This window comes from Bacillus sp. F19 (genome assembly GCA_023823795.1).
GTDB lineage: Bacteria > Bacillota > Bacilli > Bacillales > Bacillaceae > Bacillus_P.
In genome coordinates, this window is the sequence record CP085711.1 from 403701 (window position 1) to 461371 (window position 57671).

Sequence of the window (57671 nt, forward strand, 5' to 3'; positions counted from 1 at the left end):
TAATTGTATTGATTTTTATGTTTGTGGCAAGGCCTCTTGCTGTACTATTATGTACTTTGCCAGATCGAAAGGCAAAATGGAGTTGGAATGAGATTGTTTTTATGTTCTGGGTTCGTGAAACAGGCGTTATTCCAGCAGCTCTTTCAGGAATGATTGTTGCTGCAGGCGTTGACTTTGCAAATGAGATTTCTTCAGTTACTTTTATTGCCATATTGGTGACTATTCTTATACAAGCCAGTACAACTCCTTATGTAGCTAAAAAGCTAGGAATTATCTTAAAGCCTCCTGTAAAGGGCTTAAGAAATCAATAAAGGATGTAGAAAATAATTTTAGTTAGGAAGATTAAAATGAAAAAAATTAAAGGGAGATTAGATCCCCCTAAAATTCTTGTATTGGGCTTTGCGAGCATTATTTTTATCGGGGCTATCCTGTTGACACTGCCCATTGCTACCGTTGATGGTAAAGGGTTATCTTTTTTAAACGCTATATTTACTACTACATCCGCCACATGTGTAACAGGACTTGTCGTGGTTGATACCGGATCTACTTTTACCAGATTTGGACAGTTGGTTATTTTATCACTCATACAAGTGGGTGGATTAGGTTTTATGACGTTTGCAACTTTTTTTGCTTTTCTTTTAGGTAAAAGAATATCTTTACAAGAGAGATTGTTACTTCGGGAGTCTTTAAATAACATATCTATGGAAGGCATTGTCAGGTTAGCAAAAAGAATTTTAATTTTTACTGCAATTATAGAAATCGTCGGAGGAATCATATTATCTTTTCGTTTTTCGTTTGATATGCCAATTGGAAAAGCAATTTATTATGGTTTCTTCCATGCGATTTCGAATTTTAACAATGCCGGGTTTGATTTAATGGGGGAGTTTAGAAGTTTGACTCCTTATGTAGAAGATCCTATTGTAACCCTTACTGTTTGTGTCCTTATTATATTAGGGGGGATAGGTTTTATTGTTTTGAATGAAATCTTTGAATACCGTAAAACGCATCGTTTTTCTTTACATACGAAGATAGTATTGGTAACTAGCTTAGTTCTTACGCTAACTGGAACTGTCTTAGTATTCTTGTTCGAATTTGGTAACAATAAAACATTACAACCTTTATCCTATTCTGGGAAAGTATTGGCATCATTTTTTCAATCTGTTACTCCGAGAACAGCTGGTTCTAATACATTGAACATTCCAGACTTAACACAACCTACCTTATTTCTGATTATTTTCCTTATGTTTGTTGGAGCTTCTCCAGGATCGACAGGCGGGGGTATTAAAACAACTACCTTTGCCACTTTATTAGGAACCGTTTGGTCACAAATTAAAGGGAAAGAAGATGTCAATTTCTTTCGTAACCGTATTGATCTTTACACGATATCTAAAGCTCTTACCGTTACCATTAGTGGATTGTTTTTAGTCGTAATCATTACCATGATGCTGTCCATTACTGAGACCGGAAAAGATTTTTTAATGATTTTATTTGAAGCTACTTCGGCATTTGGCACTGTAGGTCTGTCTATGGGACTAACCCCTGAGTTATCTCCTATTGGCCGCATTCTAATCATTTTTACTATGTTTGCAGGAAGAGTCGGACCTTTAACCATTGCTTTTGCAATCGCTATGAGACGAAAACCAGATACCTTCCGTTATCCTAAAGGGAAAATTATGATTGGTTAATACAATTTAAGGAGTGTAGGTGTTGTATGCAAAAACAACAATATGCTGTCATTGGAATGGGACGATTTGGATCAAGTATAGCTAAAAAATTGTATGATGCTGGACAAGAAGTGATGGGAATTGATGTTAATGAGAAACGTGTAGAAGACGTAGGAACAATAGTTACACATGGGGTTGTGGCAGATACGACGGAACAAGAAACACTAAAATCAATTGGAATTAGAAATTTTGATTTTGTAGTCGTCGCAATCGGTAATAATATGCAAGCTAGTATTTTAACTGTTTTACTCTTAAAGGAATTAGGAGTGAAAAAAGTAATAGCAAAAGCTTTGGATAAATACCATGGACAAGTGTTGGAAAAAGTCGGAGCAGATTGGGTTATATTCCCAGAAAAGGATATGGGGGAACGTGTTGCTCATCAACTTTTATCACCAAATGTGTTAAACTTTATAGAACTTTCAAAAGATTATAATTTAGAAGAAGTTATAATCCCCCGATCTATGACTGAAAAAAGTTTACGTGAACTTGATATACGTGCTAAATATAATTTAAGTGTCATTGCCATTGTTAGAAACGGAGAAATATTAATATCTCCCTCACCTGATCAGATCATTCATAAAGGAGATATTCTAGTGGTAATCGGGAATACAAAAAATCTTGCTGTATTTACACGTATAGAATAATAAGAGCCGCATTTTATTATTTAATCAATAAATTAAACGATTAAGCTCTTTATTGTTGTATTTGATTAATATTTTTGTTAATTTCTCACATGTAAATAAGTTTCATTTCCTTCAATTTTTAACGTAAAAGAAAACGATAGAAAGAATATATTAACATCTATAAGTCTTTTCCTTTTTTTGCGGGGCCGTATGGATATTTTTTTGGCAGCGTAATATTTATCTCAACTTTCATATCTGCTCATAGTTAGGTTTGATAGGGAAACCTCCTCAAGGAATTTTCCTTTTTTAATATAGGCTTTTTTATTGCAATAATCGGGCAATGAGGGGTATGAAGAGATTACTTTGTTCTAATTCTCACTTTTTGAATATTTTTTAGAATCAGCTGCAAAATATGCTATAGATTAGAATTATTTAAAAAGTAAAGGCGATGGATACATATGTTTCGTACTTTTGCGGTTACAAACGATTTAATACTTTTAAATGATATACCGATGAATCGTTTATCTGATTCTGAAATTAAATGGTTTTGGGTGGACTTTGATTCTCCAAATGAAGAAGAAGCACTGCTACTTAAAACACATTTTAGCTTCCACCCACTAGCGATTGAGGATTGCTTACATTATTTGCAGCGTCCAAAACTTGACTATTACGATGGATACGATTTTTTTGTTCTACACACTTTAAACCAAGGCTCACTTCCACCTAAAGAAGTAGATGTATTTGTTGGTAAAAATTTCATCGTTTCATTCCATTTATCGTCGTCAACCGAAATAGATATGGTTCGGCAAAAATTAATGGAAGACAATAATGCACTAAATAAAGGGGCACTGTACATCTTTTATTTAATAATGGATAAAATTGTCGACGAGTATTTCCCTACCATATATAAAATTGAAGATAATATTAGTGAAATTGAAACGAAAGAAGCAAATAAAAATCTAATTGAATCTGTCTTTGAAATTAGGAACCAGTTACTTGAATTACGCCGAATCATTTTTCCAATGCGTGAATTATTATACAGAATATTAAATTCGGAGAGGGTGATAATACCCAAAGAAGAACTAGTGTACTTCATGGATATTTACGACCATTTGCTGAAACTTTCCGAAATGATTGAGTCGAATCGAGAAATAACAACTGATATTCGAGACAGCTACATTTCATTAAATTCAAACAGAATGAATAAAATTATGAAGACATTAACAGTCATGACCTCCATTTTTATTCCCCTAACATTTATTGCAAGCATCTATGGTATGAATTTTGAATATATGCCAGAACTCACATGGCGTTGGGGCTATTTTGTGGTAATAGGGGTTATGTTTGTAGTCGGCTCTATCATGCTAATTGGGTTTTGGCGTAAAGGTTGGTTCAAATAAAGAACCTATAAAGCCGATGTTTTTGAAGTGACCATCGGCTTTTTTATATTTATTAAAGCTGCACGAGTTGCTAATGAGTGGTTTAAAAAAATAAACGGGAATACAATTATTATGTGGAACTTTATAAGCTGATTTATTACGGAAATGACATTATTGAACTTGTTCGGAAATTGATAGAAGCCCTCTCGATTAAGAGAAGGGCTTTTACGATTTTGCTGTCCAATGTTCAAATGATGGAATTCTTAATATCCTTTGAATAATTGTTACTAAGCAGGGATAGTATACGTTAATTTTGCACCAGATAAATCTTTGTAACATCCGAAAAAGCGGAATATACAAAAACGTTTTCGGTAAATAAGGTGAAAGGATTTATAATAGAAAGCCATGACTCAGGAGCATGCCTTTAAAGCAGCGGAATTGTGCCTGACCGCTCAGGAAATGGCCGTGCGGATAGATCCCTCATAGTGAAGTTTTTGCATACCTGAGAAGCATCTGATGGTGTTTTCAGGGCGGGGGTATTCCGAAAAAGATTCAACCTGGGACGGCTGGTGGTTTAACGATGCTGAATTAAATGAAGGCGCTTGCAAGCATCGGGCTATTCAATCTTTTTGGGCCAGCGTATATAAAAGACCTTTTAAAGGCTGGTTAACATAGAGAATTCTAGAACTTTAAAAGAAGGTTTTTTTGGAATAATAAAAAAACTTGGTTGATACACAGTTTTAAGTTTATTGTGGCGGCATCTGGTTTTGTTATAGCTTCATTAAATACATTAAAGTCATGTCGATTAGTACTACTATAAAAAAAATTGTGGCAAGCGTACTTTTTTCTGAGTAATACAACGCTGCTGCTGCCGAACCAAATATTATTAACTGAAGAAAAATTCGTACTGGAACAGAAACAGGAATAGAAGCTTTTGGAGCAATGAATGTACCCCAGATGATCGCGACAAGTATAGGAGTACCTAATCCAAACAAAATTTTTATTAGCATTTCTTTGTCAATTTGGAAGCCCCAATACATAAATGCCATAAGCGCCGATAACTCGAGGAGGAAAAAAATAGCGAGAACTGCATATTGAAAAAAGATCACAAAAAACACATCCTTTTTTTATTCACAAATAATTTATTTCCTATCATCAAAAAATCTAATAATTCCTTTTTTAAGTATCATTTAGAAATAAATCATACTAATTTTGCTTTTTCACCCTTTCCCTTGCAGTAATTTCTTCTCCATTTTTTGAATGTATTCCTCAAGCTGATCTGCAGGATGAAACACCGAGTACCCGTGGCAAACCTCTAACTTTATTGGTTTTAATTTTCTGACGATTGAACTACTTCTCACTGCCTCATTCATATTTGCAGTAAACATTGGGATTGGTTGATGAAGCTTACCCTTTTTGGAAGTAAAGAGATCGCCTGCAAGTAATACTTTATCCTTTTCATGGTAATAGACAACATGACCTGGAGAGTGCCCTGAAGTCAGATAAGGTCTTACTCCTGCAATCGAATTCAAGCTACCTTGTTCAACCTCTTGAAGCGCTTGGATTAATTGTTTAGGTACCGTTTGTTCAGCTTTTTTCCGTCTCGGATAAGGAAGATCACCTTCCATATATGGAATTTCAGTTTGGTGTGCATATACTGGTACTTTTGTGTCTGCCAAAATTGTTTTTACAGCACCAACATGATCAGAATGACCATGCGTTAATAAGATTCTTTGCAAAGGACCCGCACCCAGTTCTTTTATAAAATTCATAATTCCTTTTGCCATCATCGATATCCCAGCATCTACTAGTGTGACCCCGTCCTCATCAACAACGACCCACACATGAATAGGAATAATGATCCATGTCTTTAAGCTCCAAATATGCTCTGAAACTTTATTTACTTTCATCTGTCTCCCTCTCCTTGTTTTAACTTATATTTAAAGCCTAAAATTAGGGTTTCTACAGCAAGGTCAAAGGTCGGTGTTAATCTTTCTAATAAAACTTCAATAGGTTCGTGTAGGTATGAGTAAGTACAAAATATTCCGTTTATGTTGTAGTAAAAAATACGAGTAAACGCCAATAATTGTTCATTTTCTGGCATGGAGAGGCATTTCTGAATAGCGTGCATTAAAAGCCCAAAAATCTCCAATCGAAGCTTATTAATCTCTAGCTCAGGTTCCTCTTCATCTACTCTTGATGATTGGGTGTTGATAAAAACGGAATACATATTTCGGTTCTTTAAGCAAAAGTGAATAAATTCACGACTTATTCCCTTAAGTTTGTCTAGGGACGTTAATTCATCAATAAGTGATATTTTTTTAGTTGTTGCTGTAATTCTTGTAAGGATGGCATCGATAGCTGGTGCAGCAATGTTACCTTATCCTTAAAATATAAATAAATGGTTGTATGTGAGCAGCCCGCCTCCTTTGCGATTTCTCGCATTGTAACAGAATCATACCCTTTCTTGGAAAATAGCTTCCCAGCAGCGATTAAAATCATTTTTTTTGTTTTATCAGAACGTCGCTCTTGATTACTTACCATCATTCAAATTCACTCATCTTTTTTATTGTATTTATTACCAAAAATAACCATTGGTTATTTTTATGTCAATAAAACTTCACCAAAAACGTCAATCAAAAATTCTTTATGTATTTTTTCTTCAACAATCGGCCATATTCTAGAGTAAAAAAAGGCAATTAGGTGGTTCATCTCGAAATGTATGTTATTCCATTGATATGAATGAAACTGTCAACCCACCACACACAAATGTTTTTAAATGTTGTTTGATTCAGCAATAAACAATCGGGGGCGATTGCTTAACAAAGTGTCGCCTCTACTAATTGAAGAAAAGGGCAGGTTATTGATGATGATATAATTAAATAAATCTGGACTTATATTAAGGAGACTTTTATTGTTTTGAATGCGAAATGTATTAAATTCTATGAATTCGGTAGTCCTAAAAATGTATTAAAAGTTGAATATAAAAGCATAGAACCACCAAAAGATAATGAAGTCATTGTTAGAATGTTAGCACGACCTATAAATCCTTCTGGCTTAATACCAATTAGAGGGGCATATTCACATCGGATTTCTTTACCTAATATTCCTAGTTATGAAGGAGTAGGTATTGTAGAAGAAGTAGGTCCTTTAGTTTCTAAAAATCTTATCGGGAAACGTGTATTACCTTTACGAGGGGAAGGCACTTGGCAAGAACTTGTTAAGTCATCAGCAGAATTTACAGTTCCTATACCGGATTCTATTGATGATTTTACGGCATCACAAATGTATATCAATCCAATTACAGCGTGTAGGGCTATGTCCACATGTGCTTCGACAGACGAAAAACTCTATTAACTCTTGGTGGGGTACAGCAAATTTATCGTTAAGTCTCTTTAAATAAATTTTACGTTAATCCTAGGATTTTTTTCTCTTTTCAATGAAAATAACGAACCGCATCGGCTGTTTTCTGGGAATAAGGGACTGTGATAATCACCCTTTCCTCGTTGAGATAATCTAATCATCATGCATCCAAAAATATATTCTGAAACTTTAGGACTGATTTCTTAACTTTACAAGATCATTAAAAAGCTTTCATCAAGAGCGACTTCCCATCTTACAGGAACGTCATGGGACTTCATTCCACCGCCATTAAGCGGGTCAGGGGCCAATCGGGTCCATAGTACGATTCCGTCCGAGGTTTAAAATAATTGAATACTTTCTTTTAAGAAGGAGTAGCACTCTTTTTATTGAATTAAAGAATGGGGGTTACGAACAAGGAATCAAAGCAATTACCAGAGAATAGTAAGTCACTAAGAATAAATATTATGGATGTATTTGTAAAAAGTTGAAAGGAGGATGGTTATGGTATATATTGCTCTTCTTCGGGGGATTAATGTGGGTGGAAAAAATAAAATTGACATGAAGTTGCTTAAAAAAACGTTTGAGCAAGTCGGGATGAATGATGTGGTGACATACATCAATACAGGTAATATTATTTTTTCATACAATAGCCTATCAAAAACTGAACTATCAAGTATTTTGGAAGAAGCGATACATAATGATTTCGGATTACAAATTAAAGTAGTAGTTCGTAGTGTCGATGATGTCAGAAGAATAATTAATGGTATTCCTGACACATGGAAAAATGACAAAGACTTGACAAGTGATGTCATGTTTTTATGGGATGATATTGATGATGAAACTGTACTTGAGAATCTGGTCATTAAACCAAATATTGACACGGTGAAATATGTCCCCGGCGCGATCCTATGGTCGGTTGACAAGAAAAATATAACCAAAAGTGGAAAGTCAAAGATCATTGGATCAAAGATATACAAACAAGTTACGGTAAGAAATGTCAACACCGCTCGTAAGATATATGAACTGATGAAAGCTCAAAATAGTTAGTTTTTCCGATGATAATTATACAAAGATTTTTATCGTTTTGATCGGAATGAGAGGACTTCAATAGGATTTGAATAATTATCTTCCACAATCGGGCGCGATTGTTCAAGTCGAACGGTTAAAATCCTTAACGTTAATTCTCATTCTCCTCTGACGAATTATATATAGTATTATTATTGTTGTAACATATGTTAAAATATATATTAACATATGTTACAATTAGGAATATTTTTGAAAGTAATATTTTGAGATAATAGAAAACTCTAACCAATTTATTGGTTAGAGTTTTATTAATGTTTCTTTTTCTTTAAGCCAGTTAAGCATTTTCTGGTCATTATTTTTATTCTGTCGCTTATTCTCTTTTCTGATATATCGAGAGAGGGTAGAATGAGAAATGCCTATATCCGTGGCAGTCTGACGAATACTAACATTCAAAGTATCTATCATTTTTTTCATCGCCTCTGGGGAAAGGGTAATTTCTTTATCTTTATCGATGTTATCATCATTGAATTTGAATGCTTGCTGAATAGGTTCGCGATCTGATTTGTTCAGCGAAAATTCTATGTCTACAGCAGCTGCTGTTTCATTTTGTGCAAGTTCTGAGAAGTGAGAAAAAGAAAGTTCAGCTGAATTAGCTGTCGCATTTTCATGATTCATTTGATACATGCTATTCATAATTTTTTCCTCTATACTATAGCTCGTATCAGTCAAAAGGTTTTTTTGGTTTTCTTGTATCACGATTTCAGTCGGCAAAAGCAGCACGCTTAACTTGGTCCAATAGTTTTTAAGCCATCCCTTTTTGCCAACTTTCTCTTCCTGAATCTCTTCAGTGTATCCCCAGCTTTTAATAACATCATCTTTTTGAAGCTCATCTAATACTGTTTCAAATTTATCCCTTACTTGAACACCATTGTAACGCGATGAAATATCCATTACTTTAAGCAAAGTAGCAACTTTAAATGGCTGCTGGAGCGAACGTTTAATCGTTCGGATTTTCCACTGCAGGTTTAAATACCTTGTTAATCGCTTTTGTTCCCTCTGTGTATAATGGCTGTATTGAAATACCTTAAGGTCCAATAAGCCGATAGATCGGTTAGGTCCAACAAGGTAAGGAGTAAGAATAGAAGTTGGTTTAACCTGAACCGCATAGATACCTTTAGCTTCGCCAGACTTTTTATCATAGGCTACTCTGATTTTTCCGATTTCAAACATTCTTTGGAAATCTTTAAAGTTATAGAGTTCGTTTTCCTTCATTTCCTGAGTATTTAACACTTTTACCTTTTGATCCCCAAGAGAAATCCAAATACTTGAAAGTGCGGCTACTCGTTTCATGATATTAAACCGATCCTCTTCGCGGAAGTCTATCTCTCGGCCGTTAGAAGTTCGTTTTTTCAAGTTCCTTAGTCGCAAGGCATCATTGCTGTGAAACTCAACGTAGCCGTCATTGCTTTTTGGTGTCACCATCCATAAATATGTAATAAGGTCAAAAAGGTCAGCCGTCATTTCATCTAATGAGTTTATCGTTGATCCAATCATTTCAAGCCACATGGCCTGCTGATCTGAAGTTACTTCAGTAATATGTGATTCATAGGGTCTAAGTTCTGCCAGCCCTTTTACTTTTCCGCGGTTGTCTATGATCTCAGTTGCCAAGTGGCCAGTCTCACTTTCTTTAAACTCTTTTTTCTTGGTAACGATGTCTCTCATTAAATGATAGTCCATATCCATGCTTCCATATATATAATCGCGGTTTAACGCTTCATCAATTTTTTCTTCGTTCACACTGCGTTTTATTTCATCATTAGGATATTCATTTATGAAATGGCCAGCTAATAGTAACTTGATGGTATCTTTATATTTAGCCACCGCATCTTTAATCATCTTCTTTGTTATATGTTTTTCAGAATACAATGTTTGAGTAAATAGGAAGAATAATGCTCGGAAGCTGGGCCTCATCTTTTCACAGGGAGATTGCCTCCTAAACTCTTCATCACTCATTTTATAGGCTTCCATTTTCCAATCTTCCAAAATATATGGACGATCTTCAAATAAGTACTTTGATTCTTCGAATATAACAATCTTTAATAATTCATAGTTCAGGATTAAACGGTCTGATATGTCTTCATAATTCATTAAAAGAATCATCCTTTCTCTTAAATGCTGTAAGACTAAAAGTATAAGTTAAGAAAACCTCGATAAAATGCACCAGTTAAATTTTTATGTATACATACTTTGTTTAATAAATAATAAAACGAGTCGAATCAGTATAAGTAACCCGATCACTTTAAGGAAATGCACCACTTGATTAGTATTATAACAAGGAAAAATTCGTTTTTGTATATAAAATGCACCAAATACCATACAGGTTCCGAAAAGTAAGGAGAGAAATGCACCAATACTATTAATTTATTACCGTAAGTTTTAGAAAACCACAATTTTTCGTAATGGCATTCGTAAAAGAAATGCACCAGGTACCATACAAGTTCCGCCATTGTGCAAAACAAACCTAAAGATTTATTGGGTAATCGGTGATGACTCTAAAGATTACATGTTGTATACATTCAAAAAATGCACCAATGGCCTTTTTAGTGCGTTTAACAGGCAATTACTGTTCAGATAGCACCAATGAGGATTTGGTTAATTCGCCTTTAGAAATGGTCCAAATTGAAGATTTGAGCGGAACCTGTGTACAAAAATTCGTATATTATGCACCAATCTTTAAGCAGTTCCGTTAGTTTGAGCGGAACCTGTATAGCAAAAAAAACCTATAAATAAGCCTTTACCTTAAATACCTGAGAAAAATCTATTTAAGGTGGTGAAAAAAGTGGCGTCTTTTAAGGATTTTAGGGCGGAACCTGTATAGAAATAATGCACCACCTTCTGTGTAATGTGAGCGGAACTTGTATAGAATTATCTTACTCAAATTTCTCCTAATTGATTGATAGAGTAAGCTTTTCTATCTCTTCTTTTCAAAGATGATATATATATAATTGGTGCATTTGATGTGAAATTGGTGCAAAAGTTGAGCGAAACCTGCATAACAAAAAAAATAAAACTTTTTTTCCATCCCTTGGGGCTCTAAGCTCCGGGGGTGTTTTTTATTTTGGTGCATTTTGCTTAGAGAACGCACTTTGGCAAAATTCGATTTCGATATACTTATTACAGCAAAATATTCCAATAAATTTAAGAGATTTAAGAGGTGTTAGACATGGGAGAACATGAAGTTAAAAGAGTAACAAAGAACGTGGTTTCACCAGCTGAGATCATGCAATTCATGACCCATAACAGCCTACTGCTCTATAAGAAGAAAGGGTCGCGTGCCCCATTAAATAGTATAACAGTGTATCAGAGAAACGAAAAAAATAATCCGTACCGTAAAGGTGCGGTATTTGTGTCTCCAACAAAAGATGATCTCACCCAGGGCAGAGGTTATGTAGTAACTTCATATGAAACATTAGGGGAGAAGTATCAGCAATTATCTCACTGGACGCCAAACACTTATCGCGGCGGCACCTATTATGATTTCAAAAAACGAATCATCAAGGGTCATAAGCGCGAAAATTTAAAGCAAATTAATGTGATTGGTTTTGATATTGATACAAAAGAAGTGGATCTTTACGGATTATATTTGGGCTGCGAAGAAGTAAGGCTCCCGAGGCCGAACCTTCTTCTTGAGACCCCTAGAGGATTTCAGTGCTTTTTTGTCTTAGAAACGCCTTTTTATGTACATAGTCAAAACGATTACAAGTCTTTGAGAGTAGCAGAACGCCTATCTGATAACATTCGCAAAGCCTTATGCAAGTATGTTCCGATAGATATGAACTGTGTTCCCTTTGGCTTTTACAGGATTCCTAAAGAAGACAACATTCTAGATTTCTATGAAGAATCAGCTAACACAAACCTGCTTCTTTCTTGGTCAAAGACATTTGAGGAACAAGAAAAAAGGAAGTTTCTTCGCGTTGTCTATAATAACAACTCTTCATCAATGGACCTTTGCTCATCAGATTGGTACAAAGCCCTAATCCAGGCAACTTATATTGAAAAAGGACATAACAGTGCGAGCCGCAACAATGCTTTAATGACTCTTGCCCTTGCCAATTACGCGAGTGAGCGCTCATTTGAAGAAGCATATGATGAACTCGATCAATTCAACAGTTTTTTAGACCATCCGTTAAGCAAAGCTGAATTTGAGAAAACGTTACAAAGCGCCTACTCAGGAAAATACAAGGGAGTCAAGCGTTCTTATGTAGAAGGTCTGCTGGAGCTATGGACTGATGGGAGTGCCAGATTTCAAGGGAGAGAGGGCTGGTATAAATTCAAAAAGGAGCGTGAAGATAGAGAACGATCCCATTATGATGAATGGGAAGAAGATATTCTTAGATACATAGAGCAGGAAAGAAGCCCAGAAACACCGTTTCTAGAGGGTTCTTTAGCTATGCTTGCAGAAACCTTTGGTATGGCGGTTTCATCTTTAAAAGAAGTACTCAATCGTTCTAGCAGGCTTATTAAGCGAACCGTTGGCCGCGGCCGCGCAGCTGTTACAAAACTGAGTAGCAGGAGTATGCTGTTTAAAGGCTTGCTCAATATGCGTAAAAAGCAGTTAAACCTTAACCAATCGGCAGCTGAATCTTTAGTCGACAAGGTTTCAACGATTAGGAGAGAGATACAGTTAGGAATAAACATGTTCGACACACTTTTTTCATCGCAGGATGCAATAGACATTTTTAATGATTATGGACCACGTACACCGATCAAGAATACAAGCTGAAATTAATAAGCCAGTCTGCCAATACATATCTATATTCTCCTGTTGTTTGATTCGTGCTGTTTTGTTCTATGCCTTTATGAAGCTACTTTTAGGAACAATTTATATTGTAATTAGTACAAATTAAGTCTTAAGCTATGGTCTATGTTTTTTACTATTTTGGTATGTTACAGGATTTATATCTGTTGGGTTTTGAATTAAAAATAAGTTTGAAGAAGGTACTTTATTTTTTTATTAGGGATCAACTGGAGTCAGGAAATTTTTTAGCTCATTACTAGTTATAGGTTCATAAAGTTCATTTGATAAGAAAAAATATTGGGAGAAATATCATATAGAAAACATTAAAATAAGAACATTTGATCTCTAAACAGGAAGAAAGCCTCTTTCCATATATTTACCAAGATGGTAGCATTAAGTAGTAAAAATGCTTGTAAATGCTGTAGTAAAAGCTGTTATTTCTATATACAACATCTAATACAACTATGAATGCTCGGAAAGTCAAGTGCAGTCCTGCTAAATGGTCACGGCATGATGGAGAGTTATTCCGTGACCATTTAGCAGGACCTTAGATAACTAATCCACTTACCCATCTAAAAGGAATATAGTGTGTAAGGTTGGGTGGTAGAGAGTAGTGTGTAAGTGAGAGAGTAAGAGTATGAGAGTATGTAAGTGTAGTAGTAAGGGAGAGGAGAGATAGATAGTGGTGGTGGGTAGTAAGTGAGAGAGTGAGTTCAAGGGATGTAGTTCAAGAGAGTAAGAGTATAAGTTCAAGTGCAGCAAGAGTAAGTTCAAGAGAGATGGATCGGAGTATGATTTAGGAGAAGTGGGTTTTTGGTTAGTTTGATGAGAAGAGTGTAAATGAGAAATTGTTGTATTAATTGAGAAACTTTTGAATTGGTTTTGAAGGGGTGAATGAGTGTGAGGTTTCATTTGTTGCCGTTTCTGATTCCGAAAGAAGGTAAGGTTTATGAGTTAAGGACAACGATGGATGCTAAGATTTTGTATTTCAAGGATGAGACAGCCTGGACAACAATGCTAAGTTTTATGACGCGTCCGTGGTACCGCAGATGGGTTAAGCAGGAATGGATCAGCTGGGAGATTGCTGCAACGAAAGAGGAGATCCGGTATTTTGTCTGGGTACCAGATGAACATGTTGGCAGAGCTTTTAAAGCAAAGTTTTATGCCGAGCATTCGGATGTTGAAATTGTGGAAGTCAATGATTACTCCCTTGATTTTAACCGCCCTCACGCAGGTACTAAGCTATTCACCGAGAGTCATTGGACGGTGCCTATAAAAACGTATCATAACGAGGTAGTTGATACTCAGGCTGAACTTGTCGAGTTTCTAGATGGTTTAGAAGATGGCCAGGAGGTTCACATGCAATTTCTTGTGCAGCCTGCTTATCGCACTGAAAAGAGCTTTAGAGGAATTGTCCGCCAGTTTCATAAGCAGGGTGAGTATGATGAGACGCTCGAGAAGGATAATGAACTGTATTTATCAGCGATAGAGGGTAAATCGACGAGGGTTCTTTCGAGGGTGGCGATTAAAGCTGTTGCATTTGGAATAGACAAACGTGATTCCAAAGAGCTGATTAAGAGTGCCAAAGGTTCTATCGGCACTTTTTCATGTGGACGGTTAAATCAGCTAAAGGGACGGGAATGGTGGTGGTTCCGTACGATTCGGCCATTGTTTCGCTGGGAGTATAAGAATCGCATTTATCCGATGGAGACGATGAAAAAGCGAGTGATTTTAGGTACTGAAGAGATGGCAGCGATGATGAGGCTACCAAGCGAGAGAGTTCACAGCAATAAACTCAACCGGCTAAAGATGCGCTCTACCCCACTTCCGAAAGAATTAAAGAATGTGGAGTTTGATCCTTCCTTAGCTGTTTCACTGGGAGAACACCGTTATCACGGTAAAGAGACAGATGTCATGTTTGACCTTGCAACCTTGCGTTATCATGCAGCTTTTATTGGGATGTCAGGCATGGGCAAATCGACAGCCATGTATAACCTTGTTGAAGATTTAATCAATCTTGAAGGAGCCGGCACAACAATTGGTGGAACTATCATTGATCCGCACGGGGATTTGTGTCAGGATATTGCTGCAAGGATTCCGCCTGAAAAACAGCATCTTGTCAGATACATTAAATTTTCAGAAGGCCAGATGCCTTTTAACGTTTATGATGTGGATTTTCTGGCGGCAGAAGATAAAATTGCCCAAACGGTGGCGGATGTGCTGAAGAGAACCTGGAAGGATTTTTGGGGTCCAAATATTGATGATAATTTCTTAAATGGCGGCATTGTTCTTCAGCGCATAGGAGAAGCAAGCCTTCCGAATTTGCAAAGGCTGTTGAGTGATCCTGACTACCGTGAAAATATCCTGGAACGCTTAAATCGTGATGACGTAATCGAGAATAACCTTTATCTGTACTTTGCAAACCTGCAGGGGCTTCAAGACCGTGAACTGCAAGCAAAAACGAATTCAACACTCAATAAGCTGCGTAAAATCACCTTATCTAGCGTGCTTGGGAAAATGCTTCGTGCTAAAACGAACGGACTTCGCTTCCGTGAAAGCATGGATCAGGGAATGATCAATTTGCTTGATTTATCCGAGCTAACAAGTGATGAGAAGAAGCTTATCGGTTCGATGTGTTTGACGTATGCGGAGCTTGCCGGTAAAAGCAGGGTAGACACACTAGCATCTGAACGTCACAAACTTCCTTATCATTTTGTGATGGTAGACGAGGCTCCGACCTTGATGGAACACAGTATAGATGCGATTGAGTCTTTTGCATCGCAGCTTAGGAAATACAAAACGTCCATCATTTTAGGCATGCAGGGGATTAAAGATCAATTGCCGAGAGAAGTTGCATCTGCTATATTCAGAAACTTCGGAACTTTTGTTTCTTTCCGGTTGGGAGAACCTGATGACGCCCAATATGTGAATCGCTCCATGTCGTCTGAAGTACTTCAAGAAACGGATTACCTTCAAATTGAGCCTTATAACGCGTATATGAGAATGCAGGTTGGAAACGAGAGAACCCGGCCTTTCCTAATTCGTATGAAGGCACCTGGGCCTGCCTTATACGCAGATTCCATTCCGAAGCTAAAGGAGAGAACCCTTGCAGAAGCTTTGGATTTTGAACAAAAGGAGACTCTTGCATCCGAATTTGAGGAGAAGCAAGCAGAAGAGGCAGAAAAAGAAACATACGATTCATACCTTTCAGAAGATAAGGATTCATTAGAAATCCATCGTCTTGATCACCCGTGTGAAGTTGTAGCAACGATTACATTTGAAGATACTGTGGAGTTTCAGTCATCTTTTCAACAAAAACATCACCATAAAGAAAATGATAGCCAGGAAGAATCAACTGATCACGTTGTTAAACTAAAAGAGAAAAACACGCAACATGAATCCGGCCCAATAGACAGTGAAGGATCTTCAAGTGAAAAGGAAGACGCGAAAAAAGAGGAAAAAACGGCTGAGATAAAAAAAGTCATCAGCAACGATGACTTATGGGTGTAATAGGGGGAGCAAATATGGCCAAAAGAATAACAGATTTAGAAGAGGAATTGTTTGTATCATTGCATGATTTAGTATTTGTTGATGTTCAGTATTTAGAAAAATATATATATGTTCATGAGGATCGAAAGCCTTACAGTAAATACTGGATTTCAAAGCAAATGAGGGCAATGGAAGCAGAAGGGTATATCAAGTCATTCCCTGTTGCAAAAGCAGCCGTGCAAGGGCGAGACCGACTCGTTTATACGCTCGATTCAAAAGGGGTTCAGGAAGTGAAGGAAATTCTAGGTGAAGCCGATTGGGATACAAGGTGGACACAGAGAACACCGACTTATGTTTTTCATTCTTTGAGAATGTCACATATACAGGCTGCCTATGCCTCACAAAAAGATATTCTGTTTACATTTAAAGAGTTTTTCTCAGAACGCAGAGCTTTCCGTAATTATGGCGAGATCACGAAAGATAAGGAAGGAAAGAAAAAACAATCTTCTACAACGGTGATTCGTCCAGACGGTGCTTTTACATTGGAGAGAGAGATAAACGGTCAAAAAGTTAAGTTTTTGTTTTTTGTAGAGTTAGAAAGAAGCAGGCAGCGAGTGGATGTTACCTTGAATAAAATCAGACGCTATAACGAATATGTTCGAAAAAGATCATTTGAGAATGATGAGATTTTTGGTGAAGGTGTACGAGTCGTCCGTGTTTTATTCGTCTCTAATAACGATACTGAGCGCAATAAAATCATGGAAAACTCACAAAAAGCAGATTCTCGTGAAATCGAAAAAATAGGCGGCAGTTTATTGTTTGGAACTTATGAAGATGTCATATCAGATCCATTTGGTCAGATCTGGAAAGCGAAAGATTCATCAGATTCTAGTAAATTATATAGTTTATATAATAGAGTTGAATGATTTGTGAAAATTATGAAACCTTAAAGAAAAGAAACTTGAAAGGAGGTGAGAAGAGGTGGGCTACAAGGTGAAACGCGGTTCTACACCAACGGAGAGTTCCATAAAAGAGATGCTGTTAAGCTTTATTAGAAGACTTGCGGTCGTTGTGATCATTATGGCTGTAATGGTGGCTATCGGTTATTTTCTTTTTCAATTTGCGTATGATTCGTTTCCAGCTTTTGCAGCAGCTGCCGATGATGTCGTATTTTTTGTCAGAGGATTCTACGTGGAACACGGGGTCTGGGCAACACTCGGAATGTTTGGTTTCATCTGTCTTGCGGTTTGGGCTTTTGGTGAAGAAGCAAAGAGGAAAGATCGCCGTAGGCAAGCCATGAATGAAATGATGAAATAGTAACCGCCAAATCTATGTCCATATTTTTATTGCGGAAAATGCTCCAGACATTAAGGCACATGAGTAATAGATTGATAGATTTGAAAGGAGGCACTATGAAATAACGTGAATACCCTAGAACCGTCTTATTAAAAAAAATTATTAAAGGAATGTTTTGGACTGCTTTTACATTGGTATTGTTTCTGTCAGTTGCGGCAATTGAACGAAGTGGAAATGCCGGTGCGGGTGCAATACAACATATGCCAGCTGAAGATGTAATGAAAGAAGAGAATTTTGCTGCTGAAGTCGGTGCACAGTCTTTTGCAGAGAACTTTGCTGCTGAGTACTTCAACTGGGAGAACTCCGATGATGAAATAAAAAACAGAGCCAAACGGCTTCACCCCTACCTTGCCAAAGGACTTGATGAACAGGCAGGTCTCGCTTTTGAAGGAATGGAACGGAGCAGCGAGTTAGATGATTCACAAGTCTGGAATGTAGAAGAAACAGAAGAAAATACAGCGTTAATTACCCTTCGAGTACAACACACCTTAAAGAAAACCACACCGCCTGACGCCAAAGCCGTCGAACAAGCAAAGAAAGATAAAAAACCTCTCCCTAAGGCTAAAGAAGAAAAATCAGAACCATTTGAAAAGTATATTGTTATTCCAGTCAAGACGGATGGTAAATCATATGTTGTTCATAAGGTCCCTTATTTTGTCCCTCCAGCCAAAAAACCAGAAATCACATCAGACGTTTCGATCAGCGAAAAAGGAAAAATCCAAGATTCGCAGCTTCAAGATGAAATTACTTCAGGACTCACTACCTTTTTCAAAGTATATACCACAGGAACTCAGGAAGAATTGTCTTATTATACAAAAAGCGATGAAATCAAAGCCATGACCGGCATCACTACGTTTAAAGAAGTAAAGGACACTATCATTAAGCAGGGTGATGCTGAAAATGAATATAAAGTTCATGTGACAGTGATTTTTCAGGAAAATCAATCCAAAGCAAAAGTGATTTACCCATATGAGTTAGTCCTAGTAAAGGAAGAGAATCGCCTGTTTGTAAAAGAGATGAAGAATCAATAAAACTAGTAGGAGGATGAAAGACTATGAACTTTGGAGAAAATATTCAAAACTGGTTTTCAACGCAGGTAGGAGCATTATTTCTTGTGATTATCGGAGCTATTGCCATCTACTTTTTAGTCAGACGCGAGTTTTCCAGATTTGTAGGCTTTGCCATTTTCGCCATGATCGTAGGCGTATTTGTCTTTACGCCAGACAGCGTCAAAGATTTAGGCACTAAACTCTGGGCTACTGTTTTCGGAAGTTAAAGGACAGATGAAAGCGAGGTAACACCATGAAGCCTAAAATCTTACGCACCTATAACAGTGTCTGGAAGGTAGAAAAGGTCTTATACGGGATTCAAGATATCCCACTGCCGATACCCCTGACGTATCGGCAGATAGGATTTTTCGGGGGTGGAGTGTTCCTCGTGTGGGTACTCAACCACTTTCCTCCTTTAAGTTTACTTGAAGACTCGGGTTAGTTGAATATATCTTTTTGCCGGGACTTTTCGCGTGGTTTTTCACGAAGCAGCTGCTCGACGGGAAAGCTCCTCATCGGTTTTTCATAAGTGCCGGACGCTATCATCTATCTCCACATCTACTTAATCGCTACAAGGAAGTATCGGATATAAAAAAGCCTTATAAATATGCCAGTAAAGTTGGATACCGGAAACTTAGCTATCATGAAAGGAGTGAAGCTGATGACCATCGAATTTCCGATTAAATACTTTGAAGGCAATCTCGTATTTTCCCAAGACGGATCCTGCTGGGCGTATTATCAGCTAGCCGGTTACAATTATGATTTTTTAGCAGATGATGAAAAAGAGATTATTTTTACAAAGATTAAGCAATTCTGCTAGATTCCTAGGATATGACGTGATCATTTCGCGCAATCAAGACAGAAAAATGTGCAAGGATAGGAAGATGAGAAGAACCAAATCCTATACATGCACACTATACGTACCGCAGGAAAAATGGGTTGATAAGTTAAAAGAAATAGGAGCTTTAAAAATAACGCCAAAAGGTACTTGGATGCCTACTCACAGAGCAAGTTTAATCGACTTCGATGATTTGGAAATTCTCAGCATCTACAATGCACAAATAAGAGGAATGTACAACTATTACAAATTGGCGAAAAATGTAAGTGTGCTTAACAAATTCTACTATCACATGAAATATAGTCTTTACAAAACCTTCGCTAATAAATACAAATCCACCATACACAAAATAACGAAAAAGTACTGTCATGATGGAGTGTTTACAATAACGTATGAAACTAAAAAAGGACAAAGAAAGATTACGTTGTACTCCGAAGGGTTCAAGTGTAATACGAAGATAAACACGGAAATTACGGAAGACTTACTTCCTAATGAGCAGAAACTCAAGGGAGAAACAAGTCTGATAGACAGACTTAAGGCAAGACAATGTGAATGGTGTGATAAAACTGACGTTCCTCTTGAGATGCACCATATAAGAAAAATGAAAGATTTAAGCGGTAAAACAAAATGGGAAAAGAGGATGCTTGGAAGAAAACGTAAAACCGTAGCTCTGTGCACAAAGTGTCACAAGGATTTACACAGTGGAAAACTAGACTAGGATTAAGTGGAGAGCCGTATACATGGAGACATGTACGTACGGTTCGGGGGAGAGTTCTTGGAAACCTGTCATGGAAACATGATAAGGCGCTGGGTTCTTATCCTACTATGTTGGGAATGGTAAGTTCATAGGGGCGCAAACCAGTACAGGAGTTGCGATTGAAGATATGTCTAGAGGATATTGGAAAGATGTATTCAATGGCCATGTAAAAAGGATATAAATAATTTAATGGTAGATATTTCAAATCGAATGGATATAAGTAATGTATAAGGAGTAGAATCAGCTATTGAAAAAATTAGGAGATTCAAACTTTATTATAATTAGTGTGCTTGTTATAGCATTTTTCATTGTGCTCTTCTTTACCACACCATAGACTAAAAAAGCTGAAGTACTTTTCAGCTTTTTTAGTCTTGCTTTAATAGAGAATTAACTCTCATTCTGTTTTATCAAAATTGTATCAGTCATCTGATCAAAAAGTATTCTTAACGCCTGCACAAATACACTATCTTTACCCCTATCATTATCCATACATATTCCTAGTTTGTAAAAGAGTGAAGTTTAGAACCTTTCATTTCCTACTTCTTCAAAGCATGATAATTCTCAAACAATATATTTTATTGTATTACTACGATTGTTATATAATCATAAGAAAATCACCTATAGCCCAATGTCTAAATAACCTCCTATAAATCACCTTTTTCCCACATTATGCTTATAATATCTATACAAAATATACTTATATTTCGTTGTTAACATATATGTTAAGTTATATATTATATTATTTATTAATAAAATTATATAGAATGTAGAATTTCTTTTCTGTTGTCAGTACAAGTAGAGGCTAAAAAAAAACAATCAGTAGGTTCAGATCTTACACCAACCTGTCATACCAAACGAGCCGTAATCTGAAGGTTTTAGTATAGGGGTGCAAAATAAACACTCATTTTTGTTATGTCAATTACTTAAGATTAAGATAACGTCGCGAGATGCGGCGTTTTTTTGTGTGCGACAGGTGTGTCGTACAAGCAAGATGAATTTTTATAGACTGGAGTAAGATACCTATGCTATACACAAATACTGAATTCTAGAAGATTCATCAAACTCTATTTCAATTATTACTATAGTTAGGGTACGGAAACGATTCGTAGATTGAGGGGCCACTATGGAAAATAATAGAATTAATTGAAGAACCTATCAAAATAAAATTAACAGAACAAAACTAATTTATTTACGACCAAAATTTTTGGTCTTTTTTGTTTTTGGTCCTATAACAAAAAACGCTGTAGTTAGGTTCCAATAAACTAATGGCTTAAAAGCAGCATAGAGGAGGAAGATTAGCAGGAAGTAAACTTCGTGTATAATACTAATTTTACGAAGATTTAATTATAGAAAACAAAACAAACGTTTGCTATAATTAAATTAACCAATTAATGGAGGTATTTCCATTGGGTAATACTATGCAAATAAAAATCTTAAATTTGTTTAAAAGAAAAATGTTTCTATTGAGTTAATCTGTAATTTTGGATCAACTGTTAAAGGAACTTAACTTCACATAAAAATAAGAGTTTTATTTCAGGATCATTGCCGTCCATTATTATCAGGAAGTAATCTTGGCTATTTTACAAAAAAATACTTGAAGATTATCTTATTGATTTCATGGAATATACCAAAACCATTCTTTTCTACTAAGTAAATAAACAATAAAATTATTATGTAAACAAATCTGTGTAAAAATTGTATTATACACACAATATTTTTTAAGAGGTGTTTTCATGGCTACATCCAGGCAGCATATTACTCATAAACAAAAATATGAAGACATTCTTAAGCTAATGCCAGATTATGTCCAGGAATATGTATTAGCAATGGAGGAAAATGACAGGTCCCCCTCCACCCTGCTTAATTATCTTTTGGATTATGAGGATTTTTTTAATTGGTTACTTACAGAGGGATTTTCTTCTTCACTAACAATCTCTAACATCCCTCTTTCAGATCTGGCTAATTTACCCCTTGATGCGGCCAGAGCTTACTTTAACAAAGTTACCAATGAGGAAATAGTCGTATCTAAACATGAGAAAAAAACGCGTGAAAAAACATCAGTCAATCGAAAAAAATCAGCCTTAAGATCTCTTTTTAAGTACTTAACAACTCAAACAGAACGCATTGAAGACGGAGAACCCTATTTTCATCGTAATGTCATGCAAAAAATTAGTGTAAGCAAGCCAAAAGAAACTCTGAATGAGCGCAGTAGAAAATTGACAGATACTATATTTGTAGATAATGATGATATCGATTTCCTCTATTACTTAAAGAATGAATATGAAAAATCTCTATCGGATAGGCAAAAATCTTATTTTCTAAGAGATAAGGAAAGGGATTACGCAATCTTTTCTCTTTTTTTGGCTAGTGGAATTAGGGTTAATGAGCTTGCAGATATTAGATTGAGAGACTTAAATTTTAAAAAGAATAGAATATCTATTATTAGAAAAGGTAATAAATTGGATAGTATTCAAGTGATACCTGACGCCATGAATGATTTGAAGGAGTATTTACAGATTCGAAATGAAAGGTATGGCGGATCCATTGAAGAATTTGAATATGTATTCTTATCTAAATACAAGGGTAAGAGTTCTCCCCTTTCAGTTCGAGCAATACAAGACTTAGTTCGTAAATATACGAAATCCTACGACAAAGGAATGTCTCCTCATAAACTTAGACATTCATATGCAACCACTTTGATGGATGAAACAAATGACATTACTTTGGTTATGGATCAACTGGGGCATACTTCCACCTCTACTTCAGTTCTTTATGTTCATAACTCACAAGAAAAGGCAAAGATGGCTGCTGAAGCGATGGGATTAAGAAGGACTAAACTAAAGGATAAGTAAAGCAAACAAAATAGGGTCACACTTGGCCCTTTTAGTAATCTTATTCGCTGTTTTAAAGCTAAGTCCTCATTTTTTCTAAAGCCCTTTTTGAAAGATTGGTTAATCCCCCAGAAAATATTTTATTAATTTATATGTATAAAAGAGTTATAGATTGGGAATAATAAAGATAAGGAAGTTAATAAAATCACGTTCTGTATCGAGTGACAAACCAGACATTGGGATTTGGGCTGATTGAGAAATAATCAGCATCTTACAAGCCATTTCCAATGTCTGCAATGCAATACGTTAACAGCCAACATCAAGCCAACAATGATACCCACTACTTTGTTCAAACGGTCAATTTTTATGTTGTAAATTCAATCAATAATTAATTTACATGATATAACGTTAACAACAACATTAACATATATGTCGATGTTGTTGTTGAATTGGTTCGTGTCATAAATAAATACTTATGAAGTTAAAAGAATATTGAAAAATAAGTCTGATAATTAGTTGTGTACCAAATGGTACTCTTTTTTTATGCTTTGCATAGACTTTTTAGCACGTTAAATATGAAAAGCAAATATTTAAAGAGCTTTAAATGTAAAATTTCATCTTTTGACTCAGGGACTCATTTGCAATAGTCTTCATACTCTCATTTCAATTACTTAAAGTTCATAAACGTATTAATTTATATAAATATTAATACGAAAAACCCTCTCCTTAGGAAAGGGTTTTCTAAAATGAAATACAGTTCATTAGATTAAAAACGATCTTCATTGATCAGTATATTTTATAAGTTTTACTTATTTGCTCCGTAACTGATCAGGTTGGTGAAAATTCTATATCCACCAGGCACCTGGCCTTGAATCTGGCGGTAGAATACTAAGTTGGTATAAAGATAGGTTCCTTGACCGTAATTTGCCATCAAAATTCCTCCATCGAATGGTTCCTCGTTAGGGTCAGCCATGCTAACGAAAGTCTCGAAACGATCGTCCCATTTCATTGGATAATAGAGCCCGCGTTCTTGGACCCATCCTTCCCAGTCTTTTTCTGTAATTTTATTAGGGTAGTTGAAAAGTGGCGATTCTGGTTGAAGGATATTTACTTTTGCATTCTCATCCGTTACCCTCCAGCGAATTGATGGATTTCCAATTGTCAATGGATATGGAGCAGTCGTCATGGCATCCCAGCCGTCATTTGGCTTATGATACTGAACGACGAGATGTCCTCCTTCTTCAACATATTTCATAAGACGTGCATTATTAAACTTCAGGTCTTCCCTTGAGAGATATGCCCTGATTCCTGTTACAATCGTATCGTATTGACTTAAATCTCCTGTTGCAAGATCCGATTCAGTCAGTTTTGTTATATCCAGCCCTGTATTCGCTAAAGAATTTGCAACCGTGTCAAACCCACTATCAATGTAGCCTATTTTTAAATTAGGTTGCTGCAGCAGCTCAAAGGCAACTCCATCTATTTGTGCTGGATATTGATAATAGAAGGTACCTATGTGATCATAGCTTATTTCCTGAATGGTTGTATTGTAGGCTTTTCCGTTTGCTACTGCTTCAGCGCCTATATCAAATTCACCCTCGATAATGTCTTTAGGGGGGATAAGCTTAAACGCTACTTCTTTTTCCTCGAACTGATTGTCGAAATTAACTGATGCTTTTTCTGGCGTTACTGCCCATCCATCAGGAATGTTCAAGGAAACGGATGATTGGATTTTACCGCTGTTATAGTTTTTAAGTTTTACTTTAACAGGCATTTCTTCATGCACCTTCGCTGTATTCACAACAATATCTTTAGGAGACATTGTGAGAGAGATATCTGGAAGAACAGCAACTGTTCCATCTAAATCTTCTGTGTGTTCAGTCTTTGTTCCGCGATTCTTAAAATCAATTTTGACAAGTATAGCAGGGTGGTCATAAGCATGATAGTCTTTCGCGCTATTAGGTACTTCAACCTTGTAGAGTATTTTCACTTTCTTACCAGGAGAGAGATCATTCACATCATCTTTTGTTGATGCTTTCCAGTGTTTAGGAACGTCTAAAAAAATGTCTGTGTCTTTAAGGATTTGTTGTCCCCCATTCTTAAGCGTAACTGTCACGGATGTTGTTTGACCTTTTGTCAGGACATTTGATTCCGCTTTAGCCGAAACTTCAAGACTCGAAGAAACAAAGCTCACTGTTTCTAATTGATCCTCTTTAATAGAAAGTTTATGGAGGAGGTCTGCCTTTAACTTCTCATCCAGCTTCGATTTTTCTGTTTTCTTAATTAGTTTTCGCACTTCATTCAATGCATTCTGTGTTTTTGTAAATACTCTATCTCGATTAGGATAAGCTGTAATGATAGAGTTTAAATTTTTTTGCAACTTTGTAAAATGTACGTTCAGGGATTTTTCTTTCTTTGGAAGTACCTGAGCCCATTCTGCCAGATCGTATGGAACCCCGGCGAAGAGTTCAAAACTACCTTTTGTATCAACTGCATTTTTAAGTAGTTCTAAATGGATTTGTCTAGGAGCAGCAGGAATATCATTACCCATGCCTTGACTCTTGTGCATGTAACGAGATTCTTCTCCTAACTGAGGATAGGTCATGTTGTAGATGGGATCGAACATTCCGATTTCGATAGAGGTGGTCGCTGTTTGTGGAGATTCTGCTGGCAAAAATAATTTTTTTACCTGCCATACAGACAGTCCTTCTTTTAAGTGTTCTGGATATACTTTTGGATTGGCTGCATCTTCAAATGCACGTTCACTTAGAATCTCCATTGCACGGTGGTGCCCGTGCTGAGTATGATCATTTCTAAACGATGGCATTAGGATATCTGGCTGATAAGTACGAATAAAACGTATTAAACGTTCGTACGTAAGGTCTTCTCCCCACTTTTCTAAAGTTTCTTCAGGAGTTTTTGAGAAACCGAAATCGTATATAGGATCAGATGTCGTTTCACTAAGATGGTATGCTTTTACACCTGTAATTTTGGACGCTTCTATCATTTCCCTGGACCGAATAATTCCAAGGGCGTTGTCTAACTCATTTCCAATCTCATTCTGCCCCCCTTCGCCTCGGTTAGCTATAAGACTCGAAGTGGTAACACCAAGTCCTCTTGATAAATAAGCTAAAAAGTCACTTCTTTCATCATCTGGATGGGCCCCTGTATTTAAAAAGGTAACAGTGGTTTCAAGTGGTTTAAGAGCATTCCATAAATCTACATCTGGATCTTTCTGTGATGCAGTTGCATTTCCTCCGATTGGCAGTGTAGAAATAATAAGAATGATTGAAAACAATACTACGATAAACTTCTTCATTTTTCGTACCCCTTTCATTATTTGATTTCCTCGTTAATAAGACACTCCTTTCTACCTAGGTATTTAGTATGTTAGTAAGTCTACCTAACTAACTAGAAGTGTGAAACCTTACCTAATGATAACCTCAAAGAGATAATGTTGTAAATACTCTTTATTTTCAGAAAACTAAAAATGATAGTTTGACACTTAAAACACTGGGCGATTATTCCAACATATTTAGTAGGGATAATCTTTGTAAACATGGTGAGATTGAGTTATATTTTAATTAAATAAACTCTATTAACATATAAGTTGAGGCCTAGATGTAATGACTTTTAAGGGAATTCCGATGCATATGAAATCTTTCAATAAAAAATGTATTCTTCAATGTATTAAAGATCAATCTCCTACTTCAAGAGCAGAGATAGCTGTGAAAACGAAAATAAGCAAGCCCACTGTTTCATTGTTAGTTGACGAACTAATCCAAGAAAATTGGGTTTTTGAAAAAGGTATCGGTGAATCCTCTTCCCAAGGTGGCAGGAGGCCGATTCAACTTTATTTTAATGAAAAGGCAGCTTATATCATTGGAACAGATATAGGTGGTACCAATGTGAGAACGGTCTTATGTGATCTGGGAGGTAACATAATTGCGTTCAGCAGTTTCGCAACCCAAAAATATCTAAACTCTGGATTGCTTAAACAGTTAGCAAAAAAAGTGGATAATATGATGAAAAACCAGAATATCGACGTTACCCAAATATTAGGTATGGGCGTTGGTGTTCCAGGAATAACAAACACTTCTAGTGGATTAGTAATAGAAGCCCCTAGCTTAAATTGGATTCAGTATCCTTTTATTGAAGATGCAAAGAAATTCTTTCCTTTTCCTGTATTTGTTGATAATGATGTCAATGTTGCCTGTCTAGGTGAACAGTGGCTTGGTAACGCTAAAAACAATAGGAACGTTTTGTACATTTCAGTAGGCACAGGCATCGGGAGTGGGATTATTATAAACAATCAACTATACAGAGGCTCATCAAGTGCAGCTGGTGAAATGGGATATATGGTCACGGATAAGAACGATTTGATGAATGATTTTAAACCTACTTTTAACCATTATGGTTATCTAGAGAGCGTTGCTGGAGGGAAATCCATTGGTAACAAATTTACTGATAGAATTAAGGAAATCTCTGACCATCCCTTGCATACTCAAGCGAATTCTTCTGGATTAACTGGCGAAGATGCGTTTAATGCAGCTAAGCTAGGGGATGAAATCGCACTTTCGACTATAAATGAAGCCAATGAACATTTAGCGTATGGCATTATTAATGCTGCAAGTTTGCTAAACCCGGAGGTCATTATTTTGGGCGGAGGCGTACTAAAATCATCTGAGCTGATCCTGCCAAGATTGCAAGAAATAATGTTGCAGTACCTTCCAAGCACGGTAGAACTGAAGTGCTCCTTTTTAGGTGAAAAATCTGGAGCATTCGGAGCTGTATCCCTTTTCTTAAGAGAGTACGACAGCATTATTCAACATTCATAAATATGGTTTTCTATACCTTCAACGTATTAACAAAAAAGAACCTGCTTTTGGTGATCAGTTATCTCAAAGCAGGTTCTTTTTTAATCATTTATTTCAAATTGTTCAACAGCCCTCTCTGAACAATGTATTGGAAGGGTTCAAGGTTGGCCAGAATCAAACGACTATTTGGGAATTGACCTTTCACTTTATCTCCTAATTGTTTTTGGATATAGTGATTATGCTTAAGAATACCGCCTTGGAGTACTATCGTAATGTTTTCATCAGCGTTTAATGTTTTTTCCATTACAGTATACAGCAATGAAAAAAGTTCATCAGTTGCTAAGTCTAGAATATTTTGGGAAACGGCATCTCCTTCCACTGTACATGCTTCTACGATCTGAGCGATTGCGCCTATTGTGTCCACCGAACTTTTTGTACCATATACCCAGTTATAAAGTGATTCAACTTTTGGCAGGTTGATTGCCTCTAAAACTCTATCTCTTAATAGCGTATTTGGTCCGCGTCCATCACTCATTTTTAAGATTGCACGAATGGCCTCCATTCCAATCCAATAGCCACTTCCTTCATCACCGATTTTATGACCCCAGCCTCCTGCGCGGACGTATTCGCCCTTTCCATTATGGGCAAATGCAATGGACCCCGTACCGGATATCACAAGAGCCCCAGGTTGGTTAGATGTGGCTCCAATCAAAGTAGAAAGGGCATCATTCTCCACAATAAGTTTCTCAAAATAGAGTCCGGTTCTGTTACAAACGTCGTTGACAATTCGCGTTACTACATCTCTGTCTTCAGAAGTATCGATACCTGCCAAGGCAAAAACACCAGTTTGAAATTTAATCTGATCTCTCTTCTCGCAAACCTTTATTCTCACTTCTTTAATAGCCTTCAAAAGAGCATTTTTAGCTCCTTCAATACCTGCTACCTGATAGTTTGAAGCATTTGATCGACCAATTCCCAATACTTTACCTTGGGAATCAGTCATGACAGCAAGTGTCTTCGTTCCCCCTCCATCTACAGCTAAGAGGGGAAACGTTGCATTATTCACTTTTATGAGCCCACTTCAGAACATACAATTTTAATATCTGCTCATACTGTTCCAGGGCTTCTTTCTTGCTTTTCATCCAATCTAGTAACTGTTGCTGTTCTTCTTTCTTATTGTTCAGAGTAGTTGCCATTCTGCTAGGCGCAGGTCCTCCCGGTAATGTCCGTACATGGACAAAAAAGACGGGATTCAATGCATTCTTAAAGACATCTTCCGTTAGAGTTAATGGTTTTCCAATAACTTGTTCAGCATGCTCGTTCACTAGCGCTAGAGTAAGATCTCTCAGAGAACCTTTTCCTGATTGAGTAAGCGACGTGACGGCACCGCTAACAATATGGTGTGATTGGCGGAAAGAGAGGCCGTCTTCCCGAACAATGGTATCTGCAAGCTCAGTAACATTGGCAAAACTCTCTTTAGCTCTATTTAACAAAAGGTCCCTATTCACATTCATAGTCAATAGCACACTTGACAAGAGTTGATATATTCCTTTGAGTCGATCCATTGCTTTCCAGAGGTATGGTTGCATGTCGTCCTCTGTATCTACGATATCGCCAAAAGGTGTATTGTGCACCATGGTGAGAACAGTCTGAGCATCACCGGCTACACCAGAAAGCAGGGCTCTCATATGTTCTATAGAAACTGGATTTCGCTTTTGTGGCATGATAGAACTGATTTGAACGTAAGGGGCTGCAAGTTGGAAAGATGCAAATTCTTGAGTGCCCCATAGCAAGAAATCCTGAGTAGACCTTCCAAGATTGAGTGCAGCAACTTGTACAGCAGAGGCTGTTTCCATAATGTAATCCGCACCTGAAACGGCATCCCAAGCATTATCAATTATATCTTCAAATCCAAGCAGCTCCTGCATGCGGCTACGACTGATTGGAAAGCCGGATGTAGTGAGGGCTGCAGCACCCATACTGCTTCGGTTAACTGTTTTGTAGGCCGATTGTAGACGTATAATGTCCCGTGTAAGCATATCAGTCATGGCGTTGAAATAATGTCCAAGTGTTGTCGGCTGTGCCTGTTGTGTATGTGTATAACCAATCATGATGGTATCAATATGTTCTTTTGAGAGTTCGATCAATGATTCCCTTAAATGTAGAGCCCCTTCAAGGAGATCTAAAATTTTCTCTCTAAGGGTCATTCGATAAATGGCGATGCCCATGTCGTTGCGGCTGCGCCCAATATGAAGGTTGCCTGCAATATCTCCAGCCTGCTCAATCAGGTTGTGCTCCACTTGGAAGAAAAGATCCTCAAACTGTGGATCGTATTCCCCTTTTTGAAGTTTTTCAACTTCTATATTGCCAACTGCCTGACCAATTTTCTTTCCTTCTTCCTCAGTAACTAGACCTTGCTCTTGAAGCATCACTAGATGAGCTGTGTGAATTTGAAGCATTGACTTTAAAAAATTCTGTTTTGCCTCATTGTAAGCTGGTTTTAAAACCATTGATGTATAAGATTTTGAGGGAAATGAATCTCCTTCGAATTCAATAATTTGATTTCTTAATGTTAAATCCATGTCAAACCCCTTTCCCGGTACCGATAAGCCAATTTTTTATCAGCTTATTCATGTTATCAGCCGCTGTTCTGACAATTACTTCTCCCTTTTCCTGGGCTGTTTGTACAATTAATCCTGTATAACCATCCCAACTCTCAGGTGCTCCCTCAACGGTTATATATGGGAGAGTTGAATACTTGTTTGTGTCACTGAACTCATTATCTTCTCTTTCTACTTTTACTAGATCAGGCCTGAATGCCTTTACTGCAGACATTTCAAATGGACCTCCATGTCCTCTTCCGCTTGTACCAATAAATCCGATTTCCTCAGCTTTCTCAATTTCGACCATTTGCCACCAATTTATTAATAGAAACTTTGCATTTGGATGACGAATGGATATATATTCCGCGACCGATCGAGATAGTCCCATGTTAGCATCATGCGCATTTAGGAGAATAATCCTTTGGACACCAAGTTTGAGTATTCCCTCTAATATATCCGACAAGTATTCAAGCATGATAGATGGTCGAACAGAAATGGTTCCTGGATACTTAGCCGTTTTTCCTGGACAGGATGAATAGGGAACAGTTGGATAGACGATGCCACCAAGGTCTTTATGAATTAACCCCCCGAAGCTTTCAGCAAGAATAATGTCCGTACCATAGGGAGAATGGGGACCGTGGTATTCAAAACTTCCAAGAGGCAGTACCACAAAGGCAGCTTGTTTTAATTCATCTAATTGTCGTCCATGTATTTCAAATGCGTTCATCTGTTTTCTCCCCTTTACATTGCAGATCCAGCTTTTCCATTTGTCAATTTTTGTGAGACGAATAGGACGATAAGAATTAACAGGATTTGCAATACACCGTATGCACATGCTGTCCCAAATTGAAAAGCATACATTTTTTGGAATATCGCAACAGATAAGGGCATTGTCGATGTACTATAAATTAAGATTGAAGCGACAAATTCGCCGATACCCTGTACAAATGCGAGCAATGTACCTGCAAGAATACCCGTCATAGTCATAGGGAGGACAATTCTCCGGAAGGAAGTCATCCAACTAGCCCCCAGACTTCTTGCTGCTTCTTCGATTGATTGATCCACTTGCATTAAACTTGCAGAGGTTGACCTGAAAATGAGTGGCAAGTGTCTGACAAAGTAAGCAAGTGGAAGAATCCAGAACGTCCCAATCAGAACTTGATTAAAGCTGAATACAGATGGTTCGCTGAATGCAGCAATAAGGTTTACCGCTACAACCGTTCCTGGGAGTGCCCAAGGTACCATAATCAGAATATCTAAAACTGTTTTTCCTTTAAATTTAGTCCGGACCATAACATAAGCTGCAGCTACACCGAAAATGATATTTCCTATGGTGGCAACAAAGCTCATTTGAATTGAGTTCCATATCGGCCGCCATGTTCGTTCATCTGTAAAAAGAGCTAGATAATGTTCAAATGTATAGGCTGGCGGCAAAACTTGAACCGTCCAAGTCCCATCTACTGAAAAAGAAATAAGAACTAAAACAAGAATTGGTAGCAATAAAATGACAACACCGATAATTGAGAGCATCATAGAGAAGTATTTCATAAAGGAAGAACGTACTTCTGTCCGATGGACGCTGATTCCTTTACTTTGGTTTTGATAGTTACGTTTGTTTTGATACCATCTCATCAAGATAAGGAAGGAAATTGAAACAAACGATAGAATTGTAGACTGAGTTGCAGCCATATCCAGGTTCCCATTAGTTCTAGAAAGGTAAATCTGCATCGTCATTGTTCGTTCCACACCGAATATCAATGGGGCAGTATAAGAAGCCATCGCTATCATAAAAACCAGTAAGGACGAAGCAACCAGAGCAGGGGTAAGCATCGGCAAAATTACTTTTAACCAAATGCGTATTCTGCCAGAGCCCAAGCTCGTAGCTGCCTCCTCCAAAGAAGGATCAAGCCCTTTAATTGCAGCAGACGCCGTTAGGTAGAAATAAGTGTACATAGTGAATGTATGGACAACGATAACGCCTGTGATTCCTTTTAAAGAAAAAGGAACGCTATCTAAATTGAAGAGCTCCTGTACTGCGCGAGGGAAAATTCCACTTTCTCCATACAAGAATGTAAACGATAGTACCCCAACAAGAGGTGGCAATGCCATAGGGACAAGTACAAGTACAGACAGAATCTTTCTGCCGGGAAATTCATATCGTTCCAGTAAAAAGGCCATTGCGACTCCAACTAGGGCACAAGTAATGACGCTTAAAACCGATATATACACACTGTTCCACAACGCTTCAAGGTTTGCTGTGCTTTCAAGACTGAAAAATTTCTTGTAGTTAGCAAGTGTACTGCCCTCATTAGAAAAGCTCTCTAGAAACGTTTGATAAAAAGGATAAATAACGTATGCTAGGAGGATTAAAAAAATGGGGGAAACAAGAACATAAATAAAATATTTTGAACGTGAGAGCCTTGGCCAAAAATTTTCAGTGTTTGATTTATCCTGCATTGAAGCCATCCATTTTCACCTCCTATTCTCCAATGAAATAGATACTTCGATCAGGAATGTGGAGCGTAATTTTCTCTCCCCGGCTAAGCACCTTATTTCCTTTATTTACAACCATTATTTTAAGCGAGGTTTCGTTTACTTTTACAATATAGTTGATGGTGACACCTGTAAATTCCACAAACTGAACTTCTGCATTGAACTGATTTGGCCCTTCTCCCTCTGCAAAAGCTTCTGGACGTATTGATAGCTTAATAGATTCTCCTTTACGAAAAGTCACGTTCGGTGACGTATTTTCAGTCCTACCTTTAAAATTCAACCCATCTGCAGTTTTCACCGTTACTTCGTTTCCTGATATGTTCTCAATGGTTGCATCTAGGACATTGGCTTCTCCTATAAATGAAGCAACGAAGTTATTAACTGGTTTATTATAGATTTCTTCTGGTGATCCAACCTGCTGAACAACACCATTGTTCATAACCATAATTCTGTCTGACATCGCCATTGCTTCTGTTTGATCATGGGTAACATAAATGGTTGTCACACCAAGTTCTAACTGTAATCGTTTGATTTCAAGGCGCGTCTCTTCCCGCAACTTTGCATCTAAATTTGATAGTGGTTCATCCAAAAGAAGGATGCTAGGCTCAATTACAAGAGCTCTTGCAAGGGCAACGCGCTGCTGCTGTCCTCCTGATAACTCATTTATTTTTCGGTGGCCATATTGATCGAGATGCACCATTAACTGTGCCCGTTCAACCTTACTTTTAATTTCTGTTTTGCTTAACTTTCGAACTTCTAGACCGAAAGCGATATTCTCAAAAACTGTCATATGGGGAAACAGTGCATAGTTTTGAAAAACCATCCCAATATTCCTTTTGTTAGGCTGTAGGGTCGTCACATCCTGATTATCAAAGAGCACTTTTCCATCAGAAGGAAAGTAGAAACCAGCAATCATTCTCAGGGTTGTGGTTTTGCCACACCCACTCGGTCCTAAGAATGTAAAAAACTCACCTGGCTTTATGGTAATATCAACGTTACTTACGCCACGAGCCTTCCCAAACATTTTGCTTACTTTATCTAGCTTCACGCTTTTCATCTTTATGCACCTCATTTTCATGGACACTTCATGTTAGTTGAAATAAAGAGGCCTCGAGAGTTTATCATCTTCTCAAGGCCAGCCTATTAACAGATGAAGCAGCTGTAAAATTCAACATTGCCTTACTTAAAAATGTTTTATGGCACTATTATTTTCCTTTAATATTTTCATCCCAATGCTGCATCCACTCGGCTTCTTTTTCTGCCATTACTGACCAATCGATATCGAGCGCTTTTAGATCTAACTCTTTATACCATTCAGGCATATCTTCTTCTGCAATATCCGTACGTGTTGGAATTTGATATAATTCATCGGCAAGTTTAGCTCTTGTTTCTTTTGAGAACAGGAACTCATAGAATTTTTCTGCATTAGACTTGTTTTTTGCACCCTCTACCATGGCTACTCCATCAACTAAAATTGGTGCACCGCTTTCTGGATAGACATAATCAAAAGGCTGGTTATTTTCATTTTTTTGAAGGAGAATATCTTGCAGATTCCAAAGTGAAATTAAACCTTCTTGTCTAGCTAACTTCAAATATAAATTAGTCGGGTCTTGAGCATACTCTTTCGTATTAGCATCAAGCTTTTCTAACCATTCATAACCTTTCTCAGGAGTCTCTGCCCCTTCACGGAAAATCATAGATGAGTAAATCGTTCTCATCGTTCCAGAAGCCATAACACCACGAATGACAATCTTGTCCTTCCATTCTTCATCTAAAAGATCATCCCAGTCTTTTGGCGCATCTTTTTTCTTTAGAGCTTCACTGTTAATCATAATAACTTCAGGTAAAAGCATTTCCCCATACCAACGGCCCTCAGAATCTTTATGTTCTTCTTTAATCACATCATCAAAAGATGGTTTAAACTCTGCAAGAAGATCTTCATCTGCTGCTACCATAAGAGAAGATTGAGTGCCTCCCCACCAAAAATCAGCCTGTGGATTCGCTTTCTCTCCACGAACACGCTCTAAGATTTGTTGGGCTCCCATCGTAAGTGTCTCGACCTCTATATCGGGATACTTTTCGTTAAACATTCCAATTACTTTGTCTACAACCGCTTGGTCACGAGCTGTGTAAATTACAAGTTTACCTGTATCGCCTTCATTTTTTGGGTCATTTCCTTTTGTTTCATTTCCCCCGCTGCTATTGCTGCTGCATGCAGCAATGAAGAGCATTACCATAACCAAAAGTAAGCTAAATAACCCCTTTTTCTTAAACATGTTTACCCCTCCTAGATTATAATGATCTATTCTGAGAGCCGAACTGGGTGAATTCCCCCAGTGCTAGATGAACTGCACCATATAGTCCAGCTTTAGAACCAAGAGTTGTTAAAACTATTAATGGTAATTTGGGAATGTATGTATCTATGCTTTTAATTAATTTCTCCAAGTACTCGTTCTGCAGGTCTGACATATCTCCAGAAAGAATAATGAGTTCAGGATCCAGGATGCTCGCGAGGTTTACAATGGCTGTAGTCCAGTTTTTAAGAAGTTCATTTAATAAATCACGAGCAGTTGAATGTTGCGAAGAGAAGCTTTGAAGCTGAGTAATAGCTCTTTTACTATAATCAACAGGAAGACCTATGCTTTCCATCCTTTGCAATAACCTAGTAGAACCATAATTGGATTCAAAAACACCCATGTCTTTTTTTTTATTTAAAGTGTCACCGATTAGCATATACCCAATCTCTCCGGCTGCCTTATGTGCACCCCTTATAAATTCCCCGTTTAAAATGATAGCGCTTCCAATTCCGTTTCCAGCAAATAGGTATATGGTATTTTGATATTTGACACCCAACCCTTTATGAAATTCACCGAGTGCCATTAGATTCACATCGTTGTCAATGACCACAGGTACACCGATATGTTCTTCAAATGCTTTTACAACATCGGTGTCAGACCATGATAGCCCTGGAGAAAACCCTATTCCTTCTCCTGTTTCTGTGGTGATTCCTGGTACGCCGATGACCATGCCTAGAATCTGGTTCTTGGATATTGCAAATGAAGTGATGATCTTGGTCAACAAAGAATCCACTGCGTTAAAAATAGCGCTATCGTTAGCAGGCATTGTAATGAACTCACTTAAAGTTTTGATCAAATTCCCATCCATATCTGCAAGTGTCACTTTCATTAACCCATCTTGGAAAATAGAACCCACTACAAAATTTGATTGAGCATTGTACTCCAGTAAAATGGGTTTGCGTCCACCACTTGAAGTAGAGTTCCCTATGCCAACTTCGCGAATTAGTCCCTCTTTTATCATTTCTTTTACCAGTTCTGACACACTAGGTCTGCTTAATTTTGTTTTTTTTGATAATGCGGCTCGAGACTGAAGTGGATGGGATCGAAGCTCCTGTAATATTAAATTTCGATTTAGCTCTCTCAGTAATGGAGGACTTGCTTTTCCTTTTGAAAAAGACGTCACATCAGTCACCTGCCTTTCGTTTGTTAAGGTTACTAACAAACTATATGAAAAGTATAGGCTGAACTAATTTAAACAGTCAAGAAATTTTTTACAATCTTTTGAATATTAGAACATAATTTACATTCATTCTGGAAAAGTATTTAATGATACATCCTTATTTCATGTGCAATTTTCAGTTAGGTATATCAAGGATTTTTTCGTTTTATAGAGGAAAGAAATTTGATAATTTCATCTATCTTGTAGATAAATTGACCCATGGCTTTAACAGCTGTCATCTCCCCTACTTATCAGCGATAGAGGGCGACGAGGGTTCTTTCGAGGATGGCCATTAAAGCTGTTGCATTTGGAAGAGACAAACGTGATTCCAAAGAGCTGATTAAGAGTGCTAAAGGTTCTATCGGCACTTTTTCAAGTGGACTGTTAAATCAGCTAAAGGGACGGGAATGGTGGTGGTTCCGTACGATTCGGCCATTGTTTCGCTGGGAGTATAAGAATCGCATTTATCCGATGGAGACGATGAAAAAGCGAGTGATTTTAGGTACTGAAGAGATTGTAGCGATGATGAGGCTTCCAAGCCAGAGAGTTCACAGCAATAAACTCAACCGGCTAAAGATGCGCTCCTTGATAAAATAGACTTTATCATTGAACGTGCATGTGGTATGGATGTAGAACTCCATTACTGCATTCAAACTCAATGCATTTTACATTCGCATAAAAATCGCACTACACCTGGATATTTTTCACCTTAGCTTGTTATCTCAAATCCATAATTTTTGTAAAACATTACTGCATTTTATTATGGATATGCATTTTCTAATTAAAATGTCTTAAATTAAAACATAGTTGATCTACGGTCTCTTACGAGATATATTTATTAAATAAAAAATTTCATCACTCCTATTTTATAAATCATTCAGATGCTAAAAGAAGAATGATATATAATGAGGTTTAACACAGTTTTGGTTTAATATAATTACACTTTACGGAAATTAAATCAAAGAAACGTTGATACAATCACGTTTCTTTGATTTCACAAAATGGCTTTATTGCCAATATATTAATTCATCGAGGTTTTTAATCACAGCTTCGTTCTTAGACTCCATAGTTCCGGGAAGAATTGCTGGTCCAGAGCTTTTTTTAAATATGTAACACCTGATGATCCCCCTGTTCCTTGTTTATGCCCAATTATTCTTTCCACAGTACTCATATGATTAAAGCGCCATAATTGCTGTTGAGTGCCAATGTCAACTAACTTCTCTGCCAACTCATATAAATCCCAATATTGATCGACATTTCGATAAACTGTCAACCATGCTTCTTCTACACTTGCATTCGATTGATAGTTTTGTGACCAATCCCTATTAAGAGCTTCTTGATCAACAGGCAATCCACGCATGACAAGAGCGTTAATTGCTGCATCATAAATACTCGGCTCATGAAGCGCCTGATGCATTTGTTCGTTTAAGTCAGTTTGATGTTGATAGACCGATAGCATATGGGCATTTTTGTTTCCTAGTGCAAATTCAATCAAACGATTCTGATAAGACTGAAATCCAGAAGAGTGTCCCAATTTATCCCTGAATTCCATGTATTCGGCTGGAGTCAGAGTTGAAAGAACGCTCCAAGACTGGATCAGCTGCTGCTGAATTCTCGAAACCCGCGATAACATTTTAAATGAAGGTTCCAAATTGTTAGTGCGGATACATTGAATAGCTGCTGACAACTCATGTAAAATGAGCTTCATCCATAACTCACTTGCCTGATGGATAATGATAAAAAGCATTTCATCATGGTGTGTGGACAATCTATGCTGACTTGATAATATTTTATCTAGATGGAGATAATCTCCGTAAGACATTGATTTTTGAAAATCTGTTTGTATTTCTTTTTCTAGCCCCATACTTACATTCTGTTCATTGTTATTTATGTTGTTCATACCCAATCCCCATTCTTTTCTTATATACTTAGCTGATCTAGGAAAAATCTCAATACTACTTATTCTGTCAATCTATTCTATATTCTCTTTCAGAAAAACATCCGATTCCTGTGATGACTTTTCGTTCATATTTCTTTTTTTCCAAATATAATAAACAATAGATAAAAACAGTAACCATGGAATCCCGAATTGAAGCATAATCTTGAAATCTGTAAACCATGTTGTAATTGATAAACTAAATAGAAGAAACGCACCTAATATCGTTAAATATGGAAAACCCAGCATTCTAACAGGTAATTTACGTCCGCCCATTTTCTCCCACTTTCTTCTGAAAAACAAATGAGAAACAAACACCATAAACCATGTGAATATAGCACCAAACATGGAAATTCCCATCATTAATGCATAGGATGAACCCGGAAGCAGCGCATTAACTCCTGCAGCAATAAAAATCCCAAGAGTTGAAACGGCAAGGGCTCTTGTCGGAACTCCTTTTTTGTTAATTTTCCCTAAAAAAGCTGGTGCAAAGTTCCCCCTTGATAATGAAAACATCATGCGTGTTGAAGCATATAGCTGGCTATTCATAGCTGATAGTGCAGCTGTTAATATGATAAAATTCATAATTCCAGATGCACCTGGAATGTTCAAGATTTCCATTACTTTTACAAAAGGACTTTTATCGACTGACGCTGATTGCCATGGAACAATCATTAACATGATGCCAATTGTGAGCACATAGAATGTAGACAAACGGAATACAGTTGCTTTCAATGCTTTTGGCACCGCAATGTCTGGGTCCTTTGCTTCCCCTGATGTAACCGCTATCATTTCTGTTCCTAAAAAGCTGAATAGAGAAATAAAAATAGCAACCCACATCCCCCACCAGCCAAACGGCATAAAACCTCCGTCATTCACAATATTTTCTGGACCTATATCCGGCTGTCCAGATGCACCGAATAGAACATAGGAACCAAGTAGAATGAAACCAACAATTGCGCTAATTTTTATCATGGAGAACCAATACTCAAATGTAGCAAATGTGTTTACACTAGTAGCGTTGACATAAATCAATACAGCTGCAAAAAACAAAATCCATACGAAGCCAGGCACATCAGGAAACCAGTATTTCATATACACTGCTATTGCACTTACTTCTACCCCAACAGCAAGGACATTGGCTACCCAATATGAATAACGAACAAGAAAGCCTGCCATTGGATTAATGTATTTTTCAGAAATTGTTCCAAAAGATCCTGAGGTAGGATGGGCGACCGTCATTTCAGCTAAACATCCCATTAAAAGTAATACGATAAATGCACCTAACCCATAACTGAGCAAAACACTGGGACCTGCTGTTTTAATGGCTAGCCCGCTTCCAAGGAACAGCCCTGTTCCGATGGCACACCCCATAGCAATCATCGTAAGCTGGCTTGTTTTTAAATCACGCTTTAGTTCCGGTTCATTTTGATTATTCAATTGAGTATTGTTGTTCTCCATATTCATCCCCCTTTTTACCCAATGACTTTATCCAATAATTATAGGATCACCATTTTATTTAGCGCGGGCTAACCTGGAACTGATTCGTTCAACTATTCATCAGGAGATTAATCCTCATCTGACGGAAGTTTCACTTTATGCCACTACTTCACGTTTATTCTCAAATTTTTCATATTGTTTATCTGACATGATTTTTTTGAGAATTTGTACCACTTCCCAAGTTTCCTTGTAAGAAGTATACAATGCAACTGGAGCAAGACGAATGATGTTAGGTGCACGGAAGTCGGGAATCACACCGTTATCTTTTAATGCCTTGCAAATGCGTGCAGCTTCTTCATGTTCAAGGCTCACATGACCTCCACGACGTATGTCCTCTCTAGGATTACCTATGACAAACCCGTAGTCTTTTAACTCATATTCAATTAAGTTCATTAAATATCGATTAATTTCAAGAGACTTTTCACGAATATTTTTAATACCAGCTTCTTTAAAAATTTCTAAAGATCCAATTAAAGGTGCAAGGCTTAACACATGGGGCGTCCCAATTTGATAGGCTCCTGCTGATTCAGCTGGCGTTAACGTATGTTCCATGTCAAATTGTTTATCTTTTCTAGAGCCGAACCATCCAGCCAATCCAGGCTTCGTTCCAAAATGTTTACGGTTCACATATAAGCCGCCAACACATCCAGGTCCTCCGTTTAAATGTTTATAATTGCACCAATACGCAAAGTCCACTCCCCATTCACTAAACGAATGTGGAATCGCACCTATCGAATGACATCCGTCAAATCCAATTAAAATACCCCGTTTCTGTGCTTCTGCTGTTAATCGTTTCATATTTAATATTTGACCGCTCCGATAAAGTACGGTTGGCAATATAACCAAAGCAATATCATCGGTCATCGCTTCAATAATATCGGCTTCTTCTAAAAATCGGCCATCCTTGCTTTTTACACGTATTAGATGGGTTTCTGGATCGTATCCATGCGTGCGGAGCTGGCTTTGAAGGGCATAAATATCAGATGGAAAGGTTAGTTCATCTGCTAATATTTTTGTGCGTTCTCCTTGCGGCTTATAAAATGTTGCTACAAGCTGATGCAAATTAACAGTTGTGGAACCGGTTACAATTACCTCCTCAGGTAATGCTCCCACTAATGTAGCACTCATCTCGCCTAATTTCTCTGACAATGAAAACCATGGGTGCTTTCCTTGTGTCCATCCATCAATACCATGTTCTTTCCAATCATCTAAAGATTCCAACAGCGTACGTTCAGCTCTTTTCGAAAGAAGTCCCAATGAGTTTCCATCCATGTAGATGGAGCCAGATTTTAAATAAAATTCTTCCCGATAACCAGAAAGTGCATCTTCTTTGTCCAGTTGTTTTGCGTATTCCAATGTGGAATGAAATGAATCAAATAACATAATAAACCTCCTTTATCTTATTTTATTATTCTAGTAAAATCGTACCAAAGAATATGACATGATGTCAATAACTTATCATAACATTCTAAAAACTGTATATTATTTGAAAATTCTTTACAAATATCCCTTTTGTTTTTAAATGGTCAAAAATTATTCACGTATTCATATGACCGTATAGATAACGTTAGCTCGATCAAAGTAGCAGATGACAAAGTATATTCCTATGAGTACGATGAAAATAGTCGATTATAAATTGCGCAAGAACCTGATGGTTATCGTTTAGAAAATGTATATGATAATGACTTACAAAGTTTAGGTAACGGACTTAGAAAGTCTTACATTGAGACGGTTAATGGAAGTGCCCATACTACAACCTTTGGTTATGATATTCTAAAACGTCTAACTTCAATTAAACATCATAATGGAATGGTAGTCGGTCTATATTATAACGAAAGCAACGATCCAATACGTTTAACTTTTGGAAAGGCGTATTTGTATCAAGATTACGATGCTGCTGGGCAGGTAATTAGTCAGAGCTTAATTGGAGATCATGATAAAACCAATTTAAGCTATACCTATTATCCCGATGGAAATATAAAAACATACTTTGATGGAATTTCTAATCATACTTATACGTACGATTTTGCAGGGCGACTTGATACTTGGACTTACAATGGAAATACGGTTCAATATCAATATGATAAATCAGGTAATTTATTAAACCCTAATGGAAAAAGTTTATCATTTAATTCTGCTAATGAAGTAGAAGGATATAATTATGATCTTGCAGGTAATCTTCTTCAAGATGATAAGCACAACTATAATTGGGATGGTGAAGACCAGCTCCTTTCAGTGAAGGATTTTAATGGACAGACTAAAGCAAGCTTTACATATCATCCTAATGGTTTGAGGAAAACAAAATATGTTGGCTCAAAAATTTATAATTATCATTATGATGATTCTGACCTAATTAGAGTTACAGATGGATCAGGTAAAACGATCTGGTCATTTACATGGAATAATGGTGATCCGATTAGCTTAACCAATCAGAATGGAGAAACGTTTTTCTACATGACTAATCAGCGAGGAGATGTGGTAAGCATTGTTGATTCAAACGGAGCAGAAGTGGCTTCATACAGTTATGATCCTTGGGGAAATCTAACTTCTGTTGAACCAACTGACCCACGTACAGAGCGCACATGCAGGAATTGGCTGCTGAGAAGATCGTATTCCAATTGGATCTTCGCGCCAGCTGTATGACTACTTCCTCCTGATCCTTGGTAAGTTGAAGCAAAAACATCTGGAAGTTGAAACGTCGTAGAATCCAAGATTCGCATACGCTGAAACTGAGATGCATAACGATGAGAAAGAGCCTGATAAGTTTGTATCTTCTGAGTAAGTAAGGAAGTGAATACGTTTCGTAGGAGCCTGACTGCTGAAGGATTAAAACGTTGATTGAGTCCTTCGGGACTCATTAATACACCAGTTGAAGATTCTAGACAGCAACATAGCTGAGTTAAGGAAGTATTCGCTACCTTTTGGCTTAACCATACGCACAAAGCAACTAAATCTTTCGCTTGATACTTACTGGACCTCTTAACAAAACCTACCTTTTTGGCCAATTGTTTGAGGACATGAGGAGATAAAGATTGTTGTAATTCCAGCGAAAACAGGTTCAATTCATCTGAAACATTACGAGACATAAAAAGCACCATCCTTTCCATCATATTACAGAAAGGATAGCGCTTTTTTCGTTTAGGGGGTAACAATTTGCCTTAGCTTGATGGGCATGTGGTGGGTACCCCTTATAGAGCTTAATAGCTCGTTTTATTGTCTCTTAGCGTATGTTATCCGCGGTTTGTTGGTAGGACCCCTTTTTGTACTATCAATGTCAAATTTCAACTCTTAGACGACTTTTTGTTTTGCTTCATTTAAATTTTTTTGGGGGTTTATAATTGTCTCTTTTTTAAAGGACTTCATTAAGGAAAAGATTGTAAGTATTAAAATGATGGCTAGTGGAAAGCCAATAATGATTAATGCACTAACTATTGCGCCTAAGCCCCCAGACCATAACAGAATAATTGCAGTTAATGATTGTAAAATACCCCAAGTAATTTTCATTAAGTTTGATGGATTTAAATTACCCCTTGAACTTTGCATAGCTAGGACGAATGTTCCAGAGTCTGCAGTTGTAATAAAGAATGTACCAATTAAAAGAATCGCAAGGAATGATATTATCGTACCAAAAGGTAATTCCTTTAGTATAGCAAATAACGCAACTTCAACACCTTGAGTGTCCATGATTTCTTTTATTCCAAATTGATTAAACATTTCTAAAGATACTGCAGTACCTCCAAACACACTAAACCACAATATACTAAAAGTTGATGGTACGATAAGCACACCTAATACAAACTCACGTACTGTTCTTCCTTTAGAAACACGTGCAATAAAAGATCCAGCAAATGGTGCAGCAGCAATCCACCAAGCCCAATAAAAGACGGTCCAGTCTTTGAACCACGATGATTGTTCAAATGGACGTTGGTTTAAACTCATATTCGGCAAATTATGGATGTAATCAGCAAAAGCTGATGTGAATAAATTCAAAATAAAGGTTGTTGGTCCAGTGAAAAACATGAAAATCAGTAAGAAGATTGCAAGTATAACATTCGTATTACTTAAATATTTAATCCCTCGTTCAAGACCAGTTTTGGCAGAAAGAGTAAAAAGAATAGTAACAACTACGATAACGATTATTTGAGTTGTAAAATTATTTTGTATATTTGTTAAATATGAGATACCTCCACTAATTTGTGTTGCACCCATTCCAAGCGGACCAGAAATTGCGAATACTGTTGCCATGATGAAAATGACATTGACAGCTCGTCCAAGTCCACCTTCAACTTTATTTCCAAATAATGGACGTAATATTTCGCTTGGTACCTGTTTAAATCCCTTTCTAAATGCAAAATATGCGATGGATAAACCTGTTATAGCGTAAATAGCCCACGCATGAAATCCCCAGTGAAAGAACGAATAACGCATTGCTAAGGCAGCAGAGTCAGCAGTTTCACCTTTCCCAAATGGTGGATTATGAAAGTGACTAATTGGTTCTGCAACTCCCCAGAATACAAGGCCTATTCCCATACCTGCACTAAATACCATTGCTAACCAAGTAAAAGTACTAAATTCAGGTTTATCAGTATCTTTCCCTAACTTAATTCGACCAAAACGGGAAAAAGCTAAATATAGTAAAAAAACTAAGAATGCTGTAGCTGAAGTTAAATAAAGCCACCCAAAATTCCCTTGCAGAAACGTTTGAACTGTACTTGTTGCTGTACTCAAACCTTTAGGTGACAAAGCACCCCATACAATAAAAATCAATGTTATTACTGATGAAATAATAAAAACTGGTGATAATTTTTTCATAAAAACCCACCCCTCTTTTTTTTTGTAAACCCTTTCAAAATAAGAGAAAAATAGTAAAATAAATTGAAGTAGTTTCAACTGATATAAAAAAATATAGCTCTATTGTAGAATTCAGAAAGATGTTAAAACAAATTAAATATTTTGAAAATAACAAAAAGACTTAAATGCTTAAAATAGTAAAAAATTATCTTCTTGATTCATTTGGTTTAATGAAACAAGAAGATGTGTTTATTAAACTGTTTCTGCAAGCTCTTGTTTGTCTTTGCAATTTGTATCATCTTGGAATGAAATAACTGATCTACCAACATTGACTCCACAACAATCATGGAATCCATCAAATGCTTTATTAATATCCTCTAATGAAAGCTTATTTAAAATTAATTCATCAAGCATTAATTTTCCATCTAAGTAAAGCTGTGCAAGATTACGAATGTCACGCAGCGGGTTAATATCACCGTAGCTACTTCCTTTTAACGTTTTTCCTCGTCGATGGAACAATTCAGCATCAATTGTTAAATCTTTAGAAGTATAGAATCCTACAACAACGACTATTCCACCTTTTCGTGTTATATCCCATGCATTTGCAGTTGCCTTAGTATTCCCTGTTGCATCAATTGCAAATTGTACACCAACACCATCTGTTAATCCTTTAACAATTTCTTCTAAATTATCATCAGCAGGATTCACAACATGTGTAGCACCAAATTTTTTCGCAGCTTCTAAATTTTGCGGTTTCATATCAACGGCAATTATTTTACTTGCGCCTGCAATTCTTGCACCTTGAATCGCATTAATTCCGACACCTCCGCAGCCAAACACTGCAACTGATGAGCCTGGAGTTACTTTTGCCGCATTTACTGCCGCTCCGTAACCTGTCGCAACACCACATCCTAATAGTGCTGCTTGCTCTAGCGGCATTGCCTCTGGAAGTTTCACACATGACATCTCGTCAACAACTGCATACTCTGCAAACGTTGACAAAACAGAATCATGATAAATTAATTCTCCATCTATACTTAAACGTGATGTTCCCTCTGGTAAAAAACCTTTCTCCATCGGACCGAATGCCGATTCACAGAGATGAACTTGTCCATTCGTACAATATACACATACACCACAATATGGTATCCAGCTTAATGTTACTTTATCACCTGGCTTTACACTTTTTACGTTTTGCCCAACTTCAACCACCACGCCAGCTCCTTCATGACCAAGTACCACTGGCTTTGGTGTTCCTGGACTTTCCTGTGCAATCAAATCACTGTGACAAACACCTGAAGCAGCGATTTTAACAAGAACTTCATTGGCTTTTGGTGGAGCTAAGTCAATTGTTTCAATTTCTAAGGGCTTTCCTACTTCTCTCAAAACAGCTGCTTTCATTTTCATTTTGATGTACCCCCGTTATTGTTTTGTAATTTTTTCAGGTCAGAAATACTCTTAAATCCACAATATTCTTCAAAATCACTACCATTGTTCCCTTTCTATCAATTCATAAAAATTGTAAATAATTGGCACTATTAATAAGGCTCATTTCACATTTTTTTCTTAGCCTTTTTCTACCACTTTTAACACCATTCTTTAACAAAACCAAGAAAATTAAAGACCTAGAGAGACATATTTTGTTTCTAAATACGGCTCAATACCTTCAATACCGCCTTCACGACCAATACCGCTTTCTTTCATACCGCCAAATGGTGCTTGTGCCGTTGATGGTAATGCATCATTCCAGCCTACAATACCGTAGTCTAATGATTCCATAATCTTCATTCCTCGCGTTACACTTTCTGTGTAGAAGTATGCTGCAAGACCGTACGGTGTATTGTTCGCAAACTCAATTACTTCTTCTTCTGTTTCAAACTTTTGAATTGGTGCGACAGGTCCAAATGTCTCTTCACTCATAATAACCATGTCAGGTGTTACATCTTTTAGAATTGTTGGTTGATAAAAGCAAGCATTTTCATTAATGACTTCACCTTGACCACCGATCACTACTTCTGCACCTTTATTAATTGCATCCTGTACATGCTTTTCAACCTTTTCATAGCCTGCTTTATTAATCATCGGACCAATGTCGATGCCTTTTTCTAAACCGTTTCCTACTTTTAACTTACTTACTGCTTCTTTATATGCCGCAATAAATTTGTCGTATACATTGGACTGTGCGTATATACGGTTTACACAAATACATGTTTGACCAGCATTACGATATTTAGAAGCAATTGCACCTTGAACCGCTTTTTCAATATCTGCATCATCAAAAATAATTAATGGTGCATGACCGCCAAGCTCAAGAGAAACATTTTTCACAGTATCTGCACTTTGACGAATTAAAAGTTTACCAACTGCTGTTGAACCTGTAAATGTTACTTTACGAACTTTCGAACTCGTCATAAATGCCTCACCGATTTCCGCAGGGTTACCCGTTACTAAGTTCACAACGCCGTTTGGTACACCTGCTTCTACACAGTATTCCATTAATTTCATCGCTGTTAATGGAGTTGATTCTGCTGGTTTAATCACGATTGTGCAGCCTGCTGCAAGTGCTGGACCTAGTTTTCTTGTAATCATCGCTGCTGGGAAATTCCACGGCGTGATTGCTGCAACAACACCCACTGGCTGCTTAATCACTTGAATGCGATTATGAACACTTTTACCAGGAACAGTACGGCCATAGACACGTCTTGCTTCTTCTGCATACCACTCTAGGAAAGATGCTGCATAATTAACTTCGCCTAGAGACTCAGCAAGCGGTTTCCCCATTTCAAGCGTCATAATATTTGCAAGTTCTTCTTTATTTTCATGCATAATCTTCGCAATTTTTCTTAATATGCTTGAGCGCTCTTGAGCGGCTGTTTTTGACCAACTTTTAAATGCTTGATCTGCTGCTTCGATTGCTTCGTCCGTTTCAGCTTTTCCGCTGTTTGGCACTTTTGCAATGACTTCACCGTTCGCAGGATTGACAACATCAAATGTAACTAAATGATCACCTGTCCATTCACCGTTAATAAAGTTTAAATGCTTTTCTGCCGTTAATTGTACGTCTGTCATCGTAAATTCCTCCTATTACAGTTTGAGATTGTAATCAATTGCAACGCTTTCATTTCATAAAAACACTAAAAAAAATTAAATGATGAGTTCATCGTGTTATCAAGTTCGTATTATGAACATTTTTTTCTTAATTTGAACTTGTGAGCACATTATAAATTTAAATTTACAATTATGTCAATTAGAAATTTTCAAAATTTTTTTCTTTATATCCCTTTTTCAAATGCTCTATAAATATATATTTATTAGTCATTACTAAACCCAAATTACGATAAATCCCTTTCATAGAGTTAGTTTCTCGAACTTTTTACCGGAAATTTACTTGAATATAACGATAAAATTTCTATTTGACACATCACCAATAAAAATTTTATACTTTTCTTATAATTCGCATTATGAAATTATTGTTCATTATACGAACTATCGATGAAAAGGAGCTGAACAAAATGCAAATCCTAAAAGAAACGAAAGAAGGACAAGAATTACTAACAGATTTCGATGGAAAGTTTGGTGAAGCATTTGGAGGTACGGCGCCAAACGGCAGTCATATAAATGTTATCATTGCAAAAAGAGGATCAGCTTCACATGCAGAAGCGGTAAGAACATTAGCAAGCCCAGCAAAAGGACATGTCCCATTTCTTGTCTGCTTGGGACTTGGAAATGTGATTAAGCCGTCAACGATCGTTATTAATAAAATTACAATTGAAGATGAAAAATATGAGCGCTTCTTTTACGGGGCAGCACAACTGGGAATTGGTCAAGGCGTTTTAGATGCGGTAAAAGATGGGTTACTCGATAAAGACTCGTTAGGGGAAATTTCTTTACTTGTTGCCTGCTGGATTGATCCCGAGTGTGAAGATGAAACGAAAATTAAAATAAATTCACGCGATGCGATTTATCACGCTATTAAAAATGCGCTGATGACAGCTTCAGAGGAAAAAGATTATGTTCAAAACCTGCTTGATACTTATGAAAGCGCTACGAACAATTTTTACAGCGGTGAATAACCTTACTGCTTTTAAATTGAAAATAAAGGGTAGAGGGTTCGATCATTATGGTAACGAATAAGTCAATACGTTATACTATTGATATGAAAAATGTAAATAATCCGACTAACCAAAAACAACCGAAAAAGCAGGAAACGTCATCTGTTCAAGCGGTCGATCGTGCACTCACATTGCTGAAACTAGTGGCTAACAGCAGTACACCTGTTTTAGCTGCGGATCTTGCCATTCAAACAAACATGAACCGCACAACAGTATGGCGACTTCTTGCTACATTAGAAGCGCAGGATTTTGTCGAACGTGACCCTTTTACAAGAGGATATCAACTTGGTTATGCGTCAGCAAAACTAATGAGCGGCATGGATCAATACATTCCGCTTATTAGAAGAGCACGCGGGGCATTGGAGCGATTACTTGATAAAATTCAAGAATCTGTTCTCCTTAGTGTTCCAAAATCATTTGGTGTTTTAACGATTGATCAAATCAATCCACCACATCAAAGCATTCGTGTTGCCGATTATGTAAATACAACGATGCCTCTTCACGGCACATCAAATGGTAAGCTTTTATTAAGCTATCTTAGCAAAAGCGAGCTCGATATTTTCTTAGAGCGTCCTCTTGAACAGTTTACCCCGTTAACGATAACGGATCGTGAAGAGTTATATAAAGAAATTGAGCAAATTCGAAAGCAGGGATTTGCGACAAATTTTGGGGAAACCGATGAAAATGAAAATGGCATATCAGCGCCGATCTTAGATAAGCAAGATCATCTCGTTTCCTTCCTTAGTGTGAGTGGGCCAAGCTTTCGGTTTACGAAAGAAAAAGTTTTAGAGGGGGCACCGACAATTTGCGCTTCAGCACAAGAAATTGCTGATAATCTTGAAAAATAATCAGTAAAGTTAGGTGAAACATTATGCATATTGTCCATGTTTCAATTCGTGTAAAGGAGGAGTATCTTTCTTCTTTTAAAGAAGCAACAGCTGAAAATGCAAAACATAGCTTACAAGAAGCAGGAGTTATCCGCTTTGACGTTTTAGAGAAGCGGGATGATCCTTGTGAATTTCTGCTTGTCGAAGTGTACAACACACTAGAAGATCAACTAAACCACCGCGAAACAGAGCATTTTAAAAAATGGCGTATTGCAGTAACTAAAATGCTTATTGAACCGTACACATTTACAAAATATAAAAGACATCATATTATGTGATATAAACACCCTTTTTTTTATGCAGCCTACCGGCTTCTTCAGAAGTTGAAAACGTTGATCTTGCAGCGCTGCATAAAAACGTGCATAACCCATAAATCCGGACAGCAAAAAACCCCTTGATAATGAAGTGAACCCAAAAAGTTAGACCAACGAGGAAATACTTTCAGAACTAAAAACAGAATATATCCGGATTGGCTCAACCAAAAAGGCCCGGAAATTTCATACGACCAAAATTAATGAAATATGGGAAGAAGTCTTAAAAGATGAAAATAAGGAATAGACTTTTGTAAGTTGTGTTTTCACTTTCGCCGTGGTTTACGCGCATCTTGAAAGCTATGTTTTTTCCTATGTTTTCAATCAATAAAAGAGCGCTGAAGATGCCCTTCAGCGCTTTTATTGTGCCGTGTATATAATTTCACCTTTCCATCGAATTTAGAAAGGGTTATTCTGATGCCATCAAGCTTCAATTCCGTTAAAAACTTTAAATCAGAAAAAGCTTCATTCGATTTATGAAGCAACATAGGAGAAATATACAAATAAACCACCCCATCAAATTATAATGGTTTAATAGAACATAGTAATTAGTGGAGTATTGGAATTGCAGGGGAAAGTTGATAAAAATATAGCTCTATCTAACCAACAATTATGACCTTCAGGTCAAAAAGGAAAGTCTTTAGGCTTCGATCTTCGATCGAATTAAAAGCTGTCGGTGGTCCTGTTTGTTTGTCTGCCTTTTGTCGTCTAATCGTAGCATGGCAACGTGCCTTGACTAGCCCCTTTCTGCCATGCTGTTATTCGTCTCTGACGAAAGGAGGTGACATGGAGATCATCTTCCAAGCAATCGCAACGATTGCTAGCTGCATTAGCGCGGTTTACGCGGTTCGGAACTTCCACCGGACGCACAAGAAGCCGAAGGGCAAGCACCGGAAGTAAGCCGGGGTGAGGGAAACCTTGCCTCGGCTTTCTTGCGTGTCTTGAAGGCCGTTTTTACGTAGGTAAAGGTTTTCTACCTACTTTAAAGAGTTTGTACAAGAAAACAATTCTGCTCTTTTATCTTTATATTGTGTGATTAAGTCATTTGTATTTTTATCTTCCTTTAATTCTCCATAAATCCTCATAACAGGCAAAGTTATTTTGTATGAAGGATGTTCATTAAATTCATGTATAAGTGCAAAAATGGATTCTTCAGAAATATACTTAGTTTCGTCTTTTCCCATTTCTTCAAGTTTTACAAATTCTTCTATTGAAAGGTTACGAATTTTATAATTGTGTTCAGATATCTTAGTATCGACTTCAAAAGTAAGCTTCTCAGAGACCATTTCAAATTCTTTATACAATTTAGTTATATTCTCAAATGTTTTGAATATATTCACGAATTTAACGTATCTATTATCCTGTTTTTTTCTAATTTTTCTAAATCAATGTAGGGAGGAACTGCATTAATTATCTTTTTATAGTTACGAGGTATCCAAAAAAGTCCATGACTATTAGGTATAATAACAGCTGGTAAACTAAATAGTTATTTAACTCTTCTTTAAAAGATTGATATCGTTTATTTGAATATTCAAATTCTTCTTCTTCCCGTTTTTTCTTAAACATTTTATTTTCTTCTTGTAAGATTTCCATTTTCTTTGACACCCATTTTGATACCCTTCTCTGTAACCACATTAAAAACAAACCAACAAAGATACTTCATATTAATGTGTAGATTAAACCTGACCAAAAAGCAATTTTAAAATTATCAAAATTAGCTTGTGTTTGTTGAATACCAAACAATTCAAATAAATAGTTTAACATTCTCTTCACCCTGTGTAATAGAAATCCTAATATGCTAGGATGTAATTAATAGGGGAGGAATAGGAGTGAATAACGATAAAGTGGTGGATAAACGTCATTTGCGCTCTATTTTGACACGTCAAAAGTTATTAGAGGCTGCAAAGCAAGTATTTCTTGATGAAGGATTTCATAAAGCGACTATATCCCAAGTAATCAAAAAAGCACAGGTCGGCTATGGAACTGCCTATGTACATTTTGAAGGAAAGGAAGATTTATTGATTGTACTGATGGAGAACGTCATGGAGCAATTTTATGAAATTGCCGAGACTACCTTCTTTCCAAAATCGAGAGTCGAAGCAGAGCATATTATTAAAAGCCAAGCCGAAGCTTTTTTAAAAATGGCTGAGGCTGAACGCAATATGATGCAAGTCTTTGAACAGGCTATTGGGGTTTCTGCTGTTATTTCAGATAAATGGAAAGAAATCCGTGAAAAGTTTATTAACCGAATATCTAAAGACGTTGATTATGCCCAGAAAAACGGACTTGCAAGAGGTGAATTAAACCATGTTCTTGTTGCACGCGGCTGGTTTTTCGTAAATGAAATGTATCTTTGGGAGATTGTCCGTAATGAACATCATGGTTCTGTCAAAGAGATCGCTACTACCATTACGTCTATTTACACTGCAGGCCTTTATCTATAAGAATGTTTTCAAACAATAACCAAATTGCTTGGTCAATCCATTGAACATAAGAACGGAACAAAATATAAAGATTATAAAGGAGCTGTTAAACATATTGTATTTGATTGATATGTTATACAGCTTTTTTTGTCATTGAACAGCGCCACTCGTTCGCCAGAAGGTCATTGTTAAGTCTTATTGAAGAAAACACCCTTCCTAACGTTTTACATAAAATAACTCCTTTCGCACATAATGCAAAAGGAGCCTATCGCTTGTATTTTCTTTATTCCATCTAGGTATTCTTCATGACTAAGAGGACACGTTTGTGCCAAACTCATTCACAGGTAAATGAAACGCTTCCCAGATCTGTAAACTGAGCCATAATGGTATCACCCGGCTGAAAGCTAATGGCTTCCGAAATGGCTCCGCTTAACACGATGTCACCTTTTTTTAGGCCTTGGCCAATTTCTCCAAGTTTATTAACCGCCCAAGCAACAGAAGCAGCAGGATGACCTAGTATAGCAGCGCCGGTGCCATTTGTGACTACTTCCGAATTTTTTGACATATACATTCCTATTTCCTTCAGGTCAATGTCTTTAGGAGATACCCATTTGCTTCCCACTAAAAATTTAGCAGAAGAACAATTATCGGCAATGACATCTGCTAGCGTAAACTTAAAGTTTAGATAACGGCTATCAATAATTTCGATTGCTGGTGCTACAAACTTAGTAACTCTTAAAATATCCTTAGCCGTTACGGATGTTCCTTGAATATCTTCATTGATCAAGAATGCAATTTCAGGCTCTGCTTTTGGATGGATAAGTTTGTTATATTGAATTGGTTCCCATTCAAGTGCCAGCATATCATCCATTAAATAACCATAAATCGCTTCATGGACACCCATCATCTGTTGCTTTGCCTTGCTTGTCAGTCCTAGCTTAACTCCTATTCTGCGATTCCCCGCTTGCTCTTTTCTTTGAATCAGTTTATTTTGGATTTCATAAGCTTGTTCAAAGGTTAGCTCTGGGAATTTATCGGTAATTTTAACAACTTCCCGCCTTTCTTTTTCTGCTAATAAAAGGTATTCAACGATTTCTTGGTCCGCACCTTGAATTAATGTCATGATTATACCCCCACCTTTTTGAGTCTTGCTATTTCGGCGGCTACTTCGAGAATCATATCCTCTTGCCCGCCCACAGCTTTCCTTTTGCCAAGCTCAATTAAAATATCTCTTGCATCAATTCCAAACCTTTGACTTGCGCGTTCAGCGTGAAGAAGAAAGCTCGAATAAACGCCTGCATATCCCATTACGAGGCTGCCTCTGCCGATTTCCTGTGAGCGTGGAATTAAGGGCTGCACAATATCCTCAGCAAGGTCCATCATCTTATAAATATCGATTCCAAGGTCTATGTTCATCTTGTTTAGAACAGCAAGTAAAACTTCAGTTTGTGTGTTACCTGCTCCTGCACCTAGGCAGCGAACGCTTCCATCTATACGTGTTGCCCCCTCTTCAATTGCTGCAAGTGTATTGGCAAGTGCTAGTGATAAATTGTTGTGGGCATGGAAACCAATTTCAATGTCTAAAGACTCCCTTAGTGCACGGATGCGATCCCTTACTTCATGGGGCAAAAATGCACCTGCAGAATCTGTGACATAAACGGCTTGTGCTCCATAACTTTCCATCAGTTTCGCCTGTTCTATCAGCTTTTCAATTGGCGCCATGTGTGCCATCATCAGGAAGCCTAATGTCTCCATTCCTAATTCTCTGGCCATGGTGATATGCTGTGAAGATACATTTGCTTCTGTTACGTGGGTTGCAACCCTTACCAAGCCTGCACCTAGCTCATGCGCTTGTTTCAGTTCATGTACTGTTCCGATACCAGGTATCAGCAATACTGCAACCTTTGATTGGTTACATTCATCTACCGCAGCCTCGATTAATTTCATTTCATCAACAAGCGAACGTCCATATTGGAGGGTAGATCCGCCTAATCCATCACCATGGCTGACTTCAATATAATGCATTCCTGCATCATCGAGAGCCCGCGTAACCGTTCGGACTTGTTTCTCTGTATACTGATGTGCAACGACATGACTCCCATCCCGCAAGCACACTTCTGTTATCTTAATAGGTACATCCCTTTTCATTCTCATGATTAATGGTCCTCCCTTCTTATTTATCCTTCACCAGTTCCCATTCCAACTGTCTTCTGCCCTAAATGGACAAGAGCAAAATCTTCAGCAGCCTTCACAGCCGCTGCCGTCATGATATCTAAATTCCCTGCATAATTTGGAAAGTAATCTCCCGCTCCTTCTACTTCAAGAAAAACGGTCACCTTATTTTCTTCAAATAATGGATCCTGTTTTAGACGATAGCCCGGCACATAATGCTTCACTGTTTTTACCATATCGTAAATGGATTCGAGTATCGCTTCCTGATCCATGTTTTTCACTTCGCAAAATACAGTGTCACGCATCAAGACAGGTGGCTCTGCGGGATTAAGGATAATAATGGCTTTCCCACGGTCTGCACCCCCTACTTCTTCTATCCCCCTACGTGTCGTAATCGTAAACTCATCAATATTCGCCCGTGTTCCCGGACCAGCACTTTTACTTGAAATAGTAGCAATGATTTCGGCATATGTAACGTCTGCAACGCGGTTAACCGCATGAACGATTGGAATGGTTGCCTGACCTCCACACGTAATCATATTCACATTCGACACGTTCAAGTTAGCTTCTAAATTAACTGCAGGGCAAACAAATGGCCCCTTTGCTGCAGGCGTAAGATCGATGGCAAGCTTCCCCATTTCCTTTAGGATTTTAGCATGCCTGATGTGAGTTTTCGCTGAAGTCGCATCAAAAACGATATCGGCCAAATCTGGTGAATCCACCAATCCTTGTATTCCATTTGCTATAGCATGATAGCCACGCTCATTTGCACGCTTTAGTCCATCAGATTCAGGATCGATTCCTATCATGGCAGCAAGATCGATTACATCGCTTCTTTCAAGCTTATACATAAGGTCAGTACCGATATTTCCGGAGCCAATAATAGCTGCTTTCATTTTTTTCACTTAAATATCTCCCTTACTCAAAAGTTACCGAAACATTGCCTAAATATCCGAACTGAGCTGAAATCACGTCGCCTTGTTTAACAGCAATTGCACCGGATAATGCTCCTGGAAGAATCAATTCTCCCGCTTTTAAGGAAATGCCAAACTCATTCAATTTATTGGCTAACCAAGCAACGGCCTGTGCAGGATGACCAAGGGCTGCTGCTCCCGTCCCTGTTGTCAAAAGCTCTTCATTTTTATAAAGAGACATTCCAATTGAACGCAAATCCAATCCTTCAATCTGGCTTAACTTTTCACCTACAACCACCTTAGCGGATGACCCGTTGTCGGCTACCGTATCTACAAGTTTGATTTTCCAATCAGCTATTCTGCTGTCAATAATCTCAATCGCAGGCACCACATATTTAGTTGCCATTAATACATCGATATAGTTCACGTTTGGTCCAACTAAGTCTCGATCGAGAATAAAGCCTATTTCCGCCTCAACCTTCGGACTAATAAGTTCGCTTATTTTTACTGTTTGGCCATCGTTTACTTTCATATTATCTAAAAGGTGACCATAATCTGGTTCATCGACGCCAAGCATCTGCTGCATGGCTACGCTTGTGAGCCCTACCTTTTTTCCGATCACTTTATGCCCGTCGTTTATTTTCTTTTCTATTACTTCAAGCTGGATTTGATAGGCATCTTCCACATTTAAAGCTGAATATTGCTGTGTTAGAGGGGCAATAGCTTTTTGGCTTTTTTCTGCTTCTATTAAATCATATACAACCGATCGTAATAACATATTCATCAGTCTTGCTCCTTCCACTCCTGAATTCATACATAAAAAGTGGCCCTTAAGCCACCTTTTCATTTACTAAACTATAATTTCATGGTGATTGTCTTTGCTTCTGTGTAGAATTCAAAGCTATGCCGTCCGCCCTCTCGACCGATACCACTCGCTTTAGAACCTCCGAATGGGGTCCTTAAGTCACGATAGTACCAGCAATTGATCCAGAATAAGCCCGAATTCACCTGGGCAGCTACTCGGTGTCCACGGCGAAGGTCATTGGTCCAGACAACTCCAGCCAATCCATAAATCGAATCATTGGCGATTTGAATAGCTTGTTCTTCCGTTTTAAAAGGAATTACAGCCAATACAGGTCCGAAAATTTCTTCTTGTGCTACCCTCATTTTATTATTAACATCAAAAAGCACTGTCGGCTCATAGAAATTGCCTTGGGACAAGCCTTCCACTCGTTTGCCTCCAACGGCGATTTTAGCACCTTCCGAAATTCCAATTTGCACATAATTCTCAACTGTTTCTAAGTGCTTCTTAGAAATTAGAGCACCCATATCTGTACTTTCATCTAATGGGTCTCCAACCTTAATTTTCTTCACTGCATCCACGAATTTTTCAATGAATTTATCATAAACGGATTCCTGTACTAATAATCGTGAGCCTGCTAAGCAAATTTCCCCTTGATTTCTAAAAATCGCTTCAATGGAACCTGCTACCGCTTCATCCAAATCTGCATCTTCAAATATGATATTGGCTGACTTTCCGCCTAATTCTAGTGATACAGGAATTAAATTTGCTGCCGCATTTTTCATAACGGTTTTACCAGTTTCCGATTCTCCTACGAAAGAAATCCTTCGTACATATGGATGTGTCGTCATGGCAGTTCCTACCGTCCCGCCAGGACCTGTCAGGATATTTAGGGCACCCGGTGGAAGTCCTGCTTCGTTGGCAATTTCACCTAGCATCACTGCACTAAGCGGCGTATAGGATGCTGGCTTTACAATCACCGTATTGCCAGCTGCTAATGCTGCTGAAACTTTCCATGTCATTTGCATGAATGGCAAATTCCATGGAATGATTAAGCTCGTCACTCCTGCAGGCGCATATTTTGAATAGCTCATATGCTTGGATTGATCATAATGCTCATGGTTTATATATTTCGCCATTTCCGCGAAGAATCTTAAATTA

At 37.4% G+C, this 57671-nt stretch carries 48 protein-coding genes and 3 pseudogenes (2 of these 51 cut by a window edge); 23 read left to right on the plus strand and 28 right to left on the minus strand.

Translation table 11 applies throughout. From position 1 onward, the window contains the following. The 4 genes from LIT25_27645 to corA form a co-directional block, all read left to right on the plus strand. Window positions 1-311, plus strand: partial view of a cation:proton antiporter gene (locus LIT25_27645; protein ID USK36529.1) — the end only. Its footprint begins 949 nt before the window's first position; the window shows 311 of its 1260 coding nt (coding positions 950-1260); the start codon falls outside the window, past its left edge; the stop codon is at window positions 309-311. 36 nt (window positions 312-347) lie between these two features. After that, on the plus strand, window positions 348-1685 hold the full coding sequence (locus LIT25_27650; GenBank protein USK36530.1) for a TrkH family potassium uptake protein: 1338 nt from the start codon (window positions 348-350) through the stop codon (window positions 1683-1685). 26 nt (window positions 1686-1711) lie between these two features. After that, entirely contained in the window at window positions 1712-2368 is a 657-nt protein-coding gene (locus LIT25_27655; GenBank protein USK36531.1) for a TrkA family potassium uptake protein, read from the plus strand. A 437-nt stretch (window positions 2369-2805) separates the two neighbouring features. Next, window positions 2806-3747: a magnesium/cobalt transporter CorA gene (corA, locus tag LIT25_27660; protein USK36532.1), complete on the plus strand. Its 942-nt coding sequence runs from the start codon at window positions 2806-2808 to the stop codon at window positions 3745-3747. 749 nt (window positions 3748-4496) lie between these two features. Here corA and LIT25_27665 read toward each other — a convergent pair. The 4 genes from LIT25_27665 to LIT25_27680 all read right to left on the minus strand — a co-directional run bounded on the left by LIT25_27665 (window position 4497) and on the right by LIT25_27680 (window position 6273). Further along, entirely contained in the window at window positions 4497-4835 is a 339-nt protein-coding gene (locus LIT25_27665; GenBank protein USK36533.1) for a YrdB family protein, read from the minus strand. Window positions 4836-4946: 111 nt separating this feature from the next. Then, a complete protein-coding gene (locus tag LIT25_27670) occupies window positions 4947-5636 on the minus strand; it encodes an MBL fold metallo-hydrolase (protein ID USK36534.1) in 690 nt (229 codons plus the stop codon). Further along, on the minus strand, window positions 5633-5956 hold the full coding sequence (locus tag LIT25_27675; GenBank protein USK36535.1) for a hypothetical protein: 324 nt from the start codon (window positions 5954-5956) through the stop codon (window positions 5633-5635). Before LIT25_27675 ends, LIT25_27670 begins: the two co-directional genes overlap by 4 nt. 65 nt (window positions 5957-6021) lie before the next feature. Continuing rightward, window positions 6022-6273: a TetR/AcrR family transcriptional regulator gene (locus LIT25_27680; protein ID USK36536.1), complete on the minus strand. Its 252-nt coding sequence runs from the start codon at window positions 6271-6273 to the stop codon at window positions 6022-6024. A gap of 372 nt (window positions 6274-6645) precedes the next feature. Here LIT25_27680 and LIT25_27685 point away from each other — a divergent pair. Both LIT25_27685 and LIT25_27690 read left to right on the plus strand, forming a co-directional pair. Continuing rightward, a pseudogene (locus LIT25_27685) lies at window positions 6646-7035 on the plus strand (alcohol dehydrogenase catalytic domain-containing protein). Window positions 7036-7590: 555 nt separating this feature from the next. After that, complete coding sequence (locus LIT25_27690) at window positions 7591-8136, plus strand: DUF1697 domain-containing protein (protein USK36537.1); 546 nt, start codon at window positions 7591-7593, stop codon at window positions 8134-8136. A gap of 276 nt (window positions 8137-8412) precedes the next feature. On the opposite strand, the gene LIT25_27695 is transcribed toward LIT25_27690, so the two are convergent. After that, a complete protein-coding gene (locus LIT25_27695; GenBank protein USK36538.1) occupies window positions 8413-10263 on the minus strand; it encodes a hypothetical protein in 1851 nt (616 codons plus the stop codon). A gap of 1075 nt (window positions 10264-11338) precedes the next feature. On the opposite strand from LIT25_27695, the gene LIT25_27700 reads away from it, so the two are divergent. From LIT25_27700 to xerS, 10 genes are all read left to right on the plus strand, one after another. After that, window positions 11339-12898 carry a primase C-terminal domain-containing protein gene (locus tag LIT25_27700; protein ID USK36539.1) on the plus strand — a complete coding sequence of 520 codons (1560 nt, stop codon included), beginning with the start codon at window positions 11339-11341 and terminating at the stop codon, window positions 12896-12898. A gap of 915 nt (window positions 12899-13813) precedes the next feature. Next, a complete protein-coding gene (locus LIT25_27705) occupies window positions 13814-16423 on the plus strand; it encodes a DUF87 domain-containing protein (GenBank protein USK36540.1) in 2610 nt (869 codons plus the stop codon). Between the two features lie 14 nt (window positions 16424-16437). Continuing rightward, window positions 16438-17328: a replication-relaxation family protein gene (locus LIT25_27710; protein USK36541.1), complete on the plus strand. Its 891-nt coding sequence runs from the start codon at window positions 16438-16440 to the stop codon at window positions 17326-17328. Between the two features lie 55 nt (window positions 17329-17383). Continuing rightward, window positions 17384-17719, plus strand: coding sequence for a hypothetical protein (locus LIT25_27715; protein USK36542.1), 336 nt, complete (start codon window positions 17384-17386; stop codon window positions 17717-17719). Window positions 17720-17889: 170 nt separating this feature from the next. Then, window positions 17890-18789 carry a conjugal transfer protein gene (locus tag LIT25_27720; GenBank protein USK36543.1) on the plus strand — a complete coding sequence of 300 codons (900 nt, stop codon included), beginning with the start codon at window positions 17890-17892 and terminating at the stop codon, window positions 18787-18789. A 23-nt stretch (window positions 18790-18812) separates the two neighbouring features. Further along, window positions 18813-19034 (plus strand): hypothetical protein, encoded by a 222-nt coding sequence (locus tag LIT25_27725; GenBank protein ID USK36544.1) that lies wholly within the window; start codon window positions 18813-18815, stop codon window positions 19032-19034. 26 nt (window positions 19035-19060) lie between these two features. After that, window positions 19061-19249: a hypothetical protein gene (locus LIT25_27730; protein ID USK36545.1), complete on the plus strand. Its 189-nt coding sequence runs from the start codon at window positions 19061-19063 to the stop codon at window positions 19247-19249. Window positions 19250-19468: 219 nt separating this feature from the next. Beyond that, entirely contained in the window at window positions 19469-19627 is a 159-nt protein-coding gene (locus tag LIT25_27735) for a hypothetical protein (protein USK36798.1), read from the plus strand. Window positions 19628-19691: 64 nt separating this feature from the next. Beyond that, on the plus strand, window positions 19692-20363 hold the full coding sequence (locus LIT25_27740; protein ID USK36546.1) for a hypothetical protein: 672 nt from the start codon (window positions 19692-19694) through the stop codon (window positions 20361-20363). Between the two features lie 1772 nt (window positions 20364-22135). After that, on the plus strand, window positions 22136-23254 hold the full coding sequence (gene xerS, locus LIT25_27745; protein ID USK36547.1) for a tyrosine recombinase XerS: 1119 nt from the start codon (window positions 22136-22138) through the stop codon (window positions 23252-23254). 784 nt (window positions 23255-24038) lie between these two features. Here the strand turns inward: xerS and LIT25_27750 are convergent. Further along, on the minus strand, window positions 24039-26552 hold the full coding sequence (locus tag LIT25_27750; GenBank protein ID USK36548.1) for an NEW3 domain-containing protein: 2514 nt from the start codon (window positions 26550-26552) through the stop codon (window positions 24039-24041). A 307-nt stretch (window positions 26553-26859) separates the two neighbouring features. On the opposite strand from LIT25_27750, the gene LIT25_27755 reads away from it, so the two are divergent. Continuing rightward, on the plus strand, window positions 26860-28071 hold the full coding sequence (locus LIT25_27755) for an ROK family protein (protein USK36549.1): 1212 nt from the start codon (window positions 26860-26862) through the stop codon (window positions 28069-28071). An 88-nt stretch (window positions 28072-28159) separates the two neighbouring features. On the opposite strand, the gene LIT25_27760 is transcribed toward LIT25_27755, so the two are convergent. The 7 genes from LIT25_27760 to LIT25_27790 all read right to left on the minus strand — a co-directional run bounded on the left by LIT25_27760 (window position 28160) and on the right by LIT25_27790 (window position 36626). After that, complete coding sequence (locus LIT25_27760) at window positions 28160-29116, minus strand: hypothetical protein (GenBank protein ID USK36550.1); 957 nt, start codon at window positions 29114-29116, stop codon at window positions 28160-28162. Beyond that, window positions 29109-30632, minus strand: a complete 1524-nt coding sequence (gene argH / locus LIT25_27765) for an argininosuccinate lyase (GenBank protein USK36551.1) — start codon at window positions 30630-30632, stop codon at window positions 29109-29111. The genes LIT25_27760 and argH overlap by 8 nt, the downstream gene beginning before the upstream one ends. Window position 30633: 1 nt before the next feature. Continuing rightward, window positions 30634-31380: a creatininase family protein gene (locus tag LIT25_27770; protein USK36552.1), complete on the minus strand. Its 747-nt coding sequence runs from the start codon at window positions 31378-31380 to the stop codon at window positions 30634-30636. Window positions 31381-31394: 14 nt separating this feature from the next. Continuing rightward, complete coding sequence (locus LIT25_27775; GenBank protein ID USK36553.1) at window positions 31395-33119, minus strand: iron ABC transporter permease; 1725 nt, start codon at window positions 33117-33119, stop codon at window positions 31395-31397. Between the two features lie 13 nt (window positions 33120-33132). Then, window positions 33133-34203: an ABC transporter ATP-binding protein gene (locus tag LIT25_27780; GenBank protein USK36554.1), complete on the minus strand. Its 1071-nt coding sequence runs from the start codon at window positions 34201-34203 to the stop codon at window positions 33133-33135. Window positions 34204-34351: 148 nt separating this feature from the next. Continuing rightward, window positions 34352-35422 carry an extracellular solute-binding protein gene (locus LIT25_27785; GenBank protein USK36555.1) on the minus strand — a complete coding sequence of 357 codons (1071 nt, stop codon included), beginning with the start codon at window positions 35420-35422 and terminating at the stop codon, window positions 34352-34354. A gap of 16 nt (window positions 35423-35438) precedes the next feature. After that, window positions 35439-36626, minus strand: a complete 1188-nt coding sequence (locus LIT25_27790) for an ROK family transcriptional regulator (GenBank protein ID USK36556.1) — start codon at window positions 36624-36626, stop codon at window positions 35439-35441. A gap of 321 nt (window positions 36627-36947) precedes the next feature. On the opposite strand from LIT25_27790, the gene LIT25_27795 reads away from it, so the two are divergent. Then, entirely contained in the window at window positions 36948-37259 is a 312-nt protein-coding gene (locus LIT25_27795) for a hypothetical protein (protein USK36557.1), read from the plus strand. A gap of 445 nt (window positions 37260-37704) precedes the next feature. On the opposite strand, the gene kynA is transcribed toward LIT25_27795, so the two are convergent. From kynA to kynU, 3 genes are all read right to left on the minus strand, one after another. Then, a complete protein-coding gene (gene kynA / locus LIT25_27800; GenBank protein ID USK36558.1) occupies window positions 37705-38562 on the minus strand; it encodes a tryptophan 2,3-dioxygenase in 858 nt (285 codons plus the stop codon). Window positions 38563-38634: 72 nt separating this feature from the next. Next, window positions 38635-40059 (minus strand): amino acid permease, encoded by a 1425-nt coding sequence (locus LIT25_27805; GenBank protein ID USK36559.1) that lies wholly within the window; start codon window positions 40057-40059, stop codon window positions 38635-38637. Between the two features lie 135 nt (window positions 40060-40194). Continuing rightward, entirely contained in the window at window positions 40195-41481 is a 1287-nt protein-coding gene (gene kynU / locus LIT25_27810; GenBank protein USK36560.1) for a kynureninase, read from the minus strand. A gap of 492 nt (window positions 41482-41973) precedes the next feature. On the opposite strand from kynU, the gene LIT25_27815 reads away from it, so the two are divergent. Beyond that, entirely contained in the window at window positions 41974-42741 is a 768-nt protein-coding gene (locus LIT25_27815; GenBank protein ID USK36561.1) for a hypothetical protein, read from the plus strand. On the opposite strand, the pseudogene LIT25_27820 reads toward LIT25_27815, so the two are convergent. The 4 genes and pseudogenes from LIT25_27820 to LIT25_27835 form a co-directional block, all read right to left on the minus strand. Further along, window positions 42675-43184 (minus strand): annotated as a pseudogene (locus tag LIT25_27820) (IS4 family transposase). The gene LIT25_27815 and the pseudogene LIT25_27820 overlap by 67 nt on opposite strands. Window positions 43185-43386: 202 nt before the next feature. Continuing rightward, the gene (locus tag LIT25_27825) at window positions 43387-44910 is read right to left on the minus strand and encodes a BCCT family transporter (protein USK36562.1); all 1524 of its coding nucleotides are present in this window, start codon (window positions 44908-44910) and stop codon (window positions 43387-43389) included. 231 nt (window positions 44911-45141) lie between these two features. Then, the gene (locus LIT25_27830) at window positions 45142-46296 is read right to left on the minus strand and encodes a Zn-dependent alcohol dehydrogenase (protein ID USK36563.1); all 1155 of its coding nucleotides are present in this window, start codon (window positions 46294-46296) and stop codon (window positions 45142-45144) included. A gap of 210 nt (window positions 46297-46506) precedes the next feature. Further along, a complete protein-coding gene (locus LIT25_27835) occupies window positions 46507-47958 on the minus strand; it encodes an NAD-dependent succinate-semialdehyde dehydrogenase (GenBank protein USK36564.1) in 1452 nt (483 codons plus the stop codon). Window positions 47959-48401: 443 nt separating this feature from the next. Between LIT25_27835 and LIT25_27840 the strand changes: the two genes are divergently transcribed. From LIT25_27840 to LIT25_27850, 3 genes are read left to right on the plus strand one after another with little or no spacing between them, the layout of a single operon-like run. Further along, on the plus strand, window positions 48402-48962 hold the full coding sequence (locus LIT25_27840) for a formaldehyde-activating enzyme (protein USK36565.1): 561 nt from the start codon (window positions 48402-48404) through the stop codon (window positions 48960-48962). Window positions 48963-49009: 47 nt separating this feature from the next. Then, window positions 49010-49849, plus strand: a complete 840-nt coding sequence (locus tag LIT25_27845; GenBank protein ID USK36566.1) for an IclR family transcriptional regulator — start codon at window positions 49010-49012, stop codon at window positions 49847-49849. A gap of 23 nt (window positions 49850-49872) precedes the next feature. Beyond that, on the plus strand, window positions 49873-50166 hold the full coding sequence (locus tag LIT25_27850; protein USK36567.1) for an antibiotic biosynthesis monooxygenase: 294 nt from the start codon (window positions 49873-49875) through the stop codon (window positions 50164-50166). Window positions 50167-50561: 395 nt separating this feature from the next. Here the strand turns inward: LIT25_27850 and LIT25_27855 are convergent. The 3 genes and pseudogenes from LIT25_27855 to LIT25_27865 form a co-directional block, all read right to left on the minus strand. Then, window positions 50562-50702: pseudogene (locus LIT25_27855) on the minus strand (ATP-dependent DNA ligase). A gap of 474 nt (window positions 50703-51176) precedes the next feature. Next, window positions 51177-51503, minus strand: a complete 327-nt coding sequence (locus tag LIT25_27860) for a hypothetical protein (protein ID USK36568.1) — start codon at window positions 51501-51503, stop codon at window positions 51177-51179. A 106-nt stretch (window positions 51504-51609) separates the two neighbouring features. Beyond that, complete coding sequence (locus LIT25_27865; protein ID USK36569.1) at window positions 51610-51804, minus strand: hypothetical protein; 195 nt, start codon at window positions 51802-51804, stop codon at window positions 51610-51612. Window positions 51805-52028: 224 nt separating this feature from the next. On the opposite strand from LIT25_27865, the gene LIT25_27870 reads away from it, so the two are divergent. Continuing rightward, window positions 52029-52643, plus strand: coding sequence for a TetR/AcrR family transcriptional regulator (locus LIT25_27870; protein USK36570.1), 615 nt, complete (start codon window positions 52029-52031; stop codon window positions 52641-52643). A gap of 313 nt (window positions 52644-52956) precedes the next feature. Here the strand turns inward: LIT25_27870 and LIT25_27875 are convergent, their stop codons facing one another. The 5 genes from LIT25_27875 to LIT25_27895 form a co-directional block, all read right to left on the minus strand. Beyond that, complete coding sequence (locus LIT25_27875; protein USK36571.1) at window positions 52957-53745, minus strand: fumarylacetoacetate hydrolase family protein; 789 nt, start codon at window positions 53743-53745, stop codon at window positions 52957-52959. 2 nt (window positions 53746-53747) lie between these two features. Beyond that, entirely contained in the window at window positions 53748-54776 is a 1029-nt protein-coding gene (gene dmpG, locus LIT25_27880; protein USK36572.1) for a 4-hydroxy-2-oxovalerate aldolase, read from the minus strand. 23 nt (window positions 54777-54799) lie between these two features. Beyond that, complete coding sequence (locus tag LIT25_27885; protein USK36573.1) at window positions 54800-55699, minus strand: acetaldehyde dehydrogenase (acetylating); 900 nt, start codon at window positions 55697-55699, stop codon at window positions 54800-54802. A gap of 13 nt (window positions 55700-55712) precedes the next feature. After that, complete coding sequence (locus LIT25_27890) at window positions 55713-56486, minus strand: fumarylacetoacetate hydrolase family protein (GenBank protein USK36792.1); 774 nt, start codon at window positions 56484-56486, stop codon at window positions 55713-55715. Between the two features lie 77 nt (window positions 56487-56563). Further along, window positions 56564-57671 carry the 3' portion of an aldehyde dehydrogenase gene (locus LIT25_27895; protein USK36574.1) on the minus strand. 359 nt of this gene lie beyond the right edge of the window, so the window shows 1108 of its 1467 coding nt (coding positions 360-1467); its start codon lies beyond the right edge, outside the window; the stop codon is at window positions 56564-56566.

Coding starts and splice junctions, on each gene's coding strand:
- LIT25_27650 (USK36530.1), top strand. CDS start 348: ATGAAAAAAATTAAAGGGAGATTAGATCCCCCTAAAATTCTTGTATTG.
- LIT25_27655 (USK36531.1), top strand. CDS start 1,712: ATGCAAAAACAACAATATGCTGTCATTGGAATGGGACGATTTGGATCA.
- corA (USK36532.1), top strand. CDS start 2,806: ATGTTTCGTACTTTTGCGGTTACAAACGATTTAATACTTTTAAATGAT.
- LIT25_27670 (USK36534.1), bottom strand. CDS start 5,636: ATGAAAGTAAATAAAGTTTCAGAGCATATTTGGAGCTTAAAGACATGG.
- LIT25_27675 (USK36535.1), bottom strand. CDS start 5,956: ATGTATTCCGTTTTTATCAACACCCAATCATCAAGAGTAGATGAAGAG.
- LIT25_27680 (USK36536.1), bottom strand. CDS start 6,273: ATGATGGTAAGTAATCAAGAGCGACGTTCTGATAAAACAAAAAAAATG.
- LIT25_27690 (USK36537.1), top strand. CDS start 7,591: ATGGTATATATTGCTCTTCTTCGGGGGATTAATGTGGGTGGAAAAAAT.
- LIT25_27695 (USK36538.1), bottom strand. CDS start 10,263: ATGAATTATGAAGACATATCAGACCGTTTAATCCTGAACTATGAATTA.
- LIT25_27700 (USK36539.1), top strand. CDS start 11,339: ATGGGAGAACATGAAGTTAAAAGAGTAACAAAGAACGTGGTTTCACCA.
- LIT25_27710 (USK36541.1), top strand. CDS start 16,438: ATGGCCAAAAGAATAACAGATTTAGAAGAGGAATTGTTTGTATCATTG.
- LIT25_27725 (USK36544.1), top strand. CDS start 18,813: ATGAACTTTGGAGAAAATATTCAAAACTGGTTTTCAACGCAGGTAGGA.
- LIT25_27730 (USK36545.1), top strand. CDS start 19,061: ATGAAGCCTAAAATCTTACGCACCTATAACAGTGTCTGGAAGGTAGAA.
- LIT25_27735 (USK36798.1), top strand. CDS start 19,469: ATGACCATCGAATTTCCGATTAAATACTTTGAAGGCAATCTCGTATTT.
- LIT25_27740 (USK36546.1), top strand. CDS start 19,692: ATGAGAAGAACCAAATCCTATACATGCACACTATACGTACCGCAGGAA.
- xerS (USK36547.1), top strand. CDS start 22,136: ATGGCTACATCCAGGCAGCATATTACTCATAAACAAAAATATGAAGAC.
- LIT25_27750 (USK36548.1), bottom strand. CDS start 26,552: ATGAAGAAGTTTATCGTAGTATTGTTTTCAATCATTCTTATTATTTCT.
- LIT25_27755 (USK36549.1), top strand. CDS start 26,860: ATGACTTTTAAGGGAATTCCGATGCATATGAAATCTTTCAATAAAAAA.
- argH (USK36551.1), bottom strand. CDS start 30,632: ATGGATTTAACATTAAGAAATCAAATTATTGAATTCGAAGGAGATTCA.
- LIT25_27770 (USK36552.1), bottom strand. CDS start 31,380: ATGAACGCATTTGAAATACATGGACGACAATTAGATGAATTAAAACAA.
- LIT25_27775 (USK36553.1), bottom strand. CDS start 33,119: ATGGCTTCAATGCAGGATAAATCAAACACTGAAAATTTTTGGCCAAGG.
- LIT25_27780 (USK36554.1), bottom strand. CDS start 34,203: ATGAAAAGCGTGAAGCTAGATAAAGTAAGCAAAATGTTTGGGAAGGCT.
- LIT25_27785 (USK36555.1), bottom strand. CDS start 35,422: ATGTTTAAGAAAAAGGGGTTATTTAGCTTACTTTTGGTTATGGTAATG.
- LIT25_27795 (USK36557.1), top strand. CDS start 36,948: ATGGCCATTAAAGCTGTTGCATTTGGAAGAGACAAACGTGATTCCAAA.
- kynA (USK36558.1), bottom strand. CDS start 38,562: ATGAACAACATAAATAACAATGAACAGAATGTAAGTATGGGGCTAGAA.
- LIT25_27805 (USK36559.1), bottom strand. CDS start 40,059: ATGGAGAACAACAATACTCAATTGAATAATCAAAATGAACCGGAACTA.
- kynU (USK36560.1), bottom strand. CDS start 41,481: ATGTTATTTGATTCATTTCATTCCACATTGGAATACGCAAAACAACTG.
- LIT25_27825 (USK36562.1), bottom strand. CDS start 44,910: ATGAAAAAATTATCACCAGTTTTTATTATTTCATCAGTAATAACATTG.
- LIT25_27830 (USK36563.1), bottom strand. CDS start 46,296: ATGAAAATGAAAGCAGCTGTTTTGAGAGAAGTAGGAAAGCCCTTAGAA.
- LIT25_27835 (USK36564.1), bottom strand. CDS start 47,958: ATGACAGACGTACAATTAACGGCAGAAAAGCATTTAAACTTTATTAAC.
- LIT25_27840 (USK36565.1), top strand. CDS start 48,402: ATGCAAATCCTAAAAGAAACGAAAGAAGGACAAGAATTACTAACAGAT.
- LIT25_27845 (USK36566.1), top strand. CDS start 49,010: ATGGTAACGAATAAGTCAATACGTTATACTATTGATATGAAAAATGTA.
- LIT25_27850 (USK36567.1), top strand. CDS start 49,873: ATGCATATTGTCCATGTTTCAATTCGTGTAAAGGAGGAGTATCTTTCT.
- LIT25_27875 (USK36571.1), bottom strand. CDS start 53,745: ATGACATTAATTCAAGGTGCGGACCAAGAAATCGTTGAATACCTTTTA.
- dmpG (USK36572.1), bottom strand. CDS start 54,776: ATGAGAATGAAAAGGGATGTACCTATTAAGATAACAGAAGTGTGCTTG.
- LIT25_27890 (USK36792.1), bottom strand. CDS start 56,486: ATGTTATTACGATCGGTTGTATATGATTTAATAGAAGCAGAAAAAAGC.